Origin of the sequence: Alcanivorax profundi (assembly GCF_003597125.1) — a bacterium.
Lineage (GTDB): Bacteria > Pseudomonadota > Gammaproteobacteria > Pseudomonadales > Alcanivoracaceae > Alcanivorax > Alcanivorax profundi.
Window position 1 is genome coordinate 1 of record NZ_QYYA01000004.1, and the last position, 57,671, is coordinate 57,671.

The 57,671-nt window shown below is 58.5% G+C and carries 46 protein-coding genes (1 of these 46 running past the window's edge); 25 read left to right on the forward strand and 21 right to left on the reverse strand.

All coding sequences use genetic code 11. The features are described 5' to 3' along the window. The 3 genes from D4A39_RS17980 to D4A39_RS12715 all read right to left on the reverse strand — a co-directional run. Window positions 1–84 (reverse strand): transposase (locus D4A39_RS17980; protein WP_233552453.1); only part of this gene is annotated, 84 nt, incomplete at its 3' end. 60 nt (window positions 85–144) lie between these two features. Then, on the reverse strand, window positions 145–861 hold the full coding sequence (locus tag D4A39_RS12705; protein ID WP_119918257.1) for an RWP-RK domain-containing protein: 717 nt from the start codon (window positions 859–861) through the stop codon (window positions 145–147). An 843-nt stretch (window positions 862–1,704) separates the two neighbouring features. Continuing rightward, window positions 1,705–3,915 (reverse strand): GLUG motif-containing protein, encoded by a 2,211-nt coding sequence (locus D4A39_RS12715; protein WP_119918261.1) that lies wholly within the window; start codon window positions 3,913–3,915, stop codon window positions 1,705–1,707. Window positions 3,916–4,429: 514 nt separating this feature from the next. Between D4A39_RS12715 and D4A39_RS12720 the strand changes: the two genes are divergently transcribed. Continuing rightward, on the forward strand, window positions 4,430–4,654 hold the full coding sequence (locus D4A39_RS12720; RefSeq protein ID WP_022983999.1) for a hypothetical protein: 225 nt from the start codon (window positions 4,430–4,432) through the stop codon (window positions 4,652–4,654). Between the two features lie 117 nt (window positions 4,655–4,771). On the opposite strand, the gene D4A39_RS12725 is transcribed toward D4A39_RS12720, so the two are convergent. Continuing rightward, on the reverse strand, window positions 4,772–6,496 hold the full coding sequence (locus D4A39_RS12725; protein WP_022984000.1) for an amidohydrolase: 1,725 nt from the start codon (window positions 6,494–6,496) through the stop codon (window positions 4,772–4,774). Window positions 6,497–6,814: 318 nt separating this feature from the next. On the opposite strand from D4A39_RS12725, the gene D4A39_RS12730 reads away from it, so the two are divergent. The 8 genes from D4A39_RS12730 (at window position 6,815) to D4A39_RS12765 (ending at window position 17,905) form a co-directional block, all read left to right on the forward strand. Further along, window positions 6,815–8,455 carry an acetolactate synthase large subunit gene (locus D4A39_RS12730; protein ID WP_022984001.1) on the forward strand — a complete coding sequence of 547 codons (1,641 nt, stop codon included), beginning with the start codon at window positions 6,815–6,817 and terminating at the stop codon, window positions 8,453–8,455. Window positions 8,456–8,585: 130 nt separating this feature from the next. After that, window positions 8,586–10,016 carry an aldehyde dehydrogenase family protein gene (locus D4A39_RS12735; RefSeq protein ID WP_022984002.1) on the forward strand — a complete coding sequence of 477 codons (1,431 nt, stop codon included), beginning with the start codon at window positions 8,586–8,588 and terminating at the stop codon, window positions 10,014–10,016. Between the two features lie 243 nt (window positions 10,017–10,259). Further along, complete coding sequence (locus D4A39_RS12740; RefSeq protein WP_022984003.1) at window positions 10,260–10,763, forward strand: Csu type fimbrial protein; 504 nt, start codon at window positions 10,260–10,262, stop codon at window positions 10,761–10,763. Between the two features lie 75 nt (window positions 10,764–10,838). Next, a complete protein-coding gene (locus tag D4A39_RS12745) occupies window positions 10,839–13,322 on the forward strand; it encodes a fimbria/pilus outer membrane usher protein (RefSeq protein ID WP_119918262.1) in 2,484 nt (827 codons plus the stop codon). Further along, the gene (locus tag D4A39_RS12750; protein ID WP_119918265.1) at window positions 13,322–14,017 is read left to right on the forward strand and encodes a fimbrial biogenesis chaperone; all 696 of its coding nucleotides are present in this window, start codon (window positions 13,322–13,324) and stop codon (window positions 14,015–14,017) included. The genes D4A39_RS12745 and D4A39_RS12750 overlap by 1 nt, the downstream gene beginning before the upstream one ends. Beyond that, window positions 14,014–14,967, forward strand: coding sequence for a Csu type fimbrial protein (locus D4A39_RS12755; protein WP_119918267.1), 954 nt, complete (start codon window positions 14,014–14,016; stop codon window positions 14,965–14,967). Before D4A39_RS12750 ends, D4A39_RS12755 begins: the two co-directional genes overlap by 4 nt. A gap of 134 nt (window positions 14,968–15,101) precedes the next feature. Next, window positions 15,102–15,893: an endo alpha-1,4 polygalactosaminidase gene (locus D4A39_RS12760; protein WP_022984007.1), complete on the forward strand. Its 792-nt coding sequence runs from the start codon at window positions 15,102–15,104 to the stop codon at window positions 15,891–15,893. A gap of 59 nt (window positions 15,894–15,952) precedes the next feature. Continuing rightward, on the forward strand, window positions 15,953–17,905 hold the full coding sequence (locus D4A39_RS12765; protein WP_022984008.1) for a monovalent cation:proton antiporter family protein: 1,953 nt from the start codon (window positions 15,953–15,955) through the stop codon (window positions 17,903–17,905). A 9-nt stretch (window positions 17,906–17,914) separates the two neighbouring features. On the opposite strand, the gene D4A39_RS12770 is transcribed toward D4A39_RS12765, so the two are convergent. The 3 genes from D4A39_RS12770 to D4A39_RS12780 form a co-directional block, all read right to left on the reverse strand. Beyond that, window positions 17,915–18,331: a hypothetical protein gene (locus tag D4A39_RS12770; protein WP_022984009.1), complete on the reverse strand. Its 417-nt coding sequence runs from the start codon at window positions 18,329–18,331 to the stop codon at window positions 17,915–17,917. A gap of 12 nt (window positions 18,332–18,343) precedes the next feature. Further along, on the reverse strand, window positions 18,344–19,627 hold the full coding sequence (locus D4A39_RS12775) for a hypothetical protein (protein WP_119918269.1): 1,284 nt from the start codon (window positions 19,625–19,627) through the stop codon (window positions 18,344–18,346). Window positions 19,628–19,689: 62 nt separating this feature from the next. Next, a complete protein-coding gene (locus tag D4A39_RS12780; RefSeq protein WP_022984011.1) occupies window positions 19,690–20,604 on the reverse strand; it encodes a glutathione S-transferase family protein in 915 nt (304 codons plus the stop codon). A gap of 335 nt (window positions 20,605–20,939) precedes the next feature. Here D4A39_RS12780 and D4A39_RS12790 point away from each other — a divergent pair, with 335 nt between their 5' ends. The 4 genes from D4A39_RS12790 (at window position 20,940) to D4A39_RS12805 (ending at window position 29,676) form a co-directional block, all read left to right on the forward strand. Then, window positions 20,940–22,109, forward strand: coding sequence for a helix-turn-helix transcriptional regulator (locus tag D4A39_RS12790; protein WP_022984013.1), 1,170 nt, complete (start codon window positions 20,940–20,942; stop codon window positions 22,107–22,109). A gap of 108 nt (window positions 22,110–22,217) precedes the next feature. Next, window positions 22,218–23,813 (forward strand): ABC1 kinase family protein, encoded by a 1,596-nt coding sequence (locus D4A39_RS12795; RefSeq protein WP_119918270.1) that lies wholly within the window; start codon window positions 22,218–22,220, stop codon window positions 23,811–23,813. 297 nt (window positions 23,814–24,110) lie between these two features. Continuing rightward, window positions 24,111–26,609 (forward strand): amidohydrolase family protein, encoded by a 2,499-nt coding sequence (locus tag D4A39_RS12800; protein ID WP_119918272.1) that lies wholly within the window; start codon window positions 24,111–24,113, stop codon window positions 26,607–26,609. A 37-nt stretch (window positions 26,610–26,646) separates the two neighbouring features. Beyond that, window positions 26,647–29,676 (forward strand): parallel beta-helix domain-containing protein, encoded by a 3,030-nt coding sequence (locus tag D4A39_RS12805; protein ID WP_119918274.1) that lies wholly within the window; start codon window positions 26,647–26,649, stop codon window positions 29,674–29,676. Between the two features lie 74 nt (window positions 29,677–29,750). Here D4A39_RS12805 and D4A39_RS12810 read toward each other — a convergent pair whose 3' ends face one another. Beyond that, window positions 29,751–30,275, reverse strand: a complete 525-nt coding sequence (locus D4A39_RS12810; RefSeq protein WP_158586939.1) for a helix-turn-helix transcriptional regulator — start codon at window positions 30,273–30,275, stop codon at window positions 29,751–29,753. A 169-nt stretch (window positions 30,276–30,444) separates the two neighbouring features. Beyond that, window positions 30,445–31,053, reverse strand: a complete 609-nt coding sequence (locus D4A39_RS12815; protein ID WP_119918276.1) for a 1-acyl-sn-glycerol-3-phosphate acyltransferase — start codon at window positions 31,051–31,053, stop codon at window positions 30,445–30,447. A 283-nt stretch (window positions 31,054–31,336) separates the two neighbouring features. Here D4A39_RS12815 and acnA point away from each other — a divergent pair, with 283 nt between their 5' ends. The 3 genes from acnA to D4A39_RS12830 all read left to right on the forward strand — a co-directional run bounded on the left by acnA (window position 31,337) and on the right by D4A39_RS12830 (window position 35,133). Beyond that, a complete protein-coding gene (acnA, locus tag D4A39_RS12820) occupies window positions 31,337–34,087 on the forward strand; it encodes an aconitate hydratase AcnA (protein ID WP_119918278.1) in 2,751 nt (916 codons plus the stop codon). A 147-nt stretch (window positions 34,088–34,234) separates the two neighbouring features. Beyond that, entirely contained in the window at window positions 34,235–34,510 is a 276-nt protein-coding gene (locus D4A39_RS12825) for a hypothetical protein (RefSeq protein ID WP_119918279.1), read from the forward strand. Further along, entirely contained in the window at window positions 34,510–35,133 is a 624-nt protein-coding gene (locus D4A39_RS12830; protein ID WP_119918281.1) for a GNAT family N-acetyltransferase, read from the forward strand. The genes D4A39_RS12825 and D4A39_RS12830 overlap by 1 nt, the downstream gene beginning before the upstream one ends. Window positions 35,134–35,698: 565 nt before the next feature. Here D4A39_RS12830 and D4A39_RS12835 read toward each other — a convergent pair. Further along, the gene (locus D4A39_RS12835) at window positions 35,699–36,565 is read right to left on the reverse strand and encodes an SDR family oxidoreductase (protein ID WP_233552481.1); all 867 of its coding nucleotides are present in this window, start codon (window positions 36,563–36,565) and stop codon (window positions 35,699–35,701) included. Window positions 36,566–36,588: 23 nt separating this feature from the next. Continuing rightward, complete coding sequence (locus tag D4A39_RS12840; protein ID WP_119918283.1) at window positions 36,589–37,827, reverse strand: oxygenase MpaB family protein; 1,239 nt, start codon at window positions 37,825–37,827, stop codon at window positions 36,589–36,591. A gap of 91 nt (window positions 37,828–37,918) precedes the next feature. Here D4A39_RS12840 and D4A39_RS12845 point away from each other — a divergent pair, with 91 nt between their 5' ends. From D4A39_RS12845 to D4A39_RS12865, 5 genes are all read left to right on the forward strand, one after another. Continuing rightward, a complete protein-coding gene (locus D4A39_RS12845; RefSeq protein WP_119918285.1) occupies window positions 37,919–38,536 on the forward strand; it encodes a TetR/AcrR family transcriptional regulator in 618 nt (205 codons plus the stop codon). Next, a complete protein-coding gene (locus D4A39_RS12850; protein ID WP_022984025.1) occupies window positions 38,533–39,528 on the forward strand; it encodes an AraC family transcriptional regulator in 996 nt (331 codons plus the stop codon). The genes D4A39_RS12845 and D4A39_RS12850 overlap by 4 nt, the downstream gene beginning before the upstream one ends. A 256-nt stretch (window positions 39,529–39,784) precedes the next feature. Beyond that, window positions 39,785–40,654 (forward strand): fatty acid desaturase, encoded by an 870-nt coding sequence (locus D4A39_RS12855; RefSeq protein WP_102792861.1) that lies wholly within the window; start codon window positions 39,785–39,787, stop codon window positions 40,652–40,654. 130 nt (window positions 40,655–40,784) lie between these two features. Beyond that, entirely contained in the window at window positions 40,785–41,663 is an 879-nt protein-coding gene (locus tag D4A39_RS12860; protein ID WP_022984027.1) for a fatty acid desaturase, read from the forward strand. Between the two features lie 13 nt (window positions 41,664–41,676). Continuing rightward, the gene (locus D4A39_RS12865; RefSeq protein WP_119918286.1) at window positions 41,677–42,480 is read left to right on the forward strand and encodes an SDR family NAD(P)-dependent oxidoreductase; all 804 of its coding nucleotides are present in this window, start codon (window positions 41,677–41,679) and stop codon (window positions 42,478–42,480) included. Window positions 42,481–42,805: 325 nt separating this feature from the next. On the opposite strand, the gene D4A39_RS12870 is transcribed toward D4A39_RS12865, so the two are convergent. From D4A39_RS12870 to D4A39_RS12910, 9 genes are all read right to left on the reverse strand, one after another. Then, complete coding sequence (locus D4A39_RS12870; RefSeq protein ID WP_022984029.1) at window positions 42,806–44,110, reverse strand: TRAP transporter large permease; 1,305 nt, start codon at window positions 44,108–44,110, stop codon at window positions 42,806–42,808. After that, complete coding sequence (locus tag D4A39_RS12875) at window positions 44,107–44,613, reverse strand: TRAP transporter small permease (protein ID WP_022984030.1); 507 nt, start codon at window positions 44,611–44,613, stop codon at window positions 44,107–44,109. Before D4A39_RS12875 ends, D4A39_RS12870 begins: the two co-directional genes overlap by 4 nt. Beyond that, complete coding sequence (locus D4A39_RS12880) at window positions 44,613–45,602, reverse strand: TRAP transporter substrate-binding protein (protein ID WP_119918288.1); 990 nt, start codon at window positions 45,600–45,602, stop codon at window positions 44,613–44,615. The genes D4A39_RS12875 and D4A39_RS12880 overlap by 1 nt, the downstream gene beginning before the upstream one ends. A gap of 9 nt (window positions 45,603–45,611) precedes the next feature. Beyond that, entirely contained in the window at window positions 45,612–46,463 is an 852-nt protein-coding gene (locus D4A39_RS12885) for a TRAP transporter TatT component family protein (protein ID WP_022984032.1), read from the reverse strand. A gap of 72 nt (window positions 46,464–46,535) precedes the next feature. Then, the gene (locus tag D4A39_RS12890; RefSeq protein WP_119918290.1) at window positions 46,536–47,357 is read right to left on the reverse strand and encodes a rhomboid family intramembrane serine protease; all 822 of its coding nucleotides are present in this window, start codon (window positions 47,355–47,357) and stop codon (window positions 46,536–46,538) included. Beyond that, entirely contained in the window at window positions 47,348–48,397 is a 1,050-nt protein-coding gene (locus tag D4A39_RS12895; RefSeq protein ID WP_119918292.1) for an aminopeptidase, read from the reverse strand. Before D4A39_RS12895 ends, D4A39_RS12890 begins: the two co-directional genes overlap by 10 nt. Beyond that, window positions 48,397–48,963 carry an elongation factor P-like protein EfpL gene (gene efpL / locus D4A39_RS12900; RefSeq protein WP_022984035.1) on the reverse strand — a complete coding sequence of 189 codons (567 nt, stop codon included), beginning with the start codon at window positions 48,961–48,963 and terminating at the stop codon, window positions 48,397–48,399. The genes D4A39_RS12895 and efpL overlap by 1 nt, the downstream gene beginning before the upstream one ends. Window positions 48,964–49,198: 235 nt before the next feature. Continuing rightward, on the reverse strand, window positions 49,199–49,984 hold the full coding sequence (locus tag D4A39_RS12905) for a lysophospholipid acyltransferase family protein (RefSeq protein WP_022984036.1): 786 nt from the start codon (window positions 49,982–49,984) through the stop codon (window positions 49,199–49,201). Between the two features lie 21 nt (window positions 49,985–50,005). Next, the gene (locus D4A39_RS12910; protein ID WP_022984037.1) at window positions 50,006–50,857 is read right to left on the reverse strand and encodes a GNAT family N-acetyltransferase; all 852 of its coding nucleotides are present in this window, start codon (window positions 50,855–50,857) and stop codon (window positions 50,006–50,008) included. Window positions 50,858–51,073: 216 nt separating this feature from the next. Here D4A39_RS12910 and D4A39_RS12915 point away from each other — a divergent pair, with 216 nt between their 5' ends. Further along, window positions 51,074–51,322, forward strand: a complete 249-nt coding sequence (locus D4A39_RS12915; protein ID WP_119918294.1) for a CDGSH iron-sulfur domain-containing protein — start codon at window positions 51,074–51,076, stop codon at window positions 51,320–51,322. Next, complete coding sequence (locus D4A39_RS12920; protein WP_022984039.1) at window positions 51,322–52,164, forward strand: transporter substrate-binding domain-containing protein; 843 nt, start codon at window positions 51,322–51,324, stop codon at window positions 52,162–52,164. The genes D4A39_RS12915 and D4A39_RS12920 overlap by 1 nt, the downstream gene beginning before the upstream one ends. Window positions 52,165–52,204: 40 nt before the next feature. On the opposite strand, the gene ppc is transcribed toward D4A39_RS12920, so the two are convergent. Then, a complete protein-coding gene (gene ppc, locus D4A39_RS12925) occupies window positions 52,205–54,871 on the reverse strand; it encodes a phosphoenolpyruvate carboxylase (protein WP_119918411.1) in 2,667 nt (888 codons plus the stop codon). Window positions 54,872–55,056: 185 nt separating this feature from the next. Between ppc and D4A39_RS12930 the strand changes: the two genes are divergently transcribed. Next, on the forward strand, window positions 55,057–55,998 hold the full coding sequence (locus D4A39_RS12930) for a nucleotidyl cyclase domain-containing protein (protein ID WP_022984041.1): 942 nt from the start codon (window positions 55,057–55,059) through the stop codon (window positions 55,996–55,998). Window positions 55,999–56,083: 85 nt separating this feature from the next. Beyond that, on the forward strand, window positions 56,084–57,671 hold the 5' portion of the coding sequence (locus tag D4A39_RS12935) for a S1 family peptidase (protein ID WP_158586940.1). It continues 71 nt past the right edge of the window; the window shows 1,588 of its 1,659 coding nt (coding positions 1–1,588); the start codon lies at window positions 56,084–56,086; its stop codon lies off the right edge, out of view.

Below are 57,671 nucleotides of genomic sequence, written 5' to 3' on the forward strand. Positions count from 1 at the left end.
CACTTGGGCCACACTGTGACCACGATCCGTCACCTGACGAACCGCCTCAATCTTGAATTCTTCGGGATAGCGCTTGCTGCTCATGGATACCTCTCTGATTGCCATTTTGGATGGCTGAAAGGTGTCTAGCAAACTGGTGGCGATTCACGCTTTCTTGTTCCCCCAGCCACACTCAAAGGAGATTCCAAGCTCTCCAGTCTGCTCATATCTATATTTGTCTCCATAGTCATACCGTCGTTCTGCAACCGGCACTTCTCTGCGAGTGACACGCTCTTTGATCTGAATACTGCCGTTGATACCCTGTTTCTCTAGGCAGATCTCAAAATCACGGCCATACCCTTTACGTCGTTCCGCAAGCACAAATCCCTGAAGAGCTGACATTTTTATGACCCAATCGGCTAGTAACAGGGCTCTCTGGAGCGTCGTCTTAGTTGCAACAACTGGGACAGGGAGTGGTTTTCCGCTTCTCAGAAATCCATAGCGATCCACAAACCCCGATTTCAGCAGTCTCTTTGTTTCTCCAGATTCAGCAGTAACCGATGCTCGAAGCCCTTTCGCTACATGCTTTAAAACCCCTTCGGGCAATTCTGGAGGAGTCTCTTCCGGTTCAGCTATAGCCACGGGAGGATTGATGAAAACCAGGTCTTCCCCACTGAAGTCAGGAAGAGCAGGCTTAGGTCGCTTTTGGAGTCTCTCGGACAACCAGTACCCCTGTGGCGGACGAGGAATCTTCATCTTGACGCAGACTTTCCTGACAGCGACATCAGAAACGCCTAATTTTTCACCAACCTTGGTCATGGGCATTGACCAAACCAACTCGTAAAGATCTTCTCTGGTAAGTTCCATCTCCAGCACTTCCATCAGCTCATATCTGGCGAGTATAGTTCACAAAATATACTAAAAATCTTATACTTTTATTTGGAAATCGAGGCTTAATCGCGAGCAGACCCTGCATCTCATTTCGCACTTTTGTTATTTATAATCAATGGGTTACGCGCACACTGCATTTACTTGTGGCAAAAATCGCGATTCATACGTGGCAAGAATCGTCTAACTTATTGATTTCCCTAGACATGGTGTAACGCCACTAATGGCAACTCACAAGAAAAAGACAAAGGGCGCTTCGGCGCTCTGCTGTCCCACAGTTTGAGTTATCGAAGTCCGAAACCCGCCAGGCTGGCAAGCCGGCGGGTTTCTCTGTTTAGGGGAACAGGATTTAATCGCCGTATTTTGGCTCTCGCAGATGCCTGTCTCGTGGGAGCCTGCTTGCAGGCGAATGTTGGTGCGCCAAGGACTATTCGCTTGCAAGCATACCCTGACGAGCACAGAGAGCTCCCACAAGAGAAAGCGCCTCCGCCTCCTCAGGACCTTCATGAAACGGTGGGACAGCCGTGGCGCTTCGGAGCTCTTTTTTCTTTTTGGGTTCAGTGTTCTCTGTGGTGAAAACGCTTTTGATCCAAGCACGGAATCGCACCGCGAGCGACCCTCCTACGGAAGGGCAGAAGGAGTCAATCGGGCTGTTCCCGCTACCGCGATGAACCTTTTTATCGTTTGAGCAACGGATTTATCGCGTTCGAACAACCACTCCCACTGAAGGCCTTCAGTGGGAGTTCCATTATCGGAGCGGCGGTTCCGCCGCGATGGGGCTGCCGGCAGATCAACGACCTCCGGCAGCGGATAGATGGCTTCATGATCGCGTCAATTTCAGCGCGCGTATTGCCAGCGCAAGATCGGGGTCGCATTGCCGTCATCGATTAGCCACACGCTGCTGCCGTCATCATTGGCAATAGCACTGATATCCCAGCTGTCGCTGTCATCACCGTCGCCATTCGGGTCAGTGTAGGTGGCTAGCTGCTTCAGCTCAGCCTGGGTTTTGCCCGGAATCAATATTGTCGGGTCACTGCCTACTGCATTCAGCTCAAGCGAACTGGCATCAAGATTCCAGAGACCGGCCATCGGATACAAAGTATCAGCCAAGTTACCGACAAGCCCACCCAGAAGGGTATCCGGGCCGGAGGCAAGTTGGCTATTCGAATAGCTGGTTTCCACCGTGAAACCACTCAGATTCCCAACCAGGCCACCGACACGATCTTCACCCACGACCTGTGCGGCGACGTAATTGTTATAAAACGACGAGGCGTGAAGGTTGCCGGCCAATCCTCCAACCGAATTTGTGCCGCTGACAGTCCCTGTCACGTAGCACTCACGGATGCTACTGTAACCGCCGTTTCCGACCACCCCCCCCACATTCACCCCGCCTGACACGGAGACATGCTCTAGCCCCAAACGAACAACAGAACTGCTGGGACTCAGATTTTTCCAAAGGCCGATACTCGACTGACTTGGTCGGTTAATCGTCAACCCGGATACAACATTACCCAGTCCCTCGAAGCGGCTACTCAAGTTCGGCAATGACTCAAAGCCCATAAAGGTCTCTTCTGTTCCGGCATCACCATCATGGTCCCCCATGTTCCAGTAGGCCGTGGCACGGGCATCCAGATCATTCAGCAAGGCATAGTTAGCGGGGGAAGCGATTGCCTGCAGTTCCTGCAGGGTCGTGACAGGCTCATAGACCTTGGCCAGGTCGTATTTCACCCGCAATGGCCCCGGATTAGCCGGCAGGTAAGGCGAGGTCTGGCTGCGGACATTGGCCCACACCGGGCTGGCAGATTCTCCGTTCAGTACGGTAACCACCTCGTCACTGATCAGCTCGGACAAGGTCAACCCCGTGGCCACGACCGAATCTGCGGGCGCGTCGCTTGAGCCCACCCCCGGGATACCGGTGTTGCTGTCCGTGGCCCAGTAACTGGTGCGTACCGTCCCCGTAGCGTGATTGAAGCCGAGCAAACCTCCGATGGCGTCCGCACTAGAAACGCCCACTCCACCGCTCGCCCAGCTGGCCTCAATCTCTGCCCCTGCCCAGTTTTGCCCGACCAGGCCACCCGCAGTAGCATTATTCGCCACCACCTCCCCGGAGGCCCATGCATGACGGATCTGGCCGTAATTTGTCCCGACCAGGCCACCGACAACCCAATTCCCATTGACCGCCCCGCTGGCCCAGGATTCGCTGATCACACTGTCTCCCGCACGGTTTTGGCCCGCCAGACCTCCGATGGAAGACCCCGTCGCGGTTACCTCCCCGGTCGCGCTGGACAGACTCACGGTCCCGTAGGTGTATCCCGCCAAGCCCCCCACTGTACTGTGACCGGACACATCGGCCGCGCTGGAAACCCGAAGCAGGGCGCCATGGCTGGTGCCCACCAGGCCACCGACGCGGTCATAGCCATGGACAGTGCCGGTCACCTCAAGATGGCGAATCCGCGACTGGCTGTCTGCGTAGCCAAACAGGCCCACGTCACTCTCGTCAGCGCGACTGATATACAGGTCGCTAATACGATGACCCAGGCCCTCCAGGGCGCCACTGAACGGCGTCGTTTCGCTGCCCACCGGTTGAAACCCTGCGAAAACCGCAATGCCATAATCGTTCCAGCCCGTAGTACCAGAGGCATCAATGTCTGTCCCCAACGCATAATGCGCGGTCAGATCATTGGCCATGCCCTGCAGGGTCTGCCCGCTGCCACTCTCGTCACCCAGCTCGGTGATCACCAGCCAGGTCGTCCCGACCAGATCCTCACTGCCCTGATGGGTCACCAGGGTATTCCCGGCGGGCAGCGTCACCGGCGCCGTTACCCGGTAGTCCGCCCCGGCACCGTCCGCCGTGCCCTGACCGTATTTGAGTACCAGCGCGCCCACATTCAGGGGCTGGTCGATATGAATATCCCCGGCCGATGACAGGGTCAGGGTGTACACCGATGCTGCCGTGACACCCAGATCCAGCACCAGCGCATCGCCGCGGCTGTTGATGGTCACATCGCCATTTTCCAGCTGCAAGGCCACCTCGCCGAGTTGCTCCATGGACAACGCCACCCCGGCGGGCAGCGTCCAGGTGCAGTTGGTATTACTGCTCTCACAGCTGACGCTGGCCCGCGGCGATCCTGGCGCCGCTCCGCCGCCCCCCCGCCACTGCCACCCCCACCACAAGCGGCCAATGCCGCGGCGATCATTGCAACGCTAATTCCCTTTTTCATCTTTATGCTCCCCATGCCTCAAGCTCCCTGCACAGAGAGCCAACCGATGTGATTCCCGCATTGTCACGAACAAGCGGCCACACAACTTCCCGCATTGGTATGAATTTCAGATTGGCCACCGCCGATCCTTGGAACCAGGGGGAGCATGCCTGCACGCGAAAAGAGCGAGAACATTGCCTGGGGAAGACACCGCTCACGAAAGGTCGATGACCACCCATCACAAGCGCTTAAACTTTAATCAATTCCCGGGAATTCCCGTTTGTTTTACGCCGACATCGTTGGCAACATGGAAGTGAGCTGTGACGTAGCCCGGCTCTCTCAATACCATCAGGAGGCTTCGCATGAGCGATTACGAAAAAGACGAGTACCTGAAAGAAGAGTACCTGCAAGAAGCCGAGGATCTGCTGGAAACCATTGAGCAGGTGGAAGAGACTCTGACCGTAATGTCAAAGGTCGTGGGTCAGCTGAAAGAACAGGTGGCCTCCCACCTGGACACAGACACCATCGAAATGAGTGCCGAAGAATTTCTGGAGCAATGCGAAAACCTGGAAGGGACCTGGCACTGATACTGATCTCCCGCTAACGGGACATCACGGCGCGGGACACCCCCGCCCCTGACAAGGGCCGCACCGACGGCCCTCTTGAATCGCGACTCGCGACACCGTCGCCGACTCACTGCCTGCCTACTGCGCAGACAGTGCCGGATCTTCCACCCCATCCGGGTAGCGGCGTACCCCACCGATCCAGGTGCCTCTCACCTGAATATCTCTCCACTGCGCGATATTGTCCCTGGGATCCCGATCCAGCCACACCAGATCGGCCAACATCCCCACCCGCAGCTGACCGACCCGGTCCTGCACCCCCAGCTGTCGCGCTGCATCGACGGTCACCGCCTGCAAGGCCCGCTCAACATTCACCGACTGGCCCGCCCCCAGCGTTGCCCCCGACGAGGTCTCGCGGTGCACCGCATTCCAGACCATCAGCAACGGCTGATACGGCACGATGGGAGAATCTGCATGCAAGGTAAAACGCAATCCCAACTGCTCAGCCTCTGCCAGCGGGCTGATCCGTCGCGCCCGCTCCGGGCCAAGGAAGATGTCGCGGTGGCGGTCCCCCCAGTAATAGACATGGGCATTGAAAAACGAGGGGATGACCTCCAACGCCTTCATACGCTCCAGCTGGGCTGTTGTGCTGGTCTGCGCATGAATCAACACCGGTGGTTTGCGGATCGTCGGGCACTGCTGTCGGGCAGCGGCCACGGCGTCCAGCGCCAGCGTAATTGCCGCATCGCCATTGGCATGAATCGCCACCTGACGATCCTGACAATGAAAACGTGTTACCTGTTCAGTCAGATCAGCTCCCGACAAGGTCGGGAAGCCCAGGTAATCCGGCGGATAATCCTCCGGGACGGTGTAATAGGGCTCGCTGAGAAAACCGGTATAACCCTGCAGGGAACCATCGGCCACCAGTTTGACCGGCCCAAGGTGGATGCGGTCGCTGCCAGGCAGAGTCAGTGCACCCGACCCGCGCAAGGTTTCCGCTTCAGCATCGGGCCAGAGACTCAAACGCAAGGGAATGACCCCCAGCCGCAACGCCGGTTTCAGCGCCCGCAGGCTCGCCGGATCCGCCAGCCCATTCTGGGCAAAGGTAATGCCACGGGCCAGGTACTGGTGTGATGCCCGGTTCAGTACGCGCAAGCCGTCCATGCCGGACAACGCCAGCATCGACGCACGCACCGGTGAAAAGGCCGTTTCTGCCAGCAGGCCATTCAGACGTCCATCTGCGTCGCGACCGTAAAACCCACCCTGCGGGTCCGGTACCTCTTCCGGGATCGACATGGCCGCAAGCCCGGCACTGTTTAACACCCCCAGATGCCCGGAAATGTGCATGACCATCACCGGCCGGCTGTCGCTGACCGTGTCCAGTTCATCCCGGGTGGGGTAACGCTGCTCACCGATAGTGGTGTCATCAAAACCGTAGGCCAACAGTGGCCCCTCTGGCCGGCGCTGGGCCAACAACCGCAAACGCTCCAACAAGGTATCGATGCTGTACAGGTCACCAATGGGTGGGCTATTGGCATCCACCGCCACCGCTGACAGCCCCTCGCCCGGAAAATGACCGTGGGCATCGATAAAGCCGGGCATCAGGGTGCCGCCTTCCAGATCAATCACCTGCACATCACGACTGACCTGCTGACGCAGCACCTTCACCTCGCCCAACGCGACAATCTCGCCACGCTTGACCAGCATGGCTGATGCCTCTGGCTGTGCCGGGTCCATGGTGACCACTGTGCCGTTAAAAAATAGCTGCGCGGGGGGCGCCGGCGGGTTGAACCAGCGGTAAACACCCGCCAGCCCGACCAACACCACCGCCAGCACGGCACCCAGAACCCAGAGCCAGATCTTCATGGGCAATTGTTACTCCGACCAGACAAGGTTGATGCGCAGACTGTGCACCGCCTGTGCGGCGTGCACAACCCGGCACACACATTCCCATCACATTTGTTAATGAAACGGATCAAGCAACTGCATACCGATGAGCATGTCGACGCGCTATAGTGAACCTCGCAACGATCTTGATGCATCCAATTGGTGCGCATTTTGTGCACCAAATAAAGGAAAAGGCGGCATTATCCTTGCATTAACCGCGTTGACACTTGATTGCCACCCTATGTGGAGCCCGCAACGGCCAGGGAGCCGGACGGGTACAACCGGAGACAGAGAAACATGAAAGCATCAGATTTGTTCGTCCGTGCCCTGGAAGCCGAAGGCGTAGAACACGTGTTCGCCATTCCCGGCGAGGAAAACCTGGACCTGCTGGAATCCCTGCGCGGCTCGAAGATCAAACTGGTGATTACCCGTCACGAACAGGCTGCCGGCTTTATGGCCTCCACCTATGGCCGACTGACCGGCAAGGCTGGCGTATGTATGTCGACCCTCGGCCCCGGCGCCACCAACTTCGTCACCGCCGCCGCCTACGCCCAGCTGGGCGCCATGCCCATGGTGATGATCACCGGGCAAAAGCCGATCAAAAGCAGCAAGCAGGGCCAGTTCCAGATCATCGATGTGGTCGACATGATGCGCCCGCTGACCAAGTTCACCAAGCAGGTGGTCAGCGGTGATTCCATTCCCACCCGTATCCGCGAAGCGTTTCGCCTGGCCCAGGAAGAACGTCCCGGCGCCACCCATCTGGAACTGCCGGAAGACATCGCCCGCGAGCACTCCACCATGCCGGTCACCGAACCCAGCATGACTCGCCGCCCGATTGCCGAAGACAAGGCGATCTGCAAGGCCATCGAAGCCATCCAGGGCGCACGCAAGCCCCTGCTGCTGGCCGGCGCCGGCGCCAACCGCAAGCTCACCAGCAAGATGCTGCGGCAGTTCGTGGAGAAACTGGGGATTCCGGTGATTACCACCCAGATGGGGAAAGGCGTGGTCGATGAAACCGGCCCGCACTTCCTGGGCAACACCGCCCTGTCCTCCGGTGACTTTGTCCATCGTGCCATCGACCAGGCCGACCTGATCATCAACGTCGGCCACGACGTGGTAGAAAAGCCGCCGTTTTTCATGCGCCCCGGCGGTGCCGAAGTGGTTCACATCAACTTCAATTCCGCCCAGGTCGACCCGGTGTATTTCCCGCAGATCGAAGTGATCGGCGACATCGCCAACAGCCTGTGGCAATTGAAAGAGCGTCTGGAGCCGCAGGAGCACTGGAGTTTTGCCGATTTCCATCGCATTCGTGATGCGCTGCAACACCACATCCGTGAAGGCATCGTCGACGACAGCTTCCCGATTCGCCCGCAACGCCTGGTCGATGAAATCCGCAAGATCATGCCGGAAGACGGCATCCTGACCCTCGACAACGGCATGTACAAAATCTGGTTTGCGCGCAACTACCCCGCCACCAAACCCAACACCGTGCTGCTCGATAACGCCCTCGCCACCATGGGGGCCGGTCTGCCTTCCGGCATGGCCGCCAAAATGGTCTACCCGGACCGCCGCGTGATGGCCATCGTCGGCGACGGGGGGTTCATGATGAACAGCCAGGAGCTGGAAACCGCGGTGCGCATGAAACTCGATATCGTCATTCTGATTCTGCGCGACGACGGCTACGGCATGATCAAGTGGAAACAAAGCGACATGGATTTCCAGGACTTTGGACTCGACTTCCAGAACCCGGATTTCGTGGAGTACGCCCGCTCTTACGGTGCCAATGGCCACCGCGTGGAATCCACCGATGGCCTCGCCCCCTTGATCGAGCAGTGTTATCAGGCTGGCGGCGTACACGTGATTGATTGCCCGGTGGACTACCGCGACAACAACCGCATTCTCAACCAGGAAATTCGTGAGTTGAGCGGAAAGCTCTGATCTTCATCCCGGACGGCTTAAGCAGCCTGCGCCGTCCGGGGTTTGATTGTAGCGTCGCACGTCCGACGTCCGACGCTTTAAAAGATAGCCAAACACCTCATGGCCCCACCAACGCCATCAAGGAACAAACATGCTAAAAGACGCTTACCCCTACTATCTGGCCAACGAGGCCGTGTTCGCCAACCAGGATCTGGAAGTCACCGACAAATACAGCGGTGATGTTGCCACCCGCGTGGCCATGGCTGATGCCGCCACCATTGATCAAGCCATTGAGGCGGCCGACAAGGCCAGTGCCGCCATGGCCGCACTGGCGCCCTACGAGCGGCAGGAAATTCTCTATCACTGTGTGAAACGTTTTCAGGAACGGTTTGACGAACTGGCCGAAGCCCTGTGCATCGAAGCGGGCAAACCCATCAAGGATGCCCGTGGTGAAGTGACTCGCCTGATCGACACCTTCCGCGTCGCCGCTGAAGAAGCCGTACGCATCGAAGGGGAAGTGCTGAACCTGGAAATTTCCGCCCGCGCCAAAGGCTACCGGGGCATGGTGAAACGGGTCCCCATTGGTCCCTGTTCCTTTATTTCACCGTTCAACTTTCCCCTGAACCTGGCGGCCCACAAGGTTGCCCCGGCCATCGCTGCCGGCTGCCCCTTTGTACTCAAGCCAGCCAGCCGAACCCCCATTGGCGCCATCATCATCGGCGAAGTGCTGGCGGAGACCGCGCTGCCCAAGGGCGCCTTCTCGGTACTGCCCTGCCACCGCGACGGCGCCGACCTGTTCACCACCGACGATCGTTTCAAATTGCTGAGCTTCACCGGTAGCCCGGATGTGGGCTGGGACCTGAAAGCCCGTGCCGGCAAGAAACCAGTGATTCTGGAACTTGGCGGTAACGCCGCCGTGGTAGTTGATGAAGATGCCGACCTCAACGACGCGGTCGAGCGCATTGTGTTTGGCGCTTTCTATCAGTCAGGCCAGAGCTGCATCGGCGTACAGCGCATCATGATCCACGACAAGGTCTACGACGCCCTGAAATCGAAACTGGTGGAAAAGACCGCGTCCCTGAAAATGGGCGACCCGAAGGACGAGGACACCTTTATTGGCCCGGTGATTTCCGAAGGCGAAGCGAGCCGCCTGGAAAACTGGATCAATGAAGCCGTGGACGCCGGCGCCACCCTGCTCACCGGCGGCAAGCGCAATGGCGCCATGCTGGAAGCCACCCTGCTGGAAGATGCCCCGGCCGGCACCCACATTGTGGAAGAAGAAGCCTTTGGCCCGGTTGCCGTGATCAGCCGCTTCAGCGATTTCGACGCCGCCCTGCAAGCCATCAACGATTCCAAGTTCGGGCTGCAGGCGGGCATCTTCACCCGTGATCTGTACAAGGCCCAGAAAGCCTGGGATGTATTGGAAGTAGGAGGCGTGGTGATCGGTGACGTGCCGAGCTGGCGGGTCGACAACATGCCCTATGGCGGCGTGAAGGACTCCGGGCTCGGCCGCGAGGGGATCCGCTGGGCCATCAACGACATGACCGAAGAGCGACTGCTGGTGATTCGCACACCGCAGTAAACGACAGGCGCATCCGCCACTGGCGGGTGCGCCAAAAACTGCACTAAAAAACCGTTAATACCAATAACAACACCGCTTATCCTGAAGTGAACGCCATTCATCTCTGTTTTACACTGTATTAACGCCTATTCCATTTACCAATCCTTACCCAGGCCATATGGTTGTTATCGTTAATTACATCCTGTGACACAAGTCACACTTTTAAATCGGCTACCCCACGCTTCAATGGGAATGGAGAAGAACATGAAAAAGCTTGTTTCTGCCGCAATCACTGCTGCGGCCATGGCGTCCCCCGCCGCCAGTATTGCTGCGACCGAAACGGATACTTTTGAGGTGCTTCTGAACCTGCGTGCATCCTGCACCATTGATCAGGCCACCGATCTGGATTTTGGCAATGCCACCGAAGCGCAAGTCACGACGGGCGGAATTACCTCCACCAGCACCGTCAGCGTCACCTGCTCCAATGGTGCGGCTTTCGATATCGGCCTGAGCGGCACCAATGGCAGCCGTAACATGACTTCTGCCGCGGGTTCTTCTGTTGCCTATGAACTGTACCAGGACAGTGGAAACAGCACCGACTGGGATAACACCAACGTCAATTCGGGCACAGGTGACAGCACCCAGCAGGATTTCACCGTATACGGTCTGATTCCTGCGCAGACCCCCACGATCGCTGCGGGCGACAACATTGATGGTGATACCGGTGTCGATCTGGATGACACTGTCACTGTCACCGTAACGTTCTGAACATGAACAGGGAATTATCGCCCAAAGACAGGCGATAAAGGATGACAAGGATGTATCCGAGTGACAGCGCCAACGATGCAAAAAAGGGTTTTGCCAGGCAAGCAGGAGCGAATCGCTCGCTCCTTCCTGGCAATGCTTTTTTTAATGCATGCCGGTCAGGCGCAGGCGGATGAGAGTCGTTCCATTACTCAAATTGCCGCCCTTCCTGATTCCGTTGCCTCACTGGATCAGCAGTACTCCCAATCGGATATCGCACGTCTGCGCGCCATGGCCTCCGGGCAGGGCAATGCAGCTTACATCGCCTACCCACAACTGATTCTCAACGGTGTCCCCAGCCACCAGACTCTGCCCGTGCAGGTGTACGGCAATGAACTTGCTGTTGACACCCAGGCACTGCAAAAACTCGGATTGAAGTTCCCCTCCCCCCCTCAGGATCAATGGATCACCCTTGACGCGCTGGGGGTGGCGGGGCGTTACGACAACAATAGCCAGCAGATCAATCTGCTGGTACCAGCCAGCTGGCTCCCGGAACAAAGCTTGCGGGCAGGTCTGTTCAATAGTGCAAGTCCGCTGCAACGGGGTCATGGTGCCCTGTTGAATTATGACGCCTACTCTACCCGGGCAGAAAACGGCGACAGCAATACTTCTGCCAGTCATGAGGCACGTTTTTTTGGCGATTGGGGCGCATTCAGCAGCAGCGGCCTGGTTCGCTGGAGCGATGCGGATCCGGACAACAGTGGTAACTATGTCCGCCTGGATAGCTATTGGCGGTATACCGATGCGGATCGCATGCGAACCTATATTGTCGGGGATTCACTGACGGGTGCCCTCAACTGGACCCCCTCCGTCCGGCTTGCCGGTGTGCAGATTTCCCGGAACTTCGCCTCGCGTCCCGATCTGATTACCTTTCCACTGCCGGAGATCAGTGGCTCGGCCACCCTGCCTTCCGCACTGGAGGTGTTCGTCAACGACTTGCGGCTGACAGACCAGAATGTCCAACCCGGCCCCTTTGTTCTTGAAACCTCTCCGCGGGTAACGGGTCTGGGTGAAGTACAGGTGGTCACCACAGACACCCTCGGCAGACAGGTCTCACAAACCGTTCCCTTCTATGTCAGCCCGAAATTGCTGCGCGAGGGGTACTGGGACTATTCAGGGAGCCTTGGCACCCCCCGCCGTTTTTACAGTGTTCGCTCCAATGATTACGATGCGCATCCGGTGGGTACCGGTGTTGCTCGCTACGGCCTCAATGACAAGCTGACACTGGAAGCCAGTACCAGTGCCAGCTCGGAACTGCTGAATACCGGTGCCGGGGTAGTCGCAAGAGCCGGCTTATTGGGCGTCAGTAATCTGGCGGTTGCGCATGGTCAGGATGATGACGAGCAAGGCACCCAATGGGTGATTGGCCATGAATTCCGTACTTATCGGTATGGTATTAGCGGACAATATACGCGCCGTTCCGAAGGCTACCGAGACCTGAGCAACAGCCTGGATGCCGGCCCCAGCATTGAGAGCAGTTTACAAATTAACGGCAGTATCAATCTGGATCGTCATGGCAGCCTCAACGCGACCTATCTGGAAACCTCGCTTTTCAGTGGCGATGACAGCCGCTTTCTTGTGGTCGGACACACACGAAGCCTCTGGCGCCGCCTGTCCATGACACTGAGCCTGAACCAGAACCTTGATGAAAGCGATGATCGCACCTGGCTTGCGAGCCTGAATTACTACATCGATAACATCCGTACCCGTCCGATCCAGGCGGGAGTCAGAGTCGATCACGACGAGCTAAGCGGCGACACCGACACGATACTGACGTTGCAGCAACCGGTGGAGGAGTTCTGGGATGTTGGTTGGGATCTGGCTTACAGTCCCGATCCTGACGGCATTCGCCAAGCCAGTGGTCGCTGGTGGACACCTTATGCCGATTTACAGGCAGGCGTCTTTGGTGACAACAACCAGACCAATACGTTTGCCAATATCAGTGGCTCTCTGGTGACCAATTATGATGATGTCTTTGCCGCCAACACCATGAACAACAGCTTTGCGATCGTTGATGCCGGAGGCTTTGCGGATATTCCGGTGCGGCAATCCAACCGGGTCATCGGCCACACTAACCGCAAAGGCAGACTGCTACTGCCGGATCTGGTGCCGTACACCGAGAATAAGCTGGCCATTGATATTGACGACCTGCCCGCTGATGCACTGGTAGAAGACACCATTCTGAACATAAAACCTGCGGAACTGGTGGGCGTCACTGCTCGCTTTGCCGTTAAGCAGGAGCACAGTGCCGTAGTGGTAATTATTGATCACACCGGCAACCCGGTTCCCCCGGGCAGTCGGGTGCTGTTCGGTGATGCCGATGCCACCGTAGTCGGTTACGATGGGGAAGCCTTTATTCGTGGTCTTGACCCGGGTAACAACGAGATTGGCATCATTCGCAACAACCAGCTCTGTACCGTCCAATTTCATTTTGAACCGGAACCGGGTTCCCTGAAACGTCTGGGGCCCTATACCTGTAAATCGCCTTCGGAATACAGCAGCGACGAGAGGATTTCGCCGTGATGAACGCAATGTTTCGACCCGGAGTGCTTGGCCTTTTGCTGCTGGCATGCCTCCCGCTTCAGGCGGGCCAGTTAACGGTCGCACCTCTGCGCATGCACATCACCCAAACTCAGCCAAACGCCACCTTCTCGCTGAGCAACGGGTCAAGCCGGGATGGTTTCTATCAACTGCAGCTCTTTGCCTGGGAAGAAGTGGATGGTGAATCCCGCTTTCGTCAGCAACAGGATCTTGTGGTCACCCCCCCGGTCACCCTGATTCCTGCGAACGGGCAGCAAGTAGTACGAATCGTACGCCAACGGCCCACCGATGCAGACAAGGAACTCAGCTACCGGCTTATCATCAGCGAAGTGCCCGATACCGAAAACGAAGCCGGCGCCAAACTGCGCGTACTGCTACGGTTATCGGTACCGGTTTTTGCTGGCAACAAAGACCAGAGCCCGGTCCTGATTGCAACCCGGAATGAAAACGGGATCGTTATCCACAACAAAGGCGACGCTCATGCCAGGCTCAGTGATGCACACCTGCAAACGGATAACGGCGAGGACATTCTTGTCCAGCGCGGGCTGGTGGGATATGTGCTGCCTGATGGCCAACTGTCCCTGCCACTCGAATCGGTAACGCTGCCCACTGGCAGCGCACTTTCATTCAAATTGAATGGCAAACCCTTCTTACTGCCCGTGGAGGATCAGCCATGAAGACCCGTCGGGTTGTCGTGGCGGGCATCGTCATGATGTTCAGCCCCGGTCTCAAGGCAGCGGTGGAATGCAGCGTGCAGGGCTCGCCGGTGATGGATTTCGGTACGGTTGATCCTTTTACCGGTGGCCCAGTCAGCACCCAGGTCACTGTAAACTGGTCCTGTACCCGCGGTTTCTTTGAATCAACCCAGAATACGCTCTGCCTTCATGTGAATAACGACGATACTGGAGGTATGCTCCCACGCTATCTGGTTCCGTTAAGCAGTCAGCCCCCCTCCCTGCCATTTAACGTCTTCGATGCGGCCAATCATTCCACCGTAGTGGGGCAACCCGGTGGGGCAACCAATACCGGAGTCGGGGTCAATGTCAGCATGCCTTTCTTTACCTTTAGCGCCAGCGGCACCGCCACGTTTTATGGTCTGATCGCAACACCTCTTCCGGGCAACACACGGGCCGAATTGCACCGAGCCCTCATGACGGGCTCACAAGCCCGGGTCCGTATTAACGGGTTCAATCAGAGCTGCAGTGCGGGAGCCGGGGCGGTAACGGATACCTACACCCTCACCGCTCAGGTCAACATTCCGGATCAATGCCAGGTCTCTTCAACCGATCTTGACTTCGGAACCCAGAACACCCCTTTAGCGCAGGCAGACAGCACCTCCACCATCACCGTCAGATGCAGTAACGCAACCGACTTCGAGGTTGGGTTAAACAACGGCGCCAGTGGTAACCGCACCATGACCAATGGCAGCTATCAAGTCAGCTACGAACTCTATCAGGACAGTGGGCGCACCCAGCGCTGGGGCACAGCCAGTGGAGAACAGCAATCCGGGACAGGGCTTGGCCCTGGCACTGGCCTGTCTTTCACTGTATTTGGTCGGGTCTTTGACGATGCTGGTGCGGAGCCTGGCAGCTACAGCGATACCGTCACGGTGGTGGTGACGTTTTAGCCACTTTATGCATATAGAACAGTTTTGATATTCTAATTAAATAAGCCAGGTAACAAAAATAGCGGAATTTCACCACATTTTTTGTCCCCTTCCGGCACTACCATCGCACTATCAATTTCAGTGGAATCTGCCCGATGAGCTCATCGCTTGGCCTGTTATCAGGAGCCATCACCAGCCTGGTTACCCCACCGGTCGAGGTACCCGTACAGTGGTACCAGCCAGGCATAGAAACGACTTGGCAAATACAACTGCAGGGACCTACCAATAGCGGCTACACCGCTGATCTCTATATTCTCGATCTGTTTGACACTCCACAGTCCGTGATTACAGACCTGCAGGCCAGCGGCCGGAAAGTGATTTGTTATTTTTCTGCGGGCAGCTTCGAAAAGTGGCGAGAAGATGCCAACCGCTTTCTCCCCACCGACAAGGGCCGCCGACTGGGCGACTGGCCTGGAGAGCGCTGGCTCGACACCCGTTCAGCCAATGTTCGGGAGATTATGAGCGAACGTCTGTTGCTGGCCGCCGAGCGAGGCTGTGACGGCGTTGATCCTGACAATGTGGATGGTTACAGCAATCGGACAGGCTTTCCTCTGACTTATGAGGATCAATTGGACTACAACCGTTTTCTTTTTAATCAAGCCCATGCGCTGGGCATGGCGGTGTCGCTGAAGAATGATCTCGGGCAGGTACAGGAACTGCTGCCGCTGGTTGATTTCGCCGTCAACGAATCTTGCCACCAGTGGCAGGAGTGCCATCTTCTGACCCCCTTTATCGATGCTGGAAAACCCGTATTTCACATCGACTATTTGCACTTGGATTCGCAGGCAAGAGCCGCTCATTGTCGCCAGATGGCCGAACTACAGTTTCAATCGCTGACCCTGCCTGTGGCCCTGGACGACAGTTTCCGGTTCGCTTGCAACGACTGACATACGCGCTTCCTCAACTGCTGCTACACTGGGTATTCTGAAAAAGGATATCCAGAAACATGCACGATGCCCTCACGCTGATAGTTGTCCTGCTGGGCTCTGCGGTTGCCGCCGTGGTGCTATTCCGGCGGCTACATATGCCCCCGATTCTTGCCTATTTGATGTGCGGTCTGGCTGCAGGCCCCTTCGGCTTCGGCTGGATCCAGGACCTGGAGAACATCCAGCACCTGGCAGAATTCGGCATCGTTTTCCTGCTGTTCACCCTTGGGCTGGAGTTTTCCATCCCCCAACTCCTGACACTACGACGCGTGGTCTTTGGCGCCGGACCGTTACAGGTGATCCTGACGGGGGGAGCGGTGTTTCTGGTGATGCGAGCCCTCGGATTCTCACCGATCACCGCAGTGATTACCGGTTGTGCGCTGGCCCTTTCTTCCACCGCCATCGTGATACGGGAAATCATCGGCCGCGGCGCCGTCAACACCAGTTATGGTCGCTCCGCTACCGGGATCCTGCTCTTCCAGGATCTGGCGGCAGTGATCATGTTGGTCATGCTGCCCATCTTTGCCCAAGGTGACAGTGACCAGCTGTGGCAGATGACCGGTGTAACGCTGGGAAAATCGCTACTGCTGTTCGCCGGGATCTACATTGCCGGCAAGTGGGTATTGCCCCGTCTTCTGGAGGAAACCGGACGCACACGCTCGGACGAAGTCTTTGTCATGACCGCCTTGCTGCTGGCGCTGGTGGCAGCCTGGGTGACTCACTGGATGGGACTTTCCATGGCTCTGGGCGCCTTCCTGGCGGGCATGATGCTGGGAGAAAGCCATTTTCGTCATCAAATCGAGGCGGATCTTCGCCCCTTTCGAGACCTACTGCTGGGCCTGTTTTTTATTAGTGTCGGGATGCTGGTGGACCCGGATCTTTTTGCAGATCAGTGGCTCTGGATCCTGCTTGCGGCGGCTACCATCATGCTGTTCAAGGCGACCATCGTTACCGGACTGCTAAAGTTGCTGGGGGAAAGAACCGATAACGCATTGCGAAGTGGTCTGGTCTTGTCCCAGTGTGGAGAATTCGGTTTCGTACTGGTGGCACTGGCAGTATCACACCAAATCATGACACCGGGAAATGCCGGCTTGCTGGTATCCATCACTGTTCTCACCATGGCAGTGACTCCCGCCCTGATCCAGAAAAGCGGGCACCTTACACGCGGCATCCTCAGCCCCTGGATGCAGATACCGGACGAACACCCCCTGTCACCAGAAGTGACAGGCCATGTGATTCTTTGTGGCTATGGCCGCGTGGGTCAGAATCTGATGCGTTACCTGACGCGGTTTCACCATCAAGCCATTGCGGTAGACATGGATCTGGTGCGGCTTCAGGAAGCAGGAGCTGCCGGGGAACGAATCCTGTTTGGCGATGCCAGTCGCAAGGATATTCTCGAAAAAGCCGGGATACACCGTGCCCGGCTGTTGGTGGTGACCTTCGACAACGCCAGGCTGGCGGAACGAATCATCCACACTGCCCGCGACATCAATTCCGAGATTCAGGTATTGGTACGCACCCGTGACGATACGCATCTGGATATACTGACTGGGGCAGGGGCTGCGGAAGTTGTGCCGGAAGTGCTGGAGGCATCACTGATGCTGGTAGCGCATGCGCTAATGATGCTGGACGTCCCCTTTGACCGCGTGCTGGCGATGCTGAGGAAAACCCGCCGTGACCGCTACCGGATGCTACAAGGTTACTACCACGGTGACAGCTTTCCCGCAGCGGACAGTGCAGGCAATCCCTATCGTCTTCTCCATGCTGTCACACTCACCGAACAGGCGCGGGCAATTGGCAAACGGATTGACGACTGCCCACTCAAAGACGTTGAGATCCGCGCGATAAAACGCAAAGGCCAAACCCTTGAAAACCCATCGGAAGAGATCGTGCTGCTTCAGGATGACACCGTCATTCTCTATGGGGCACTGGATTCGGTAGAAGCAGCCGAGAGCAAACTGCTACTCGGCTGACCCGTCCGCCTATCGGATTTCGTACAACACCCGCAGGTTCCCCGACACCTCGCTGGCCGGCAAATATCCGATTCGTTCCGGATTATTTTCCAGCATGACTTTCATGGCTGATACACCCGACACGCTCCGTGGCGGAACACCGCGACCAGAAAAAATCATTCGCGCCCAGTACGACTTCATCTGCGCGGGCGTCTTGCCAACTGCAGCCAAATAAAAACGATCACGCAGTCGGTCCTGCTCGGGCAAGTCCAGGGGTTTGAGATACACCCCGCCCACTTTTCCGTTCCCTTCCAGATAAAGCTGACGTATCTGGGACTGGCTGATAGAGGTAATGGGCGAGTTTTTATCGACGACCACCACAATGTCCGCCAGCGCCAGAGTCGGCAGCAACAGAATCAGGGAGAATAGCCATTGTTGTTTCTTCATGAGCTGCCCCCCTTAAAATACGGCATCAACAGTGATGCGATACACCGTAGGGTCATCGCGTTCTATTGGCCCAGCCATTGTGCTGGTCGTGAACATGCCATTGACGTTACTCCCGCTAGCCAGGAATTTGTCACTGCTCATGTCATAAAACTGCTGGGCTTCAAGCTTGATATCCACTCCTGCCGCCAATTCGTAGCGCAACCCGAATGTCCAGCTCTTTGACCGGATCATGTTGGCCTGAGCCAGGGAAATGCTCACAGGGTCGCCGCCAGAAAACACGTCGGAGTTATCCTGAGAATTTGTGGCTCCCCAAGTCACATGCGGCATCCATTTGCCGAACCGATACCCCGTCGTCACATACCCACCCCAACGCTCGGGAAACCAGGCATGAGGCACCAACGACGAACGTTCGGCCATGAATACCAACGAACCATTATCGTACTGCAAGCCCACACTGTTGCCGTGGATTGGCACACCATCAAGGGAGGCACTGGCAAGCCCTCCTCCTGACAGATCTGCGCTGAGTTCCGCATGGCTGTAACTCAACCAGGTAGAAACATCATGCCAACGGGATCGCAGATTGATACCGACATAATTCCGGCCTTCATAAATGACCGTGAAAGGCAGGGTGTTATCCGGCACGTCAAGGCTGCCGTAAAATGCACTCAGATCATGAGAAAGACTGCCGGTACGGAAACTCCAGGTAAGATCCATTCCATCCATGGTGTCGAACGGTACGATGCTATACACCTCGCTGGGCAGTGCAGCCCAATGATAGGCATAGCCTACGTTCAGATACTGGGAATGCATCGAGTTCGGTAGCATCAAACGACCACCACGCCAATGCAGATCCGGGGTAATCGCATAATCGATATAGGCCCACTGGGCCTCTGCGTCGTAATTGTCGCGGCCTCGCGCCAGAATTTGCATGACGGCTTCTGTGCGTTCATTGATCTCTGCGTTGATCTGCACACCCACTCGGGACAACTCCCGATGGGAGATATCATCGCTGGTCCGTTCACGGTAATAGAAGGGGTCACCGGCGTTGGGATTTGCCATCGGACCAGGGCCTCCCGGGCCCTGATTCTGGTGAACGTTATGGCGGGTCACCCCGTAGGTGATAAAGCCGTTGAGGCTAATCCGGTCGGACACAGCACTCGCAGCAGATGACGCAGAGCTTTCTTCCAGTGAAGCCAGCCGCTTATCCAATGCTTCCATGGTGAGTGCCTGGTCGGCACACACCGCCCCCGATGCCGTGAGCGCCAAGGCCCCCAGCCAATCTCGCTTGTTACCCATGCTTTCCTCTTTTTATTGTAGTGCGGTCATACGGAACCCGTGAAACGATACAAGCCTATCCCTCAACCAGCCTCTAACTGAAACCCCTCTCTGGGAAAATGCACATGGACTCTGTCGACCGCCAGATTATTGATTGCCAGAATCCATTCCGTCCCGGTGGCCCCAACCAGAACCCCTCTTGTTGGAACCTGGGCATAATCGTCCGGGGCGACAACCACCTCCTTGCCCAGCAATACATCGCTACCACTGTCGACCGTTTTCGGAGCGGCCTGACGGGCCATATCCAGCGCCGCCTCTCCCGTCATGCCAATACTGTGCCCATGCCCGAACGAGCGAATTCTCTGCATCCACTCCTCCACGGCAGGATAATCCTTCACCAAGGCACTTTCGGCTACATCCGTCAAAAACCATAGGCCATGGTAGGCACTAAAATCCGCTATAGATGGTGCATCCCCAAACAGCCACGGGTTGCCCTTCAAGCGTGATTCCATTTCTGAAAGATGCTGACAGACCCGATGCCGGGCCTCGCGCAGCCCCATTCGAGGCACAGAAGAAGTTCGACCAATCTGTATCCGGTCGCGAAAAAATCGCAACAAAGACCGCAGAGAGAAATGCCGAAACAGTTTGAGATTCAGTTTGAGGCTGGTCGATGAAAGGATGCAGGCCAGAAACAGTGTCAGGTCGGCCTCCCTCACAAACGCACGCTCCTCCTCACTGACCCCGTCAAGGGTTAGCCGCGGGTTGCCAGACAGCTCCGCGATTTGTTGGGTAATGGTTCGGGTATCGCAAAACACATCGGCTCCGATCTGTGCTACCGGTATTTTTCTATACCCACCCGCTAACGGAGCCAGCAACGGCCGAGGTGGCATTTCGCTGGTGATAACCGAACACCATGGCAACCCGGTATACCCGAGCATGGCACGGATCTTTTCCGAGAAAGGCGAAAGTGGATAATGGTGCAGGATCAGTTCAGACATAATGCTCCCTCAAATACACGCCAAGCGTGGGCTGATGATATTATCGCGTCAATGTCCCTCGCTATCAGTACTTGATCTTAACGGTCATCATGACCCGAGAGGGGCTGCCCGTCGTTGATATCCAGTCCACCAGCCAGCGGCAAAACCTTTCGATAGCGTGCTTCCATCCTTTCCTCGAACGACAGGCTATGCAGACCTGCATTAGGGACAGGCCATTCCAGGTTTGTGGGAGAATTGACAGACAAACGGTGATAAGAAGGGGAACCAGTGTCATTGGCCTTCATTCCATGACAGTTGATAATGTCATCGTCTCCCGCAATTACACTGGACATCAGATGGCATTGGTCTCGACCGATCTTCATGAGTCAGCCCCGGAAGAGGCCACCCTCACATCGCAACAATTCCAGGCCTACAACAAGCTGGTGGGAATACTGTATGCGTGCCTCCATGACAGCCGGGGCTTCCAGCCTTTTTTTGATGCTTTCCAGTCACATTTCAAGGCACTGCAAGGTGGCATCCTGGGTGTCAGCGACAACCCTCAGCGGCTGGTATACGGCTGGACGTTTGGCTACCCGGAAGGCTTCGAGCAGTGGTATATCAACAGCGACCTGCCAGAGCGAGACGAAGCCCTGACACGTTTTCGCCACCTGCCGCCCAGGCAGTTCGATTCCTTCCTGCGCGGCGACGAAAGCCAGACCATTCTCGACATGCTCAATCCGGAAAGCCGAGCCTGGGCAGAAGCCGTGGGGATGGGGGACAGCGCCGGGATGCTGGTCACTCGTCAGGCAGACACCAATGTGGTCTTCATGGCTAACCGCCACAAGGATTTCGGCCCCTACAGCGAGCTGGAAATCCTGCAGATGAACCTGCTGGCCCCGCATATCGAAAATGCCATTACCCTGCACTTCAAGCTCTACCAATCGAGCAGCGATAACGAAAGTCTGGCCATGGCACTGGATCACGTGAACAAACCCATGATCGTATTCAATGCGTTGGCCACCATCGCCCAGGCCAACCAGGCCGCCCGCACCCTGATCGACAATAGCCAAAGCCTGCATATTGGCTCCAATCAGCGACTCACCAGCAGTGATGACCGACTCAGCCGTCAGCTTGCCGACGCCATCACCACCAACCTGGTCAATGCCAATCAGGGGCGCGCCGATACTCACACCCTGTTTGTGGAAAATCGTGATGAACGCATTGCCATCTGCCTCACACCTCTGCAGTCCGAGCGAGCTGAGCATAATGGCTTGCTGGCTGAACTGTTCAACTACCGTATCGACATGACACCGGATCTCGGCAAACTGCAGTCCCTGTTCCTGTGCACCCCTGCCGAGGCCGCCATTGCCGCCGAACTGGTGCATGGTCTGGGAGCAGCAGAAATTGCAGACAAAAATGGCATATCCGTTCACACCGCGCGCCAGCATATCAAGAATCTACTGAGTAAAAACGGCTACAGGAAACAGACAGAGCTGGTGGCAATGCTGGTAAAAACGCTTTCATAACAATTAGTTAATAATATTGACCGACAGCTGACACTTTTTTCTTGCAGGTCTTCCATTCACCCTCTATCTTTGTGAACAACTATTCACAAGGTGGCCGAGAGGTGCCGAATGAAACACCCTGAACCTGTCGAAGTCAGCGGCAAGGACCGCACGCCTAGCTGGCAACCCCTGAATGACTTCGCTACCCAGAAACAGAAAGATAGCGGGCTCAAAGCCTGGATTGCCGTTGTAGAAGGCTGCATCCGTGCGATTGAACGTACCGCCTGGCAAGGCCGTGGACTCGCCGATCAAGCCATCACCGCATGCAAGGCATTCGGCCGTGGCGCCCAGGCCGTCAACGAGGAAATGCAGCTGTTGGCCGATGAGGCCCGCCGCTGGCCAATGCGCCTCAAGCGGCTGACCGTCACCGGCTGGATGCTGACCCGTGTGGTAGCAAGCTATCGCCTGTGGGGCACCCGTTCCGCCTTTCTGCCTGCCAGCATGCGAGACAGTGCCCTTCAGGCCCTGCATCAGCGTAACGCTCGCCGTTTCTGCGAAACCTCCCTGGAGCAAGGTGGCGCCTTTCTGAAAATCGGCCAGCTGCTGTCCAGTCGTCCCGATCTGCTGCCGCAAGCCTGGATCGATGAACTGGCGGTACTGCAGGACCAGGCCTCCCCGCTGCCCTATGAGACAGTCCGTCAGGTGCTGGAGGAAGAATTCGGCAAACCGGTAGAACAACTGTTTGCCCACTTTGATCGTGATCCGCTGGCCGCCGCCAGCATCGGGCAGGTCCATCGTGCCCGTCTGCTGGATGGCCAGGAGGTCGCCGTCAAGGTACAGCGCCCCGGCCTGGACGAGCTGGTGGAGCTGGACATGACCCTGCTGAAAGTCTTCATGGACGCCGTGAAGTCGGCCCTGCCGCCCATGGATATGGACACCATCGTCAGCGAGATTCAGCGCACAGTACGCGAAGAACTGGACTATCACCGCGAAGCGCGGGTGATGCAGCAAATCCGCCAGCAACTGGAAACGGTAGAAGGGATCACCACCCCCTCCCTGATCACCGGCCTGAGTACCCGGCGAGTGCTGACCACCGGGTTTGTCCAGGGCAACAAACTGACCACAGTGCTCGATCGCCTGCATGACACGCACCCCGAGCGCACCAGCCGTATGCTTGGCAACCTGCTCAATGCCTGGTTTGCCCAGGTACTGCACGGAGGTCTGTTCCACGCCGACCCGCACCCGGGCAACATTATGGTCAATGAGCATGACGAACTGGTACTGCTGGACTTCGGCTGCGCACAGGCGCTGACCGATGACGCCCGTCGCGGTTACTTCCGGGTGTTGCAGGCTTGCGTCGTCGATGACCGTCAGGTGATTGGCGACACCCTGTCGCAACTGGGATTCCGCACCCGCAGCGGCAATCCCGACACCCTGTTGGCCTTTGTGGCGGCGATTCTGGATCAAGTCCGTGACAGCATCATCAATCCGTCCCCGCAACAGGGCTGGCCCAGTGCCGAGCAAGTCATGGAACAGGTCACGGCCCTGCTCGCCCGTCTGGAGCATGACCCCGTGGAAAAGATGCCCGGCGACTTCATCATGCTGGCACGGGTCTTTGGCACCCTGGGAGGACTGTTCCTTCACTACCAGCCTACCGTGGATATCCCTGCCATTATGTTGGGCTACCTGACCCGCCCTCTGGACCCTCCCCGCCTGGCCGCTTGACGCCACTGCGGTGAGCTATACGCGCTTACCGCTTCATATAAAAACGGTTTACATGGAGGGGACGCTCGCTCATGCGCAGCGCGTCCCCTCCACCTATTACGCCCCCCCTGATTCCTTCTCCTCTTGACGCTCATCCCCTTGATCGATGTTGCACCGCTCTTACCGGTGCAAAGAAACACTCACCAACATTGACAATAACGCTACAGCTCCACGCCGCCCCAAAGTTGTACAAACGTACTAATAATTCATAAGACAAGAATGCGGTCCGCGCAGACGGACCCACCAAAGGGGTTAGCCATGCTACAACTCAGCCAGACCTCCACAAGGTCGTTCCTGTATCTGTTGTTTCTGGTCACCACCGCGGGCGGCCTGCTTGCCGGCTGTGGCGGTGATGGCAACAGCGACAGACCAGCGACCGGAAACAACCGCGAACAACCCAGAGATCCGTCACCCGAGCCCCCCGACGACGAAGGGGAAGACGACGCTCCCACCCCGGTCGACCCCACCCCGCTGAACCGCTACGGTTTCGCCAACGGCTGTTACACGCTGCAAAGCCAGGGCAACTTCCTGCAGGCAGACAACGACGCTCAGCGCTACCAGACCACACGCAACGCCAGTGAGGCGACAGCGTTCTACATGAAACCGACCGCGCTGGGGAGCTACCTGCTACTCTCCGACTACCAGCGGGACAGCGGCAACAGCGGACAGAAACAACTGCTGGGCATCAGCGACCCGGCCGGTGAATTCCTTGATCAAAGCGGCAATTTCATCGGCGAACTGAGTTACCTGGTCTCCGGTCTCGGCGACACCCTGAATCTGGTACTGGATCCGGTCGCCCCCCTGGGTGGGCTGTTGCGCGAACTGGGGGAATCCCTGGGCGGGATCGGTGGTGGACTGGGGGACATCACGGTTCAACCCCGCCTCGGGATCGTTAATCAGGCCAGCGATCTGAGCGTCTGGAACCTGAATCCCGGTGACGAGGCGCAATTCACCCTCGCGTCCCAGGTCACCGGTCTGTTACTGACCGCCACCGATGACGGCCTTACCCTGACCTCCCCCGGCCTGGAAGCAGAAAACACCCGCTTTACCCTGCACGCCGCTGACGGCTGCGCCAACTACCCCGAAGCCAGCCTCAGCGCCAGTGTGGATGCCGCAGGCCCCGCCATTTACCTGAAAGACGTTGCGCGTTTCCAGCAGACCGAAGGCATCGATGACGACGACCTGTTTGGCTACGTGGACGCCCACAGCCATATCTCCGCCTATGAATTTATCGGTGGCCGTATCAATTACGGTGATCCGTTCCACAAGTTCGGGGTGGATCACGCGCTGCATGATTGCGCCGAGAACCATGGTCCCCAGGGCCTCACCGGGGTACTGGAGCAAGTGACCAGCACCCCCGGCCCCCACGAAACCCGTGGCTGGCCGGATTTTCCCTACTGGCCAAGAAGCAATTCCCTGCAGCACCACCAGAGCTACTACAAGTGGATTGAACGTGCCCACCTGTCGGGCTTGAAAGTGCTGGTCAATCACCTGGTGCACAACGAGATTCTCTGTCAGCTCAACCCGCAAAAGCAGAATGACTGCGACACCATGGCGGCCATCGAAATGCAGGCCACGCTGATGCATAACATGCAGGACTATATTGATGCCCAGAACGGCGGCCCCGGTGAAGGCTGGTTCCGTATTGTCACCAGCCCCAGCCAAGCCCGCGAGGTCATTGAAGACGGCAAGATGGCCGTCATCCTCGGGGTCGAGGCCTCCAAGGCACTTAACTGTGGAGAGTTTCTGGGAGTCGCGGAGTGCTCCCGGGACGAGATCGTGACCCGGCTGGATCGACTCCATGCCATGGATGTACGCAGCCTGTTCCCGGTGCACAAGTTTGATAACGCCTTCGGCGGCCACCTGCCAGACCTGTCCAGCGGCATTGGTATCGGCGCCATTCTCTACGGCGGCAACCTACTGGAAACCGGCCATACCATTGAGTTCGAAGACTGCCCGGATCACCACCACAGTGATAACGAAAACCCGCTGGCCGATGCCCTGCAGCCACTGGGCATCCTCGACCAGCTGCTGTTCCAGATTGATTATATTGGTGACCGTTTCCCCGCCACCCCCGAAGGGCTGGCGGAATACGACCCGCGCCGCGGCACCGACCACCTGTGCAACACCCGCGGCCTCACCGACCTGGGCTTCTTCCTGATTGAGGAGCTGACCAAGCGCGGGATGATGATTGAAACCGATCACATCAGTCGCAAGGCCGCCACCGAAATCCTCGATCTCACAGCACCGCGCGGGTATCCGGTCATCAACAGTCATGGCGGCTGGGGTGGCACCGAAGCGTTGCGCGACCGTGTTGCCAACCAGGGAGGGATTACCGCCTCCTTCGGCAGCGTCCGCGGCGATTGGGTGGACCAGCTCACCCGCGACGGCAACCGCCCCCGCCCGGCCAGTTACAAGGTCGGCCCCTTTGGCGGAGCCGCCTTTGCGTCAGACGTCAACGGCATTGCCAATTTGGCCGGTAACCCCGGCACGCCCGATCAGGAAAACACGCTTTATCCATTCACCTCCGTGGACGGCCGCGTGGTGTTCGACAAACAACTCACCGGTGACCACGCCTTCAGCCTGTACGAAGGCCGGGGCGTGGCGCACTACGGGCTATACCCGGACCAGATTGCCGACATGGTGGCCAACAGCGACCGGTCGCAGGAGCAGGTGGACGATGCTGTGAACCAGTTATTCACCTCGGCGGAAGCCTACATACGGATGTGGGAACGACTGGAGCAGGCCGTTCGCTAACGAACACCTGCTGATTTCATAATGAGGGGAATCCATCATGAAAAATGACCTTTGGCGCGCGCTGGCAATATCCATGCTGGCAAGCACCCTGACCCTGACTGGTTGCGGCGGTAGCGACAGCAGCAGCCCGACAACCAGCAACACACCCACCGGTAATACTGGTGATAACGGTGGAGACAATGGCGACAACAACGGCGGCGAGGATAACGACGGCGAGACCCCGCCCGACACGGTCGGCCGTATTTTCCTGATCAGCCCCGGCGACAATGCCACCGATGACATGATCAATGCCATGGTGCAACTTCGCCCGAAAGATACCCTGCAATTCGAGTGCGGGTACTTCGAGCTCGACCAGGGGTTGTTGATTCAAGCCACCGAAGACGTGCTGATCAAGGGCTGCGGCAAGGACGAGACCATTCTGTCGTTCAAGAACAGCGTCAACGTCACCGGGCTGGAAGCGTTGAACATTCGCGGCATTACCGTAGAAGACCTGACCATCCTCGACTCCCCCGGCGATGCCTTTAAATTGAAGAGCGTCAAATGGGGCACCCTGCGTAATGTGCGAGCCATCTGGTCCGGTGGTGGCGAGCCCATCACCGCTGATAATTATGAGGAAAGAATCCACGTTTCCTGTACCAATCCCCCCTTCAATGAAGGCGACCCCACCCCGGACTATGTGCCCAGCTCCGCCAGCGGCCGCTACGGCATCTACCCGGTGGAATCAGAAAACATTCTGGTCGAAGGCAGCGAATCCATCGGTGCCAGTGACGCCGGGATTTATGTCGGTCAGACCAACACCGCCATCATCCGTGACAGCCGTGCCGCCTATAACGTCATGGGATTTGAAATCGAAAATGTTCAGGGCGGGGAATACGACAACAACCTGGCGGAATGTAATACCGGCGCCTTCCTGATCTATGACCTGGAGAACATCACCCGTTACGGGGATACCTCGGTGATGATCAATAACGTGGCACGTAACAACAACACCTATAACTTTGCCCACAGCGGACTGGTTTCCGCGGTGCCAAGAGGTACCGGATTTATCACTCTGGGCTATGACAACATCGAAGTGCTGAATAACACCTTCGAAGATCACAGCACCGCTGCGGTCATCTACGTCAGCTATGAATTAATCGATGGCAAGGGGAAAACCGCTGACCGCAAACTGGACCCCTATACTGAGGGACTTCACATTCACAACAACGTGATGAAAAACTCCGGTTACGACCTGCCACCACCGGACCTGGAAAAGGTCGCCAACGGCGAAGTCGAGAGCGTTTTGCCATTCCTTATCGGCCTGAAAAACCTTCCGACCCTGAACGATCCAACCCAGTTACTCGGCAGCCTTACCAATGTGCTCAATCAAGGCAAGGGCGCTCATATTGTCTGGGATGGTCTGCGTGACGAACTGGATGAAGACTGCCCTTATCCAGTTGACAGCAATGGCGATCCGGTACCGATGTGGGACAGCGGAAAACCCGTCCACACCAATGAGCATCCGAATCCCAGCTGTCACTACAACGCCTACAAGTTCGACGAAAACAAGCAACGTATCCAGCCGGAATGGGGCTCCTGCATTCACAGCAACGAGCTGTCTGAAGACAGCGCCCCTTACCTTAACTTCCACGGCACCGACGGCCTGGAACTGGTACTGGCCATTGCCGACCAGGATCTGTCGATCCTGTCGCCTGCCGGTCTGCTGGACGTACTGGAAGGGTTGCTCAATATGCCGTCGGATACCCGACTGTCTGACCATGACTGTCAGGCCCGCTTTGGCAAAACACTGGCCCCGCTGCCGCGGGTTGACATTCCGCCCTTCGAGCCCAGCGGCGAGTTCGATCCGGCACCCTCCGATGAAGTGGTCGATTTCTATTGTTCCGCCGACGTGGCAGAAGGTGAAATCAACCGCGAGGCGCTGAACTACAACTGCCCGACACTGGACCAGTACAACCTGTTTGCCGATCCGCAAGACCCGCGCAGCTTGCCAAACGAAAGCGGCCAGCCCTTTGTCCTGAACAGCAAACTGTTCTCCGACTACGCCACCAAATACCGGGTTGTTTTTGTCCCGCCCGGTGAACAAGCGGTGTATCGCGACGGCCAGCAAGGGAATAACCCCAATGGAAGTATCCATTTCCCGGACGGCACCGTCATCGCCAAGACCTTTGCCTTTACCGATGAAAGCAATGGCACAGAGGTGCCGGTGGAAACCCGCCTGCTGATCAAACGCAAAAACAGCCAGGGCAGTGCGGTCTGGACTGGCCTGCCCTATATCTGGGAAGAGAAGGATGGCAAGCAGGTTGCCCGGCTGGCCATGAATGGCGGCACCGCATCGGCATCCTGGCACTACCGGGATGCGGATTCCGGCACCCTGCTCACCGGCAGCACCGCCAGCTATAGCATTCCCAATGCCAACCAGTGCATCACCTGTCACGGCAATGATGACCAACCTGCCGGCAGCGCCCCGATTGGTCCCAAGCCTCGAAACCTGAATCGCGCTTATCAGCCGGAGTCGGCGTTCATGGGCAACAGCGGCCAAGGGGGATTCCCGCAGATCAACCAGCTCAAACAATGGCAGGATCTGGGCATATTGAGCGGCGTACCGACCCTGACCATCAGCAATGGCGTTGCCACCAATATCGAGCATCTGCCGCGCTGGAATGTCCCGGGTGACAGCGGTGAGACCGCCCACTCAGCGGCGGATATCGAGAGCCGGGTCCGAGCCTATCTGGAGGTGAATTGCCAGCACTGCCATAACGACAAGGGCGCCGCCTCCAATACCGGTTACTACCTGGATCACTTCCGTGATGTGAATGCCAGCTACGGCGTGTGCAAGAAACCCACTGCCACCGGCGGTGGTTCCTGTGGACGTCAGCATGTACTGGTACCCGGTGATGCCAGCGCCTCCATCGTTTCCTGTCGGCTCGCCGCAGAAAACGACCCGCAACGGATGATGCCCCCCATCGCCCGCAGCGTGACACACAGCGAAGCCAGTGTTCTGCTGGATCAGTGGATCGATAATGTGGTCGATGGCAGCTACACCAACGCCAATGGCTGCAGCAACTAAACGTCCGTTACCCATCCCCCTCCGCCTCCCGTTCGCGGGAGGCAACCTTCCCTCCCCGCTTGCGGGGAGGTTTTTCAGTACCCTCCCAGCAAGGCAATCAATGCAGCCTGACGGTGGACTCCCGTTTTCTGCAGCAGGGACTTGATCTGACTTCTTACGGTTTCACGGGAACTGCAGCGCAATGCGGCAATCTCAGCGGAGCTTCTGCCGTGTAAAAGATGACGGGCAATATCCATTTCAGCCGGGGTGAACTGGTACTGTTCCGCTGCCAGAGCGAGCGCTTGCGAAGCATTGGCTCCCCCATCACAAGACACCAACCGCAACCAGCGCTGTTGATCATCGAGAAAGTCGACCCGAAACACACAAACCCGGTCAGCCGTCTGCAACTTGAGACGCTGAGATTGTGCCGCCGTTGTTCGCAGAGCGCGAACCGCGCGTTGAAAGCGCACCCCATTGGCGGTGCCGGCATGCCCGATCGAGATGTCGAGCAAGCCAGGGTTCAGTTTTTGCTGAGCGGCCTGGTTGGAATACTCCACGTTCCCGGCGCGATCACAGACAATCACCGCCCTGGAAAAACTGTCCAGCAGTGCTTCCAGCAAAGCCAAATCTTGATTGGAAGTACGGTGATGATGGTTCGCGGTTGATCTGACAGCAGTGGCAACTTGCATGCGCGTCCCCCTCTCGTTGATGTCATTCAATGAGAGGGACAACGGCCAGGAATTCGACAATGAGCCGAATCCAGAACGCGTATTGACGGAGCCGAACGTCTTACCGTTGTTTTTCGCGCAACGCTTTCAACGGGGCGGACAACTTATCCGGGTGTCGAGGATGAACCAAAGCATAGGTAGAAAAGATCGTGGCCAGATCTGCATCCAGATCATCACCGGGCTCCAACACCAACGGAAAATCGATTTCCTTTTTTCGGTAATCGGCCGTCGCAACGATGATGGGTACACCCGCCTGATGAGCGATACGATGAAACCCGGTTTTCCATTGTGTTGCACCACCGCGCGTACCTTCCGGGGCCACCACCATGAACAATTGCTCAGCGCCGTTGAACTGGGCGACCGTCTGCTCGACCACGCCCCCGGCCTTGTTGCGATCAATGGGCAGGGCTCCCATCCAGCGCAACAAGGAACCCAGCGGTCCCTTGAAGGCACTGTCCTTGATCATCACATGCGCATCCAGGCCCAGTTGCATCATGGCGGCCAGGGTCACAATGCCATCCCAGTTGGACGTGTGCGGCCCGCCAATAATCACCGCCTTGGGCAAGGCAGGTAACGGACTGACCACCTTCCAGCCAATCAGCTTCAGGAAACCGCGCGCGCACGCCCGGGAAAATGCATTACCGCGACGCGGGTAATCGCTGGTGGCCATAAACAGAATCCTCGACAAAAGTGCCGCGATCATACGCAGGGCGCCGATGACTCTCATTGACCTTGAAGACCAACGTTCGCCCCAGTGGACAGGCGGTGCCCATGGTCTATGACAAAGATTGAAAAACCCCCTTCGCCACACATTTCATGTGGACGCCATAAGCGCGTAGTATGAGGGTATTCATAACGCAGGGTCCTGGTGTCATTGTGTTATGGGCCCTGCGGTCCCGCTTTACGCCGTGACACCACGGCGGCGAGCCCATTCTCGACCCAGGAGGTGTGCAGTGACACGGATTGGCCAGGACACCCTGAACAGCAAGTCATCGCTGACAGCCAACGGCAAGACCTACCATTATTTCGACCTCAACGCGGTCGCCGACAAGGGCTGGGGTGATCTCAGCAAGCTTCCCTTCTCGCTCAAAGTGCTACTGGAAAACCTGCTGCGCTATGAAGATGGCGAGAGCGTCACCGTGAATGACGTGGAAGCGGTCGTGCGCTGGCTGGACAACAAGCGTTCCGACAACGAAATCAACTACCGCCCGGCCCGGGTCCTGATGCAGGACTTCACCGGCGTCCCCGGTGTAGTCGATCTTGCCGCCATGCGCGATGCCATCAGCAAGGCCGGTGGCGATCCCACCCGCATCAACCCCCTTTCACCGGTGGATCTGGTCATCGATCACTCGGTCATGGTGGACAAATTCGGCAACCCGCAGGCCTTTGCTGAAAATGTGGATATCGAGTACCAGCGCAACCGTGAACGTTATCAGTTCCTGCGCTGGGGCCAGAAAGCCTTCAATAATTTCCGGGTGGTGCCACCGGGCACCGGCATCTGCCACCAGGTCAACCTGGAATACCTGGCCAAGGGTGTCTGGTCCGAGCCGGCCCAGGATGGCAACACCTATGCCTACCCGGATACCCTGGTGGGCACCGACTCCCATACCACCATGATCAACGGCCTCGGCGTACTGGGCTGGGGTGTGGGCGGTATCGAGGCCGAAGCGGCCATGCTCGGCCAGCCCATCGCCATGCTGATCCCCGAGGTCATCGGCTTCAAGATCAGCGGCAAGCTGCGCGAGGGCATCACCGCCACCGATCTGGTACTCACGGTCACCGAGATGCTGCGCCGCCGCGGGGTAGTCGGCAAGTTTGTGGAATTCTTTGGTGACGGCCTCGCCGACCTGACCCTGGCCGACCGCGCCACCATCGCCAACATGGCCCCCGAGTATGGCGCCACCTGTGGTTTCTTCCCCATCGACGAGCGCACCACCGAATACATGGAACTGTCCGGCCGCGACCCCGACACCATCGCGTTGGTCGAGGCCTACTGCAAGGCGCAAGGGCTGTGGCGCTCCAGCGACGATCCGGACCCGGAATTTACCGATGTTCTGGAACTGGATCTGGGGGATGTGGTGCCCAGCCTGGCCGGCCCGAAACGCCCCCAGGACCGGGTTCCCCTCACGGCCGTCAAACGCACCTTCATTGACGTAGTGACCGAGACCCTCAAGCTCAACGACGATGAAATCAGCAAGCTGGAAGGGGAAGGCGGTCAGACCGCCGTGGGCAACCACGAGCCCAGCGGTGGTGACGTTCCCGTCACCATCGACGGCCAGAAACACCACCTCAGCCACGGCGATGTGGTGATTGCAGCTATTACCTCCTGCACTAACACCTCCAACCCCAGCGTCATGCTGGCGGCCGGTCTGGTGGCAAAAAAAGCCGCCGAAAAAGGCCTCAACCGCAAGCCCTGGGTGAAGACCTCACTGGCCCCCGGCTCCAAGGTGGTGACCGACTATCTGGACGTCACCGGCCTGCAGAAACCCCTCAACGACATCGGTTTCGACCTGGTCGGCTACGGCTGCACCACCTGCATCGGCAACTCCGGCCCCCTGCCGGACGCCATCGACAAAGCCATTGCCGACGGCGATCTGGTGGTGGCCTCAGTGCTGTCCGGCAACCGTAACTTCGAAGGCCGGGTCCACCAGAGCGTGCGCACCAACTGGCTGGCCTCACCGCCGCTGGTGGTGGCCTACGCCCTGGCCGGCACAGTGAAAATCGATTTGGACAAAGACCCTATTGGCAAGGATAACGATGGCAACCCGGTCTACCTGAAGGACATCTGGCCCAGCTCCGATGAGATTCAGGCGGAGCTGGTCAAGATCAACAACGACATGTTCCGCAGCCAGTACGCCAGTGTCTTTGACGGTGACGAGACCTGGCAGAGCCTGCCAATCCCGGATTCCCAGACCTATGACTGGGACAGCCAATCCACCTATATCCAGAACCCGCCTTTCTTTGACGGGCTTACCGCCGAAATCGATGATGTGACCCCGGTGAAAGACGCCCGGATTCTCGCCTTGCTTGGCGATTCCATTACCACCGACCACATCTCTCCTGCCGGCGCCATCAAGGCCGATTCCCCCGCTGGCCATTATCTGCAGGGCCACGATGTGGAACCCATCGACTTCAACTCCTACGGTTCGCGCCGGGGGAATCACGAAGTGATGATGCGCGGCACCTTCGCCAATATCCGTATCCGCAACGAGATGACCCCGGATATCGAAGGCGGCTTTACCAAACACCTGCCCCAGGGCGAGGAAATTTCCATCTACGGTGCCGCCATGCGTTACCAGAAGGATGGCGTTCCCACCGTGGTGGTCGCCGGCAAGGAATACGGCACCGGCTCCAGCCGCGACTGGGCGGCCAAGGGCACCAACCTGCTCGGGGTGAAAGCGGTGATTGCCGAAAGCTTCGAGCGTATTCACCGCTCCAACCTGATCGGCATGGGGGTGTTGCCACTGCAATTCCCGGAAGGCACCGACCGCAAGACCCTGAATTTGGACGGTAGTGAAATCGTCAATATTCCGGAGTTGGGCAACGGCCTGAAAGCAGGGGAAACTGTAAAGGTGGTGTTCCGCCGTGATGGCAAGGAACAAACCGTGGAGGCGCTCTCCCGTCTCGATACCGCCGCGGAAGTGGAGTACTACAAACACGGCGGCATTTTGCACTATGTGCTGCGTCAGATGATGAAGGGATAACCCGACCCTCTGCTGTGGGAGCGGAGTTCCACCGCGATGTCGGGCCACCGTGGCCTGCCCCGCTCCCGCAATCACCACCGGGCTTTCCCTTCCGAGCCCGGTTTTTGCTATGCTGACTCTGCTTCACAACGAGTTTTGGGGAACTCCGTGCGCTCTGTACTCCTGATCTTCTGTTGCGCCCTGGCACTGCCAGCGGCGGCGCAATCGTTTGACGACAGCGACCTGCTCACCGCCGAGCAGCGCGATGCACGCCTGCGCGAACAACAAGAACTGGAAGCCAGGGAGCAAGACCTTCTGCAGCAGAAGGAAACCACCCAGGAACTGCTTGAGCAGCAAGATGCTTACCTGGAAGCACTGAAAGCCCAGATCGATGCCATGAAGCAGCCCTCACAAGAATCACAACAACACGGGACACCACGCTGATGCTGCAATGGTTACGCCGCCTGTTTCAGGGCCCGGCAAAAGACGCGACGCCTCAGCAGGCACCCCGCCCCGAAGACGATGCCCCCCCAGTGGAAACGCCGCAATCTGAGGTGCCAGCCCCTCCGCCTGCCGACCCGATGGCCCCTTTTCTGCCGTTCCAGATCCGGCCGCTGGAAGTGGCCGACCTGAACCGTCTGCTCGGCGTCTTCCGCGATGCCATACAAGTGGGCAGTGCTGGCGAATACGATCAGCAGCAACGTGATGCCTGGAGTCGTGGCCAGAACTACGACAGCCTGATCTCATTGCTGAGTGAAGGGGAAACCGTGGTGGCGCAGTGGGATGATGAACTGGTGGGGTTTGCCCAGCGCATTGCCGACAACATCAATATGGTTTACGTGCACCCGGACTCCGCCCGGGTGGGCATTGCTACCCTGCTCTACCAGCATCTGGAAGACAGCGCCCGGGTCGAAGGCATCCCCAGCCTGATCACCCACGCCAGCCTGACCGCACTGGAATTCTTTCGCTTCATGGGTTTCGACAGTGAAGGGGAGGAGCAAGCAGATCGGGGTGGCGTCAATCTGAAACGCCACCTTATGCGCAAATCATTGGGCAATTTTCAGTAAATAAACCGAACATTCATCAAAAAATCTGATCAAACCCGCCAAACCGGTGCCATGGGTTCGGCCTCCCCGTGCCACTAGAATGATTCCATCGGCAGCGCAGAATGCGCGGCCTACCCAACACCATTTGCGCTCATTCTGAACACCCGGGGTCACGGATTGGCCCCACACTTCCCCCCTTAAGGCCGTCCCCCCGACGGCCCTTTTTTTGTGCCGCGACACGGGCAATTTTTAGGGTACATCGCGGATTTCCGTGAACGGCCCGATTTACCCCCCACTTGCCGCAGGAGCGTCGGTTATTTGCTCCGCTCACCCTTCGGGCCGCCCTGCGGTCGTTCCTTCGCTACGCTCGGTGGCGACGCGACCCCAAACCAGGATCAAAAGCATTTTCATCACAGAGGGCACAGGGCTCACTGGGGAAGACGGTTTTCCTCTGTGAACCCTGTGCCCTCTATGGGAAATCGTCTTTAACGACGTGGGTTATCGCGCCGCGAGCGACGCTCCTACGGAAGGGGCTCTTCTGTGGACGATTCCCTCGAATCCGCGAAGAACCCTTTTCCTGTAATGCTCAGGGCTTGTACAACAAGCGCCCCACGCTGTTGAACGCTTTTTCGGTAAGGCTCATGCGGATCATGGCGCGGAACAGGGTCTCCGGCAGCAGCCGGCGGGCCAGCAACAGCATGCGGGCATCGCTACCGACACTGTAGCGCAGGCGCTGGCTGCCATCGGTGGAAGCCTTGTAGATGACGTCCGCAGCCTCTTCAGGCGTCGAGCCCCCTGGCCCGGTCTTGTCCATCACCCCGAACTGGTCTTTGGAATAAGTCTCGTAGGTGGACACCCCGGTGCGATTTTCGCGGTCGGCGGAACGCCCGAAGAAGGCCGTATTCACCGCCCCCGGCTCAATGATCTTGATGCCAATGCCCAGCGGACAGAGTTCGTACACCAGCCCTTCGGTGAACCCTTCCACCGCCCACTTGCTGGCGTTATACACACTGTACAGCGGCAGTGGTACCCGCCCGACCATGCTGGCCACGTTCACGAGTACACCGCTTTGCCGCTCGCGAAAGTGGGGCAGCACGGCCCGACAGGTCTCCATCAGTCCGAACACATTGGTCTCGAACTGCCGTTTAATCTGTTCTTCATCCAGGGTTTCAAACGCGCCCATCAACCCATAGCCGGCATTGTTCACCAGCACGTCAATCGCCCCGAAACGCTGGATGACGGCTGCTACAGCGGCGTGAATGCTGTCACGGTCAGTGACATCCAGACGGGTACACATCACCCCCGGCAGTGCCGCCAGCTCATCCGCCTGGGACGGGTCTCGCATGGTAGCTGCCACATTCCAGCCGTTGGCCTGAAACAGTTTGGCGGTGGCGTAGCCGATGCCGGACGACGCCCCGGTAATCAATACCGTCTTGATCGCAGATTCAGTCACACTCATTTCCTGCTTTATCGCTTTCAGACATGCCCCGGGTGCGAAGCATCCGGGCGAATCAGGTCTTGCTCGGATTCCCCGAACATCTGGGCCAGCACCTGCAATTGAGCCTTGCGGCCCGTACGCTGCTGTCGCTGACGCAACCCAGGTAAATAGCGCTGACCGGCATGCAAGGCAAATCGCGGCCCCAGCGTGAGCAAGGGGTACCAGGACGACACATCCTCCGGCAGGCCCAGTTGCGCCATCTTTTGCTTGTCCAGAAAAAAGCGGCTGACACTCAGATGCTTGTTGTAGGCAAGCTTGCGCTGCAGGGATTCAAAACGGCCGAACTTTCGCTCCAGAGGCTCTTGCGCCAACGCCATGCCCAGCTCACGGCTGGTCCAGTCCGGCTGGCTCTGGGTCATCAGGGTGTGGTGCAGCAGCACAATCCCGTCGCGCTCGCTGTCGACCAGCCAACGCTCATCCACGCCCATCAACCAGCTGGCGTATTTCCACAACTGCATCACGCCACGGGACTCACGGGGCGTTACCGGCACCCCCATCTTGCGCAGGCCACCCAGCATCACCACGCAGAACCCCAGATAGGTCGCCACCATATCTACCTGACTGAGCGGCTTGCCCCACTGGCTCTCATCCCACTCGTCCCGGGAGGCCAGGTTGCGGCGCACCAGCGAATGCACCATGCGCACATGCAAGGTGCTCTTGAAGCCTGCCCCGAAACGCTCCAGCCCGCCCACCTCCGTGCAGTCGATCCACCATTTGCCGGTCTCGGCCACTCGACGGGACGCGCCCTTGTTGAGGGCGCCGGTCAACACCAGGGACTGGTTGAAACCGGACAGCAAATAGCCCCCCATCAACGCCAGATCCCGCAACACGTATGGGGCTGTCATGCCAGTGGAGTGAATAAAGCGGGCACCGTCCTCGATCAGCTCGAAGTCCACCCAGGCCGGGCGTTTTTCCAGCCGTTTGATGAACAAACGCAATGGTTCCGGGCAATCCGGCACCGCGTGCAGCCCCTCATTGACGGCCTTTTCGAACAGCGCACGGGCCTCCCGTGGGCCGAATGCCACCATCCAGTCCACCAGATCATCCATGGGCTGATCACCTTCCCACAGGGCGGCGATCACCTCATCAAATTCTGCGCGACTCGGCGCCAGATCACGGCCCAACAGGGTACGCAGCAACACTGGCGTGGCTTGCTGGGTCTTCTCAAATGGGCGAGCCCGGCGAGGCGCGGGCTGAATGTGTGCCTGAGCGGTCATCACAACCTCCTGGGTGTGCTTGCAATAGCTGTCACCCTAATGCGAATATGTATTCGCATTCAATTCGCATTTTGCCGATACAGGTTCCGCCATGCGTAAACGCCCTCAACAACAACGCTCCCGGGAAATGGTCCGCGCCTTGATCGACGCGACCGCCCAGGTCATCCAGCAGCAGGGGCTGGACAACACCACCACCGCCAGGATTGCCGAGGTAGCCGGCGTCAGCGTGGGCTCGCTGTATCAGTATTTCGGTGACAAGGATGGGTTGATCGAAGCCCTGATGGAGAGTCTGGCCGAGGATATCGGGGTCGGTCTGAAACGACTGCCCATCACCGACAATGTGGACATCAATGCCATGGTCAGCAGTGCCATTCGCTTCGGCTTTGCGGTGCTGCATTCCCGCGACGGCCTGTACCTGGAACTGGTACGCAACTGGCATCGACTGCCCACCAACCGGGTGGTGGAAGTCCTGCAACAACACTTCATGGATCTGGCCCGGATGTACTTCCTGCGCCATTATCGGGACTACCCCATCCACAACCTGGAGGTGCGGGTGTTTATCGTCACCAACAGCGTGCTGTTCACCATGGTGCGCTACATCAGCCAGCACGGCGGCATGATTCGCGAAAGCGAGCTGGCCGATGAGCTGACCCGCATGGTCGCCAGCTACATCGCCGAACCGCCTGCCAGCGAGGAAACCGTTCGATGAAACCCGACCTGGCTCTGGCCTACTGCCGCATGATCGCCCAGACCCTGGGGCTTGATCAGGATGGCCTGGATACCCTGGTGGCCAACACCGGGATCGACGCCCACACCCTGCAGACCAGCGATGGGTTCATTGACTGGCCCGGTGCCTGTCAGCTGATTGCAAACGCGCAGCACATGAGTGAAGCGCCGGATCTGGCCCTGCAAACCGGCCTGCGCGCCCTGCCTGCCATGCATGGCCCCATGGGGATGGCCGCCATGGCCAGCCCTACCCTGCGCGATGCCATGCGGGTCTTTGCCAGTTTTACCAACACCCGCACCCGGGTGTTTCTCACCGAAATGGAAGAAACTCCCGACACCATCACCCTGCACCTGAAATTCGCTTATCCGCTGGATGATGCCATTCGTTTCCTCACCGAATCCGCCATGGGATCGGCCTACGCCTGTCATGTGGTCCTGCGAGGCAAACCCATCGAGGATGGCACCGCCAGCTTCAACTACCCGGCACCGGCCTGGGCCGAATCCTACAAAAAGATCTTCCGGGGGACCGAAGTGGTCTTTGATGCCCCCGGCGTGTCGCTGTCCCTGCCTGCACGCTACGGCGACGAGGTATTAGCCAGCCACGACCGGGACTTGCTGTGGCTGGCCATTCAGCAGTGTGAAGCCCGCCAGGAAGCCCTGCGCAAGCAAGGCACGGTAACGGATCAGGTGCTTGCCCTGCTTCACCAAAGCCAGGGCCAGGCCAGCCTCGATGCCGTGGCAGACCGTTTGCACATGAGCCCGCGCACCCTGATCCGCAAGCTCAAGCACGAAGACACCCGTTTTCAGCAACTGCGTGACCAGACCCTCAGCCGCCGCGCCACCCAGCTGCTGAGCCTGCCCCACTACACCGTCGCAGCAGTGGCAGAAGACCTGGGCTACACCGACGTGGCCAGCTTCCGCCGCGCCTTCCAGCGCTGGTTCGGCACCAGCCCGGGGCGATTCCGGCAGGAATAACCTGTCGGTAGGAGCGTCCTTGGCGGCGCGATAACCACCTGGAATCAAAAGCTTCGCTACCGCAGAGTTCACAGAGGCTAAAACTGTCTTCTTCCCAGTGGTCTCGGTGAGCTGTGCGGTACGTTTGGCTTATCGCAGCGACACCGACGTCTCTACAGCCCCTGTCATTTTCTATCCCCCCCTTGTCAGCATCCGCGCTTACCGCTGTTCGCCATTCCGGCAACACTGAAAAAAAGCACCATTGGAGACTGGCGCAATGAGTCACGCCGACAACAACAATGAACTGGCCCGCCTGAAGGTGTCACCGCCACTGGCCTGGCCCACGATTGCCATTCTGATCGTGTCCCTGATCAGCATCGCCCTGAGCTGGGTACTCGTCATGAACGACATCTGGCCACTGTGGCTGGGCATGGTCATCAACAGCATTGCGGGCTACGCCCTCTTTACCCCGGCTCACGAGGCCATCCACCGGGCAGCAGCGCAGAAGTCGTCTACCAATGACTTTCTGCTGTCTGCCGCCACCTTCGTGGCCGTGCCCTTCGGCAAGGGTAAACTGTTCCGCCTGCTGCACATGCGCCACCATCGCTTTGCCAACGACCCGGAAAACGACCCGGATCACTGGATGGCCAGCAGCCTGTGGACCATGCCGCTGTGGGGTCTGTGGCCGTATTTCTATCTCTACAAGTTCCTGCGCAACCCGGCCATGCTGCCCAATGTGAAGGTGTCCGAGATCGTTCGTGAGATCGTCGTGGCCGGGATTATCTTTGGCGCCCTGATTGCCTGGGAACCCTTCTACATGCTGACCCTGTGGCTGATCCCCACCTACTTTGCCTTCTTCCTGATGTGCCTGGTGTTCATGGTGCTGCCGCACTACCCCCATACTGGCCGACAGGATGAAGACCCCAACACCACTGCCCTGATGCGCATGGGCGGCGAGTGGTGGCAGACCCCGGTGCTGATGTACCAGAACTACCATTTGGTCCATCACCTCTATCCCACCGTGCCGTTCTACCGTTACGGCAAGGTGTGGAAGGCCCGGGAAGCCCACCACATGGAAAACTCCGGCAGCATGATCATTGGCCCCTTCGGGCTCGGCCCGGACAGCGACAAGGCCAACGCCGCCTGACGCCTGCATCGGGGCGGCCGGCCACGGCGCCCCGATGACACTATTTATCCCCTTTTTGGCATTTTCCGCGCTTAACTTTCTTTCCCGTTCAGTAAACACTGTGTATCTGGACCATGCAGGAGACTGCCCAATGACGACAACAACCGAAGCAGAAGAACTCAAGACACTGGCCAAACTGAAGGTATCGCCGAAGTTTGCCTGGCCAACCATTGCCCTGATGGTGCTGTCCCATGCGGCCAACATCAGCAGCTGGATCATGGTCATCGGGGGCTACTGGCCTGCCTGGGTCGGCCTGGTGATCAACAGCATCGCCGGCTATGTCATGTTCACTCCTGCCCACGAATCCATTCATCGTGCCGCAGCGCAGAAATCAGAACACAACGACCTTATCCTCTCCATTGCCACCTTTGTGGCGGTGCCGTTTGGCAAAGGCAAGTTGTTCCGCATCATGCACATGCACCACCACCGCTTTGCCAATGATCCGGAAAAAGATCCGGATCACTGGATGGCCAGCAGTCTGTGGACCATGCCACTATGGGGTTTCTGGCCCTTCATTTACCTGATCAACTTCATGCGCAATCCGGAAAAGCTGCCCAATGTGGCCATGTCCGAAATCCGCCGTGAACTGATTGTCGCCGGCATTGCCCTGACCGCCCTGTTCATCTGGCAACCCTACGTGACCCTGATGCTGTGGCTGATCCCGTCCTACTTCTCGTTCTTTCTGATGTGTCTGGTGTTCATGGTGCTGCCGCACTACCCGCATACCGGCCGCCAGGACGTGGACCCGAATACCACCTCGCTGATGCGCATGGGCAAGGAATGGTTGCTGACCCCGATCCTGATGTACCAGAACTACCACCTGGTTCATCACCTGTACCCCACCGTACCGTTCTACCGGTATGGAAAAGTGTGGAAAGCCCGCGAGGCTTACCACCGCAAACACTCTGGCAGCATGATTATTGGCCCCTTTGATCTGGGCCCGAAAGACCAGCCCGGCGACGCCGCCTGACAGGAGCACAACAATGACAAAAACCGTACTGATCACCGGCGGCGCCGGCGGCATTGGCCGTGAATTCTGCAAGCTGTTCAACAACGATGGCTACAATATCGTGGTCTTCAGCCTGCTGCAGGACGAACTGGATCAGCTGGGTAACGACCTGAAAGCCCAGCGCAACGATGTGGTTTACCACGGCGTGCAGATGGACCTGTCCCAACCGGATGCCGCCGAGCGCATCGTGCAATGGCTGGACCAGGAAAACATCACCCTGGACGTGCTGGTCAACAACGTGGGCTTCGGCATGATGGGCGAGCACGTTGAGCAGGACACCCGGAAACTGGAGCGCATGCTCACCCTCAACAATATTCTGCTCAGCAAACTGTGCATGCTGGTAGGCGCCAAAATGAAGGCTCGCGGCCAGGGCAAGATTATGAACATCGGTTCCCTCGCCGGGTTCTGCCCGATGCCTTTCTTTGCCGCCTACAGCGCCAGCAAGGCATTCGTGATCAACCTCAGCGCCTCCCTGCAGGAAGAGCTCAAACCCTATGGCGTGCAGGTCACCTGCTTCTGCCCCAGCACCACCAAGACGGCCTTCCTGGATACCGCCCAAAGCGCACACAAGTCGTCCAGCGGCATCACCCAATTCGTCTCCGCGCAGATCGCCACCCCGGAAGAGGTGGCCGCTGCCGGCTACAAGGCCCTCAATGCCGGTAAGCGTTACGCCCTGCCCGGCCTGTCCGTTACCCTGCAAAGCATCTGGATCCGCATGATGCCACTGCGGGCAATGGCCAGTTTTGTTTATAAGCAGTCGGTCAATAAAAGCAGTTAACAGTGAATAGTTAATAGTTAACAGCTGCGCGGGGGAGGCATGCCTGTCCCGCAACCACAGAGGCCGCGCCCGGACATTGGGCGCGGCCTCTTTCGTTGGAAAACCTTTTGGAGCAGTAGGGGCCGCGATGCGAGGGTTGCGCATTGCGAAAGGCAAAGGGAAAACCTACCGTCTGCGTGCCTTGGGGTTGGCCCTTCACACTTGCTGCTCGTTCCTGCAAACGAAAGAGGCCGCGCCCAAGCCTGGGCGCGGCCTCGATACTTTCTGTGACCACCACGCGTTTCACGCGCCGCTATTCACTGTTAACTGTTAACTATTCACTGCCTTACCGAACCAACCACAAACTCAACTGCGGAATATAGGTAATCATCAACAGCGCCACGATCAGTACCAACATGAACGGAATCGTGGAGGCGAACAGTTCGGTGACTTTCTTCTTGAAGCGATAGCTGGCGATGAACAGGTTCATGCCTACCGGCGGAGTGATGTAACCGATCTGCATGTTGGCCACAAAGATCACACCCAGATGCACCGGATCGATGCCGTAGCGCAGGGCCACCGGCAGGATCAGCGGCACCATGATCACCAGTGCCGCGAAGATATCCAGCAACGCCCCCAGCAGCAGCAGCAGGATGTTGAGCAGAATCAGGAAGGTGATCTTGCTCTCCACGTGGGTCTGAATCAGGGTGAACAGCTGCTCGGGCACCCCGGCGTAAACCAGGTAATCGGTGAAGGCCAGGGCCACCGCCAGGATCAGCAGAATACCCCCTACCATGATCATGGAATCACGCATGATCGACGGCAATTTACGCAGCGAAATTTCCTTGTACAGGAACACCTCCGCCACCAGCACATACAGGGCCGTGACCGCGGCGGCTTCACTGACCACCAGGAAGCCAGAGAAGATACCGCCCAACACCACCAGCGGCAGCGGCAGCTCCCAGCGGGCTTCCCACAGGGCATCCACCAGCTCACGAAAATCAAACGGCTGACGCGGCACCGCCTTGCCATTCATGGCCGAGCCACGGGTTGCCCATACGCAGTAGCCATACAACAGCACGATCATCAGCAGGGCAGGCACCAGCCCCGCCAGGTACAGATCCACAATTTCTACCGAAGGCATATCCAGCTGCTGGGACATCTGCTGGGCAATAATGCCGTAGATCAACAACGGAACCGACGGCACCAGCAACAGGCCAAGACTACCTGATGAGGTAACCAGGCCAAGGCTGAACTTTTCCGGATAATTACCTTTCACCAGCGCCGGCAACAACAAGGCGCCGAGAGCCACGATGGTGACACCGGAACCGCCGGTCAGGGCGGTAAAGAAGGCACAGGCAATCAGTGACACAAAGGCCATGCCACCGGGCATCCAGCCAAAGGCCGCCTGGCTCAGGCGGAGCATGCGGTCGGCGGTTTTCGACTCACTCAACAGGAAACCGGCAAAGGTGAACAATGGCAACGCCATCAGCACCACGGAATTGCTGAGCTGGTAGATATCGATATGAAGCACGGCCAGCTCGATTTCCAGGGTGTAAAACCCGAGAGCCGCCGCACCCAGAATAATCGCGTACAGGGGCGCGCCCATCAGGGCCAGCACCACCAGCAAAATTATCGCTGCGGTAATCATGCCACCGGCTCCTGCAGTTTCGGCCGCTTACCGATCAGGCCCAGCGCAAACAACACCACATAACGCACCGCCATCACGGAAAAACCCACGGGGATAATGGCCTGCAACAGCCAGCTCGGGACACTGCCAAATGCGGGGGTCGCATACTCGTATTCCTCGATCACGAACCCCACGCTATACCAGGCCACCAGCACGCAAATGAACGCCGTAAACAGGTCCACAGCGACGGTCAGGAAGGGGTGATACTTTTCCGGTAGAAGAGCGGAGGCCACATCGATACGAATATGCTCGTCATTTCTGGAAGCAATCATCGCCCCCAACAGGCCGATCCATAACACGGCATTTTGTAGTAGTGGTTCAATCCAGATCAGGCTGGTGCCAAAGAAATTTCGCAGAATGATCTGCGCCACCGCCAGCAGGATCATAAACAAAAGGACGGCCACGATAAGGCCGTCCTCGAGTTGATGCAGAAAGCGGTGCAAACCGCGTAGCAACCCAGCCATTACTGACCTGCGCGCTGCTTGGCGAGAATTCCGTTAAGGCGATCAAGCATGTCTTGGCTGACTTCGCCCTCTTCTACCAACTCGGCAGTGGCACGATCGGCGTAGTCTTTCCATTCAGCACGCTGGTCTTCTGTTGGTTGAACCACCTCAAGCCCCTGTTGTTGCACGGCCTGGAAGGCGCTCAGATTTTCCTTGCGGCTTTCGGTATCCAGCGTATCGAAGGTCGCACCCAACACGTCACGCACGACTTTCTGATCTTCCGGGCTGATACGCTTGAAGTATTTTTCGTGAATACCCAATAGGCCGAAGGTGTACAGTAATGGCATATCGGTGACGTAGTTCACCCGCGAGTACCACTGCAAGGTCAGTGCTGCCACTGGCGGCGCCGCGAAGGCATTGATGGCACCGGTCTGCAGGGACGTCAGCACAGCACCGATGTTCAGCATGATCGGCGACAATTCAAAGGCCTTGGACGCCTTGGCAGATGCTTCATCATTGGCTGGCAGCCACAGTTTCTGGTCACGCAGGTCATCCAGGCTTTTTACCGGGTTTTCCGACATGACGTAGGCAAAGCCACCATCCACCAGACCGAAGCTGACCCAGCCGCCCTGTTCCAGACCCTGCTCGATCACCGGGTCCAGTTCCGCACGCACCGCATCCACTTCATCGTAATTGTTGAAGGCCAGTGGCACGTTGAGAATCTGGCTATCCTTGTAGGCCGAGGCAAAGGCCCCGCCTTGGGCGATCATGCCATGCAGCTGGCCGATGCGGATCTTGCGCTCCACTGCCCGGTCATCGCCCATCACCCCACCGGGGTAGATCTTGAGCTTCACGCGGCCCTCAGTCTTGTCGGCAATCTCCTTGCCGGCATTTTTCAGACCGGTGACGATAGTCGTGCCGTCCGGGTACAGGGTGGAAATCTTCAGCGTGGTGGCGGCGCTAGCCACCAGCGGCAGCAAGGCCACCAGTACAGTCGCGAGACGCAACATAATTAACTCCTAGAAATAGTCATCGGCGTCGGCAAGCAGGGCCTTGGCCTGCTCCTGCGCGTAGGTATTTTGCAGGGTCAGGCCATGAACGTTCGGGTCGGCCTCCAGCACCGCCTTGAGAAGGCGGTCATGCAATTCGCGGTCGAATACCAGGCGGGCATACTTTTCAGCATAGAGCACTGGCGCCAGCAGATTCTTGCCTTCCGACAGGCTCATGGCCTGCTCGAAATGGGCTTTGGCCACCTCAGGCTTGCCGCCCAGCGAGGCCGGCAGAATGCTGTTAAGCACGCCCAGGTACATGTGTGCCTGACCGTACTGGTAGCCTTCTTCCAGCTCGGTCACACGCTTCATGGTGGCTTCGACACGGCCCAGTTCGGCTACAGCGTTCCAGTCGCTGGTATTCTGCTGGATATAGCCGGCCCAGGCTCCACCCAGGGTAAACAGGACAGGCACATCGCCCTTGCCTGCCTCGGCCAACAGGGCCTCGTATTCCGGCACGCTGAGGCTGCGCAGATCGCAATAATCCCCATCGTGGGCACAGGCCGCCCGGAAAGCATAATTCAGGGCCTTGTTACTCAGCTTGCGGGCACGGGTCGGATCTTCCACAAACAGGCCGGCATAGGCGCCATAAAGGTCCGCACCGCTGGCCAGCAAGGATTCGCTGTCCGGCCAGTTTTCGATCAGCCCATCGACCATCAACAGGTAGGTCGGCAGGCCGTCCTCGACCAGCTGCAGATCATTGTTGTTGAGTACCCCGTAAGGCAGGTTGTCATCGACTCGGGCCAGAGAGCAGCCCTGTAGCGCAAGTATCGCTACGCAAAAAAGTGAAGGGACCAACCCGGGGAGGAAGCGCCACTGCATAGGTCGCCGGTATCCTTTCATTATTGTGACCGATTGTTTTGGCTGTCTTTATAGCAGCCCACCGGGGCTAACTCAAACACGCGCATGGCTCTTTCCCCGTGCCATCAGGCCAAAAATGCCACCCAACAGGCAGCCACTGACCAGCCCGGCCAAATGGGCGGCGTTGGCCACCACAGACGACAGCCCCACAAAGCAGATCACCATCCACGCCAGCATGAACAGGACGATTTCCCGGCGCAGGGCATAGCCGGCGCCCGGGTTGAGGCGCCCGTAAATCCACAGGTAACCCAGCAACCCATACACCACTCCAGACAGCCCGCCGAACAGGGGCCCACTGTGAAGGAATTGCGCCACATTGGAGATCCCTGCCGTCACCAGGGTCACCAGTAACAGCTGGGCCGAAGACTGGTGACGCTCAATCAATCGCCCCAGATCTGCCCACCACAACAGGTTGAAAATGATATGCAGAATGGAAAAGTGCAGCAGCATGGGGGTAATCAGGCGCCAGGGCTGGCTGGCCAGCCCTTCCAGGGACGAAGGGAACAACAGGGCACGGTACACCCCGTCGCCGAGCAGATACGGGGTCAGGAAAATGGCCACGCACAGCACCAGACCGGTTTTGGTCACCCAGCCCATGCTGGCCAGCCAACCGCCGGACAGCAATGGCTGGGGCTGCCCGGTCAGGGGCTCCAGCGGCTGGCGTCCCTGGCCTCGCTTGAGATCCGCGATCAACTCTTCGGTAAGCTGACGGGCATGGGGGTACTGCCCGGGGTCCGGGATCACCAGCACACATTGCTCATCAGCTTCATGACGCTCCACCTGAAAACCATTGCGCGTCAGGGTGCGTTCGATCAGGTCTGCCAGCTCAGGCTGGGGTGTACGAATCAATTCCATGCCAGCCCCTCCAGGGCCTGTTTGCGTTGTGTCGGGTTCAGGTCAGCCAGGTTATCCACCTGCTGCCAGAAACAGTCCCACTGCTGCTGGCACTGCGAAAACAGCCGGGCAAAGGCCGGCACATAGGCATTGTAATCACTGACACCGTTAAGCTGGGCATTGTTCAACGGCCCGTCGAAAAAACGCTGGTAGCCTTTCAGGCCCTCAATGCGCTCACGGTCTGCCGCGAAGCGCTGCCGAGCCTGCTGCTGGATACGGGCCTTTCCGGCGGCCAGTTTCTGTTCGTCACGCTCACGGGTATACAGCTCGTCCAGCGCCTCACGGGCATCGCCGATAATGGCCAGAAACGCCGCCTTTGCCCGATCCCGTTGAGGCCAATAATCGTCAGGCAGCGGCGCCTTTATGAAAGCAAAATATTGCACCGCTCCCTCTCGCCCCACCATGGTGGCCAGAGATTCGTTAAAGCGGGTGTCACCCTTGATATAGATCCGGCGATGGACCAGCTCATGAATCAGCAGCTCAGCCAGGGAGGGCCGGGAGCGCTGAATCATCGGGGTGGTCAGCGGGTCAGCAAACCAGCCCAGCGTAGAATAGGCAATCGCACCGCCTACCCAGGTATCAAACCCTTCGTCCTGGAGCGCCGCCGCCTCACGGTCTGCCCGCTCGCGGTCAAAGTAGCCCCGGTAGCTGACACACCCTACCAGCGGGTAACACCAGGTTTTGGGGGTCAGTGACCAGCCCGGCGCGGCCAGCACATTCCAGACCACCGCCTCCTGCTCCAGCGACACATACTGGTGGTAGACATCCTCGGCCGGCAAATCCAGGTGGTTCCCCGCCCAGTTCACCACCTGTTGACTGAATTGCAGTTGGCGCGCCACCGCCGGCGGTGTGTCAGGGTCCGCCAGCACCGAGTTCACCGGCTCGCGCTGGCTCATCAATGACCAATGCCCAGCGATCGCCTGGCGGTAATAACCCAGTTGGCAACCGGCCAACAGCCAGGCCAGCAAACAGAGAAGAAAAAAACGGTGGCCGCGTCGCATCAGGCCCGTGACATGAACTTGCGTTCGGCGGTATTCACCCGCACCTTTTCGCCTTCCACAATGTACTCAGGCACCTGCACTACCAGGCCAGTGTTGAGGGTAGCCGGCTTGGTCCGGGCCGACGCTGACGCCGCTTTCATGGCCGGGGCCGTTTCGGTGACTTCCAGCACCACTGACGCCGGCAATTCGAGCCCGATAACCGCATCGTCCACCTTCAGGGCCAGTACCCCTTCCGTGTCTTCGGTGATAAAGGCCAACTCGTCACTGATGTCATCCTGCTTGAGCAAGTATTGGGAAAAGTCCTCGTTGTCCATGAAGATGTAATCTTCGCCATCCACATAGGAAAACTGCACGGGACGACGCAACAACTCTACCGTGGTCACATCCTCATCACCCTTGAAACGTTCTTCGAACTTGGGCCCGCCCCCCACTGCACTGGCCTTCACACGGTACAAGGTGGCAGCCCCACGGGCAGACGGGGACTGCACCTCGATCTGGCGAATGGCATAGAGGGTGCCGTTGACTTCGATAACGTCGGATTTCTTGAGTTCGCTGGCGCGGGTCATGGGAGAGGCGTTCCTGAAATTTCGATGCGCCAATACTACAACAAACACTCCGCACAAGCTTCACACCGGCACACCGGTGACCGCTCTGCCTATTTTGCAAGCATGCTCACACAAGGGGGAACTGTGGGGACGGTGGTTTCACCGCGAATGAAGGAGTATCGCGCTCGGACGGCCGCTCCCTGCTCAGCAATGGCAAGAATCCAATGTGGGAGCTGCCTGCAAGCGAAGCCTCTTGTCAGTGGGACAATTGCTCCGCGATACGAACACGCGCTTGCTCACACAGTGCCTTGCGGTCTCCGTGCTCCGTCAACGGCGCGCAGAAATGCAGCCGCACGCGAATCTCCCGTCGCAATAGCATGGCCCACAGGTGATGATGAAATTCATCGTCACCAATGAACGCCATGGCCCGGTCCGGGGCGCCCATGCTATCTAGGTACCGAATCGCCAGCGGCTGCACCGGCACCTTTGCCTGTAGCGGAGCGTCAAACAGCTGGGGAAAGAAACGGCGCAACCCGGTGCCGTCGGTGGTGGTGCCTTCCGGGAACACCAACACGGTATGCCCCAACTGCAGCCGGCCGGCGATTTCACCCGCCTTGCGACCCGACTCGCCACTACCGCGCTGGATAAACAAGGTGCCAACGGCCCGGGCAAGATGACCGATCAGCGGCCAGTCGCCCACTTCTGCCTTGGACAAAAAGTACAGGTGCCGCTGACTGGCAATCACCGGAATATCCAGCCACGAGACATGGTTGCTGACCAGGAAAACCGGGCGCCCCAACGGCTCACCCGTCACCGTGAGGCGCACCCCGAGAATACGCACAAAACGCTGACACCAACGCTGTTTGGCGGCCAGTACCGCGGGCCGTTGAGGCCACCAGAATGCGCCCAGCACAAACGCCAGCACAAATCCCCACAGTAGATGAACGACGATGCGCAACACCCGCCACACACGGCGAAGTTGGGGCCAACTGCGGCCTTGCGCAGGCGCATTAACGCTGACGCTCTCGCTCATTTCATTCATTCGGGGCATCCGTTAACCACGTTATACGGCCTGGGCAGGCTGCATGAAATGCTGAACGTAACGGGCGGGCAGATCGTTCACATCCATCAGCACGAAGAAATCCAGACAATTGAAATCCGGGTCCCAGCAGGGCTCACCACAGATTTGCGCCCCCATGCGCATATAGGCTTTAAGTAGCGGCGGCATTTTGGCATTGGTTTCCGTGCTGTCACCGGGCAATTTGTGCAACCGTAAATGGGGAATCACACGGTGCTGGCCAGCGCTCAGGTGCTTCTCGTTAATCCGCTGCTGTACCCCGGCCACGTTGTACCCTTCGCTCAGCGCGATACTGGCACAGCCGAGCAGGTAACGGACATCATTCTCGATCATGTACTGGGCCAGCCGGGCCCACAGCACGGTGATCACGGCTCCGCTGCGATGCTCAGGATGAATACAGGTGCGGCCGATCTCGGCCAGGCGCCCCTCCAGATGCCGCAACATGGACAGATCAAATTCGCCGCTGGAGTAAAAACCGCCCGTCCGGTTCAGGCGGTCCCCTGGCAGCACCCGGGTGTAGCCAACGATCTCAGCATTGCGGGTATCTTTTACCACCAGATGCAGGCAATGCTTGTCATAGCGGTCCCGGTCCAGACCAAACGGGGCACTGAAACTGGCCCCATACTCCTGAGAGAAAATACGGTAGCGCATGCGCTGCACTTTAAGAATTTCTCGGCGAGAGCGCGTAAAGTAGGCCACAAAGCGGCTCTGGTTTTCCGCCTCATTCAACTCACGGGGGAAACGCAGAATATCCGCTGTCGCGGCAAACGGTTTAACCAGGGCTCCCTTGAGTTGGGGGCTCAGTGCTTTGATCTTTCCTGCGGCTTGCGCAAGCATGGCGTACTCCACTGGCAGTTTCGGCCAGTGTCACCAACCCCGGTGGCAACGCAGTGACATTAGCGTGACATTTCCAAGACAAGGGGAAAGGCAACTAACAGTGAATCGCTGCGCGGAAAGCCCATGGCAATGCCGCAACGCATCGGGGCCGCGTTCACGGTTGGGTGAGAACAGGCCTTCCGGGTGTGTGCACCAGGGATGACGAGGGAATAAAGGATGAAAAAAGCGGTGATTGCAGCGCGGTTACCCTTTCCCATGGAAGTGAAAAAAGGGGAAACCGTGCAGTGGTGTGCCTGCGGGTTGAGCCAGAGCCAGCCCTGGTGTGATGGCAGCCACCGGGGCACCGACTTTGTCCCGGTGACCTTCACTGCCCGCCGCGATCAGATCGTATTCTTCTGCGGTTGCAAGCACAGCAAGCGCGGGGAAATCTGTGATGGCAGTCATGCCCGGCTGGAGCGGTCCTGATGCGCCTCGGCTGGCTCCTGCTGCTGGTGCTGTGCGCCCCTCTGGCGGCAGACCCGGTACCCCTGCCCCTTGCAGTGCCTGCGGATGTCTACCGGGATTATGAATGCTGGCTGGGGAAACGCACGCTTGCCACCATCTCTGATTATCGCGGTCCCTGTTTACGGCGCGATGTGGTGGAGGTGGCCCTGTTTCAACAGGCCCTGATCGCCGCCGGTTATGCCCACGCCCCGCAATGGGAAATCATCAACAGTTACCAACGGACCTTGCTTGAGCTGTCCCACGGCAAACTTCCCGCGGCGGCCACCAGCCTCTGGCTGAAGGATATCGAAGCGACACCCGGACTCACAGCCAGCCGCGCCGTGCTTCCCGTCGGCAGCAATCTGGCACAGCTGTATGGTCGCGAACCGGTGGCCGGCATCCCCCCCCTCACCCGCCTCCAGCAGTTGTCAGAGTTTCGGATCGTCAGTTCCAGCCAATGGGACACCGACTGGCAGCTGCTTAAGACATTACCCCATGCCGAGTTGCTGGAAGCCAATCACTGGAAAACTATGGTCCGTTGGGTGAACCATGGTCGCGCAGACCTGTTATTGGCCCCCCCACTGCAACACGACCGCCAGCATTTGACGGTCGATGCCATCAGGCTCGCCCCCGTGCCGGGCGGCATGCTATGCCTGCCGGGGAGCCGCCATTTTGCCATCTCGCAACAGTGGCCTGAGGCAGAAAAATTGCGACAAGCGCTGGATCGCGGGCTATCGATTCTGGAAAAGGAAGGCCGCCTTCAGCAGGCCTACCAGCAAGCCGGTCTGATGATGAAAACCCCCACCCTGAACGCCTGCGACTAGCAAACACCGGGCAGGCTGCTGGCCGGCTTTGCCAGATCCACTACCCGGTGTTACGCAACCCGGCAGCAATACCGGCAATGGTGACCATCAAGGCACTTTCCAGGGTTTCATCACCGTCCTGCTCCCGCAAACGGGCCATGAGTTCGGCCTGCAGCAAATGCAGCGGGTCGGTGTAGGGATCACGCACCCGGATGGACCAACGCATCACCGGATTATTATCCAGCAGATCTTCTCGCCCGGTCAGGGCGCTCAGCGCCCCGACCGCGCCGGTCAGTCTTTCCCGCAGGGATTGCCCCAGCGCCTCCAGCCCGGCATCTCCACCAGCCAGACGCTGCTCATACCAGGCCGCCACGTTCAGGTCGGCCTTGGCGAGCACCATCTCCAGCATATCCACCACGCCCTGGAAAAACGGCCAGTGCTCTGCCATCTCCCGCACCAGAGCACTTTGCCCGGGATCCTCATGGGCCGCTTCCAGTGCCGCACCAGTGCCCAGCCAGGCTGGCAGCATCAGCCGAATCTGGGTCCAGGCAAAGACCCAGGGAATGGCGCGCAAGGAACCAATCCCCGCATCTTTCTTGCGACGCGCCGGACGGCTGCCCAGCGCCAGCCGTGACAGCTCGGTTTCGGGGGTAACGGTACGCAGGTATCGCACCAGCTCCGGCTCCTCTTTGACCACTGAGCGATACCCCGTCACCGACACGTCGGTAAGAATCTGCATCTGTTCACGCCATTGTGGCTTGGGCGCGCGGGGTGGCAACAATGTTGCCTCCAGGGTGGCCGCCACATACTGGGACAGATTGAACACCGCCACCGCCGGACGACCGTACTTGAAACGAATCACTTCCCCCTGCTCGGTCACCCGGATACGGCCAGCCACCGATCCCGGCGGCTGGGACAACAACGCCATGCGAGTGGGGGAACCACCGCGGGAGATAGAGCCCCCACGGCCATGGAACAGGGTGAGCGGAATCTGGTGCTCGGCGAACAAGGCAGTCAGGGCTTCCTGGGCCCGGTACTGTGCCCAGGCCGCGCCGAGAAAGCCGGCATCCTTGGCCGAATCGGAATACCCGATCATGACCTCCTGCCCACTGGCCACACGCTCCCGGTAGAACGGCATGGCCAGCAGCGCGCGCATGGAAGCCTCCGCGCCTTCCAGATCATCCAGCGTCTCGAACAGCGGCACCACTCGCATGGGCTCACGCACGCCTGCGATCTTCTGCAACAGCATGACCGCCAGCACATCCGAGGGCGTGGTGGCCATGGAAATCACATAGGCACCGAGCCCTTCACTGCCCTGCTCGGCAATCACCTGGCAGGTATCGAGGACTTCCCGCACTTCCGGGGTACACTCATCCGCAGTGCGGAACGCGGCATCCACCAACGGCCGGCGCGCCTGCAACTCCTCGACCAGAAAGGCCTGCCGACGAGACTCGTCCCACTCGCCGTAACGGCCCAACTCCAGATAACGGGTAATCGCATCCAACGCATCCCGGTGGCGGGTCGATTCCTGGCGGATATCCAGCCGCAGCAGGGTAATGCCGAAACAGTTCAGGCGCCGCAGGGTATTTTTCAGATCGCCATCGGCAATATCGGCCAGCCCGGTTTCCCGCAGCGAACGGTCTATCAGCAGCAACGGAGACAGCAGCTGCTCACGATGAGTGTAGCCATCGCCATCCGCTACTGGCTGATTTTCAATGCGGGCCTCGAGCTGGCGACGAGTCAGCTTCAGGCGACTACGCACATCGCGCAGCAACACACGGTAGGGCTCATGACTCGGGCCCGTCACCGACAGCAACTCATCACTGGCCATCTCCATGGACAGATCCGCCAGCAGCTCTTCGATATCCCGCAAGTAGAGATCAGCCGCCATCCAGCGGGCCAGCAGCAAGACCTCACGGGTCACCGTCGCAGTCACATTGGGGTTGCCGTCGCGATCGCCTCCCATCCACGACGCCAGCTTCACCGGCGCCCAGTCTGCCGGCGGTTGCGGCAGCCCTTGCTCCATCAGTTGACGCTCAAGCTGGCGGACCATGTCTGGCACCGCCTGCCACAGAGACTGTTCAATGGTGGCGAAGCCCCATTTGGCTTCATCCACGGGGGTCGGCTTTTCGCGGCGAATCTCATCCGTTGTCCAGGCCGCCAGAATCACCCGGCGCAGGCGTGCTCGCAGGGTCGCGCGCTCTTCATCATTAAGATCTGCACGATCCAGCTCGCCCAACAGGTCCGCGATTTGATCGTATTTACGGATCAGGGTGCGACGGGTCACTTCAGTGGGGTGTGCCGTGAGCACCAGCTCCACAGACAAGCTTCGCAGGGTATCGGTAAGGGTCTCGGCCGGGATCTGCTGCTGGGTCAGGCGCTCCAGCACATCACGCAGCCCCTGGTCACCTCCCGGATCACCCGGGTAGCGCTGGTGCTGACGATGCAGTCGTTCACGGTGGTGCTGCTCGGCAATGTTGCTGAGATTGAGGAACTGGCTAAACGCTCGGGCCACTTCCAGCAGGGTGTCATCATCCAGTGGCGAGAGCAGGTCCCGAAGGGACGTCAACGGTGCGCCACTCTCACTGCGTGTGGCCACAGAGGCCTGGCGGATCTGCTCAATGGTGTCGAACAGGCCATCGCCCGCCTGCTGTCGCAGGCACTCACCCAGCAGGTCGCCCAGCAAACGAACATTGTCCCGTAATGGTGCATTCACACTGTGGTCCACATGGCCTCCCATACTATTCCGGCAGCGGTGTTTACCGCACACAACGTTATCTGGCTCTCCGAATCCCAGGCAATGACGATCAATAAAATGAATATACCAGTTTTAACAAGATTACCCGTGTGGGCATCTTTATTCCGGCGCCCGGCTATCGCAACATAGGCGCCTCAGACACAGGGACCCCCATAATGAGTACAAACAGCCGCTTTACTTCTGACCAGGGCGTATTGCTGATGCAGTATCTGGCCCGTGGACTGTTTGCCACCCTGGCCGTGATTTATTTTCACAACACCGAGCAATTCTTTTTCAGCGCACCCAAGGCTACGCCCTGGTTGCTGTTTATTGCCTACGTGGGCATCCAGTTGATTCTGCTGTTCTGGCGTCCCGCCAATGCCGATGCATTTTCGTCTGCACTGGACCTTGTCACGCTCGGAATCGTGATGCTGTTTGACGCCGGCAATCCACCGCCCACCATGGCCTTGCTGTTCGTCGCGGTACTCAGTAATGGCATGCTGCATGGCCTGAAACGGTTTCTCATCATGCTGCTGGGCGCCGAAGTGGTGCTGGCCATCGTGCTGCCAATTCGATTGAGTTATGCCCCTGTGGCTGACAGCTCCGCCAGCCTGTTTCTGGTCGCGGCACTCACCGCCTGCATGCTGTATTTCGGCTTGATGATCTGGCGCAATCAGGTGCTCGCCCGCGCGGCCCTGGAAGCCACCTGGCGAGACCCGGATACGGACTTTATCAGCCGAGAAGCGCTGGTCAGCACTGCCGGTTGGTTGGTGCCCCTGCACGACCGAATTTCATCGCCCCTGACGCTGGCACTGGTAGAACATCACGATTTGCCGTTACTTGCTGACCGGGTAGCCCAACGCATTCGCCGCAGCGATGTGGCGGCCCGCTACGATGACACCCATCTGGCCCTGCTGCTGCCCTGCACCGCCACGGCCGCCGCCGAACAACTGCTCAATGACCTGCGCGACCGCCACCCCGGCCTGCGGGCCGCCGTAATGACCCTGACCGATGGCGATGCGGCACTGGAACAGGCCCTTGGCCACCTGCAGAGCACCATGGCCCGTACCCGTGAAGATGACGATCACTGGCTGGCCCATGCAGCACCGATGCACTGATCGGCGAACGAACAAAAGAACACACCTCTTCACAGCCCAGGGAAGGCAAACGGTTTACACTGCAAGAAAATTGCCGGGTTCCATAATGCTGCATCCCCGTATCGCTCTCTGCTTCCTGTTGCTGGTGGCCTGCCATGCCGCCAGCAGCCAGACTGCCACACCGCGGATTGTCGGAGGCTCCGACGCCCCCCCCACCCGGTGGCCATGGATGACCCAGGTTGCCATCAAGGATCCGACCTTGAGCAGCGGTTATCTGCTGTGCGGAGCCAGCCAGATCAGCACCCGCTGGGTCCTGACCGCAGCGCACTGCCTGGAATACAGCAATGGTGCGCCCGCAGCCCCCAGCAATGTTTATGTGTTTATCGGCAACACCGTTCGAAATAATGTCCCGGAAAGCGGCACCCAGGCAGAAAAACTGTTTGTGCATTCACAGTACCAGAATCTGGAGTACGACCTTGCCCTGATCCAGATCCCCGAAACAAGCAATACCGAATGGCCAAGCATCATCACCCTGGCCACCTCTAATTCCCTGGAAACCGCGCCCTTCAGTGAACGCGATGAAGCCGTTACTGCTCTGGGATGGGGAGAAACAGGCAGCGGCTTGAGCGCCACGCTGCAGGAAGTTCAGCTCGATTACCTTCCCCGTTCGCAATGCCGTAACCTGAGCCCGTTGAGCATTGCGGACTTCGTCATATGTGCGGCCGAACTGAACCCGGTAAATGGCAACAATCAGGACAGCTGCTTCGGTGACAGCGGCGGCCCGCTGTTTCTGGGGCGTGATCCGTCGCCGAGATTGGTCGGCCTCACCAGCTTTGGCGAAGAAGAGTGCGCAACAGGATCACCGGCTGGGTATACCCATCTGGCAGCCGAAACAGATGAAATCGAAGCCCTCACCGCAGCAGCGGGACTACCTCTGGTGGACCTCGCACTGTCCTGGAGTGGCTCTCCCGCAGACCGACTCTATTCCCTGCCGGCGGATGACGTCACGCTTCAAATCCAGGTAGACAGCGCAGAGAATCGCGCGACCAACCCTACTCTCGATGTTGCCCTGTCCGGTAGAACAACCGCCTCGGCACAGTGGCAAGGCTGCAACTCAACCCTGCCAGGTAACCGCTGCACTCCAACGCCATCTTTGAACGGCAGCCTTCTGCAGTCACTGCTGATCTCAGGTAACAATGGCCCCGATCAGGTGGTCACCGTTACCGTGCAAGGGCGAGCTGACGAGGAAGAATTTCGTCGCCAGAACAATCAGCTGGCACAAACAGTGGTGTTTTCCAGTAACCCGGACATCACCCTTGGCGCCAGCCAGACCCTGAGCAGCGCCAGCCAGGCGCGTGTCACCGTCACCCTGAGCAACCGGTCGCCGTTTAACAACGCCAGCAACGCCGAAATCCGTTTCAACCTGCCCCCCAGCCTGACATTGACCAACAGGGAAATCCTTGGCTGCACCGGCACCACCCCGGTACTCTGCCCCGTGGGAAATGTATCAGCGGACTCAGTGCAGACCATGTCCCTGGACTTTGCTTCAGACGATCGCCAGTCCCGCAACCTGTCGCTAACCGGACACATCGATGAGAGCGATGTTCCCAATGGGGATACCAGCACTTCATTAACCCTCAGCTTCAATGATCCGCCGGCCAGTCGCTCCAGCGGCAGCAGTGGCAGCGGCGGCA

What these genes read in the sequence shown, in the direction of transcription:
- D4A39_RS12705 (WP_119918257.1), bottom strand. Translation starts at nt 861, where the DNA reads ATGGAAGTGCTGGAGATGGAACTTACCAGAGAAGATCTTTACGAGTTG.
- D4A39_RS12890 (WP_119918290.1), bottom strand. Translation starts at nt 47,357, where the DNA reads ATGGAATTGATTCGTACACCCCAGCCTGAGCTGGCAGACCTGATCGAA.
- D4A39_RS12915 (WP_119918294.1), top strand. Translation starts at nt 51,074, where the DNA reads ATGAAAAAAGCGGTGATTGCAGCGCGGTTACCCTTTCCCATGGAAGTG.
- D4A39_RS12765 (WP_022984008.1), top strand. Translation starts at nt 15,953, where the DNA reads ATGCACGATGCCCTCACGCTGATAGTTGTCCTGCTGGGCTCTGCGGTT.
- D4A39_RS12850 (WP_022984025.1), top strand. Translation starts at nt 38,533, where the DNA reads ATGAAACCCGACCTGGCTCTGGCCTACTGCCGCATGATCGCCCAGACC.
- D4A39_RS12930 (WP_022984041.1), top strand. Translation starts at nt 55,057, where the DNA reads ATGAGTACAAACAGCCGCTTTACTTCTGACCAGGGCGTATTGCTGATG.
- D4A39_RS12745 (WP_119918262.1), top strand. Translation starts at nt 10,839, where the DNA reads ATGCAAAAAAGGGTTTTGCCAGGCAAGCAGGAGCGAATCGCTCGCTCC.
- D4A39_RS12805 (WP_119918274.1), top strand. Translation starts at nt 26,647, where the DNA reads ATGAAAAATGACCTTTGGCGCGCGCTGGCAATATCCATGCTGGCAAGC.
- D4A39_RS12885 (WP_022984032.1), bottom strand. Translation starts at nt 46,463, where the DNA reads ATGCAGTGGCGCTTCCTCCCCGGGTTGGTCCCTTCACTTTTTTGCGTA.
- D4A39_RS12845 (WP_119918285.1), top strand. Translation starts at nt 37,919, where the DNA reads ATGCGTAAACGCCCTCAACAACAACGCTCCCGGGAAATGGTCCGCGCC.
- D4A39_RS12920 (WP_022984039.1), top strand. Translation starts at nt 51,322, where the DNA reads ATGCGCCTCGGCTGGCTCCTGCTGCTGGTGCTGTGCGCCCCTCTGGCG.
- D4A39_RS12815 (WP_119918276.1), bottom strand. Translation starts at nt 31,053, where the DNA reads ATGGCCACCAGCGATTACCCGCGTCGCGGTAATGCATTTTCCCGGGCG.
- D4A39_RS12750 (WP_119918265.1), top strand. Translation starts at nt 13,322, where the DNA reads ATGAACGCAATGTTTCGACCCGGAGTGCTTGGCCTTTTGCTGCTGGCA.
- D4A39_RS12840 (WP_119918283.1), bottom strand. Translation starts at nt 37,827, where the DNA reads ATGACCGCTCAGGCACACATTCAGCCCGCGCCTCGCCGGGCTCGCCCA.
- D4A39_RS12855 (WP_102792861.1), top strand. Translation starts at nt 39,785, where the DNA reads ATGAGTCACGCCGACAACAACAATGAACTGGCCCGCCTGAAGGTGTCA.
- D4A39_RS12875 (WP_022984030.1), bottom strand. Translation starts at nt 44,613, where the DNA reads ATGGCTGGGTTGCTACGCGGTTTGCACCGCTTTCTGCATCAACTCGAG.
- D4A39_RS12830 (WP_119918281.1), top strand. Translation starts at nt 34,510, where the DNA reads ATGCTGCAATGGTTACGCCGCCTGTTTCAGGGCCCGGCAAAAGACGCG.
- D4A39_RS12865 (WP_119918286.1), top strand. Translation starts at nt 41,677, where the DNA reads ATGACAAAAACCGTACTGATCACCGGCGGCGCCGGCGGCATTGGCCGT.
- D4A39_RS12800 (WP_119918272.1), top strand. Translation starts at nt 24,111, where the DNA reads ATGCTACAACTCAGCCAGACCTCCACAAGGTCGTTCCTGTATCTGTTG.
- D4A39_RS12720 (WP_022983999.1), top strand. Translation starts at nt 4,430, where the DNA reads ATGAGCGATTACGAAAAAGACGAGTACCTGAAAGAAGAGTACCTGCAA.
- D4A39_RS12780 (WP_022984011.1), bottom strand. Translation starts at nt 20,604, where the DNA reads ATGTCTGAACTGATCCTGCACCATTATCCACTTTCGCCTTTCTCGGAA.
- D4A39_RS12870 (WP_022984029.1), bottom strand. Translation starts at nt 44,110, where the DNA reads ATGATTACCGCAGCGATAATTTTGCTGGTGGTGCTGGCCCTGATGGGC.
- D4A39_RS12880 (WP_119918288.1), bottom strand. Translation starts at nt 45,602, where the DNA reads ATGTTGCGTCTCGCGACTGTACTGGTGGCCTTGCTGCCGCTGGTGGCT.
- D4A39_RS12905 (WP_022984036.1), bottom strand. Translation starts at nt 49,984, where the DNA reads ATGAATGAAATGAGCGAGAGCGTCAGCGTTAATGCGCCTGCGCAAGGC.
- D4A39_RS12770 (WP_022984009.1), bottom strand. Translation starts at nt 18,331, where the DNA reads ATGAAGAAACAACAATGGCTATTCTCCCTGATTCTGTTGCTGCCGACT.
- D4A39_RS12795 (WP_119918270.1), top strand. Translation starts at nt 22,218, where the DNA reads ATGAAACACCCTGAACCTGTCGAAGTCAGCGGCAAGGACCGCACGCCT.
- D4A39_RS12715 (WP_119918261.1), bottom strand. Translation starts at nt 3,915, where the DNA reads ATGGAGCAACTCGGCGAGGTGGCCTTGCAGCTGGAAAATGGCGATGTG.
- D4A39_RS12895 (WP_119918292.1), bottom strand. Translation starts at nt 48,397, where the DNA reads ATGCGACGCGGCCACCGTTTTTTTCTTCTCTGTTTGCTGGCCTGGCTG.
- D4A39_RS12755 (WP_119918267.1), top strand. Translation starts at nt 14,014, where the DNA reads ATGAAGACCCGTCGGGTTGTCGTGGCGGGCATCGTCATGATGTTCAGC.
- D4A39_RS12860 (WP_022984027.1), top strand. Translation starts at nt 40,785, where the DNA reads ATGACGACAACAACCGAAGCAGAAGAACTCAAGACACTGGCCAAACTG.
- D4A39_RS12740 (WP_022984003.1), top strand. Translation starts at nt 10,260, where the DNA reads ATGAAAAAGCTTGTTTCTGCCGCAATCACTGCTGCGGCCATGGCGTCC.
- D4A39_RS12725 (WP_022984000.1), bottom strand. Translation starts at nt 6,496, where the DNA reads ATGAAGATCTGGCTCTGGGTTCTGGGTGCCGTGCTGGCGGTGGTGTTG.
- efpL (WP_022984035.1), bottom strand. Translation starts at nt 48,963, where the DNA reads ATGACCCGCGCCAGCGAACTCAAGAAATCCGACGTTATCGAAGTCAAC.
- D4A39_RS12910 (WP_022984037.1), bottom strand. Translation starts at nt 50,857, where the DNA reads ATGCTTGCGCAAGCCGCAGGAAAGATCAAAGCACTGAGCCCCCAACTC.
- D4A39_RS12790 (WP_022984013.1), top strand. Translation starts at nt 20,940, where the DNA reads ATGGCATTGGTCTCGACCGATCTTCATGAGTCAGCCCCGGAAGAGGCC.
- D4A39_RS12775 (WP_119918269.1), bottom strand. Translation starts at nt 19,627, where the DNA reads ATGGGTAACAAGCGAGATTGGCTGGGGGCCTTGGCGCTCACGGCATCG.
- D4A39_RS12760 (WP_022984007.1), top strand. Translation starts at nt 15,102, where the DNA reads ATGAGCTCATCGCTTGGCCTGTTATCAGGAGCCATCACCAGCCTGGTT.
- D4A39_RS12735 (WP_022984002.1), top strand. Translation starts at nt 8,586, where the DNA reads ATGCTAAAAGACGCTTACCCCTACTATCTGGCCAACGAGGCCGTGTTC.
- D4A39_RS12730 (WP_022984001.1), top strand. Translation starts at nt 6,815, where the DNA reads ATGAAAGCATCAGATTTGTTCGTCCGTGCCCTGGAAGCCGAAGGCGTA.